Below are 57671 nucleotides of genomic sequence, written 5' to 3'. Positions count from 1 at the left end.
GGCGGCGGTGCACGCGGGCGAGGCCTTCCTTCGCGAGAGCATGGCGGCGGCAGGCGCGCTCGGACGTCGTGCCGTCTTGCTCACCGGCTCGCCCGAGATGCGCGCGCGCTTGCCCGACACGTTGCCAGCCGGGGTGATGGCTGTGGAATACGCGTCACACGGTGCGCTGTTCCCGCGCGCTTCCGCAGTGGTACACCACGGGGGTGTCGGCACGACGCAGGAGAGTTTGCGCGCGGGTTGTCCGGCGCTCGTGGTGCCGCATGGCTTCGATCAGCCTGACAACGCGGCGCGTGTGCTTCGGCTGGGTGTGGGCGATGTGTTGCCGGCATCGCGTTACCGCGCCGACCGGGCGGCGGCGAAGCTGCGCGTCCTCCTGACTGACGAAGGCGTGGCCTTGCGTGCCCAGCGCGCCGCGGGCGTCATCCGGGCCGAGCGAGGTGCGTCGCTGGCCGCGGACGTGATCGAACAGGCGATGGCGCGGCGGGGTTGAATCGCCGGCAGGGCCGGCTCCTACCAGAAGCGCGATGCGTTGCTCTGGTAGGAGCCAGCCCCGCTGGCGATCCGCGCGCAGCGCGGCGAGACCGCCGTATGGCAACAACATAGCCGAACTGCCGCAAGCAACGCTTACTCGAACCCTGCGATCGCCCGCGGCGTATAAGCCTCCTCCAAAGCGGCCGTCTCTTCCTCGGTCAGCTCCAGATCGATCGCCGCCACCGCATCATCGAGATGCTGCGGCTTCGACGCCCCGACGATCGGCGCAGTCACGCCGTCACGATGCGCCACCCACGACAATGCCACCTGCGCACGAGGCACGCCACGCGCATCGGCCACCTTCTTCACCGCCGCGACGATGGCGCGATCCGAATCTTCCGTGGCGTTGTAAAGCGTTCCGCCGAAGACATCGCTCTTCTGCCGGTCGCTGCCTTCGTCCCAGTCGCGCGTCAGCCGTCCGCGTGCCAGCGGGCTCCAAGGCAACACCGCGATGTGCTCGTCGATGCAGAACGGAATCATCTCGCGCTCTTCCTCACGCTGCAGCAGGTTGTAGTGATCCTGCATGCTGACGAACTTGGTCCAGCCGTGCATCCGCGAGGTGTAAACCATCTGCGCGAACTGCCACGCATACATCGACGAGGCGCCGAGGTAGCGGACCTTGCCGGCCTTCACCACGTCATGCAGCGCCTCGAGCGTTTCTTCGATGGGCGTGGTCTGGTCGTAGCGATGGATCTGCAACAGGTCGATGTAGTCGGTGCCGAGGCGGGCCAGTGAGTCGTCCACCGAATGGAAGATCGCCTTGCGCGACAGGCCGCCGCCGTTCGGACCCTTGCGCCAGTGGAAGAAGGTCTTGGTGGCGATCACCACCTCGTCGCGTTTCGCAAAATCTTTCAGGGCGCGTCCGACGATCTCCTCGGACGTGCCATCGGAGTAGGCGTTGGCCGTGTCGAAGAAGTTGATGCCAAGGTCCAGCGCCTTGCGAATGAAGGGGCGGCTCTGCTCTTCGTCCAGCGTCCAGGCGTGGTTTCCGCGGTCGGGAACGCCGTAAGTCATGCAACCGAGCACCAGCGGCGAGATATCCAGGCCGGTACGGCCGAGCTTGATGTAGCGCATGCGAAGACTCCATCGGGGAATACGCCATTGTGGCCGATCGGACGTAGACGTCGCATATACCTGCCATGGCTATGATCACCGTGAACCGCGGCTCCGACGCGATGCGCCCTGCCGCGTCCCCCACCGGAGTCATGAAATGCCGTCCACTCTCTATTCACGCAGGCCGCCCCGTATTACGGGCGTGGTCATAGCGCTTCTCGGTCTCTTTCTCGTGGGAGGCGGAGCGTGGCTCGCGGCTCTCGGAGGCTCGTTCTACTACCTCATCGCTGGCGCCGCGGTCGTAGCGACCGGCATCCTGCTCGTGCGCGGTTCGGCCAGCGCCCTCTGGCTCTATGCCGTGATCCTGCTCGGGACGGCCATCTGGGCGTTCACCGAGGTCGGGCTCGTGGGTTGGCAGCTGGAACCGCGACTGCTGGTTCCGGTGGTGCTCGGTATCTACCTCCTCATGCCCTGGGTACGTCGCAAGCTCACTCCTTCGGGCGGTGGCGTCTTCGCGGTGATCGTGGCCGTTATCGTCAGCGTCGGTCTCGGCGTGGCGGGTTTCATGCAGCCCGTCGGCACGCAGGGCGAAGCGGTCATCCGAAACATGGCGGATGGCCACGACGCCTCGGTGCCGGACAGCGACTGGCAGTTCTACGGCCGCACACCCAGGGGCGATCGCTTCTCGCCGCTTGACCAGATCAACGCGACCAACGTCAGGGACCTCAAGGTCGCCTGGACGGCGCGGACGGGCGACACCATGCGTCCGGGTGAGGACCAGGGCGGTACCGACGCGGGTCACGAGTTCAACTTCGAAAACACCCCGATCAAGATCGGCGACACGCTTTACGTGTGTACGGGCCATAGCTGGGTGGTCGCCTTCGACGCCGCCACGGGTGCGAAGAAGTGGAGCTTCGATCCCAAAGCCAATACCGATGCGGACGTCTATCTGGCCTGCCGCGGCGTGGCGTATTACGAAGCGCCGCAGGGCACGCAGACCGATTGTCCGCGTCGCATCATCGCGCCGGTACTCGATGCCCGCGTGCTCGCGCTCAACGCCGACACCGGCAAGCCCTGCGAGGATTTCGGCGAGCACGGCTTCGTTTCGCTGACGCAGTATCTCGGCCATGTGCCGGCCGGCTTCCACTTCGTGACGTCACCGCCCATGGTGCTGAAGGATCGCGTGATCCTCGGTGGCTGGGTCTACGACAATCAGGCGGAAGGCGAGCCGTCGGGTGCCGTGCGCGCGTTCGATCCGCTCTCCGGCAAGCTGGTCTGGGCGTGGGACGTCGGGCACGATCCGCAGAACTGGACGCCGGGTCCGAGCGATCAGCTGACCCGCGGCACGCCTAACGCGTGGGGCGTGTACACCGCCGATCCGGATCTGGGCATGGTCTACCTGCCCATGGGTAACGCCACGCCGGATTACTTCGGTGGCCATCGTCGTCCGTTCGACGAGAAGGTGTCGAGTTCGACGGTCGCGCTGGATATCGAAACCGGCGAGCCGAAGTGGACCTACCAGAACACGCATCACGACCTGTGGGACATGGACGTACCGACGGGTCCTTCGCTGGTCGACTTGCCCGGTCCCGATGGCGGCACGATTCCCGCCCTGGTACAGACGACCAAGCGCGGCGAGTTCTTCGTACTCGATCGCCGCACCGGCAAGCCGGTGACCGAAGTCGCCGAGAAGAAGGTGCCGACCGATACGGTGCCGGGTGACTTCGCGTCGCCCACCCAGCCGTACTCGGTGGGCATGCCGTCGCTGACACCGAAGGATCTCACCGAGCAATCGCTATGGGGCGCGACGCCGTTCGATCAGCTGATGTGCCGCATCGAGTTCCGCAAGGCGGCGTACGAGGGCCAGTTCACGCCGCCGCAGCTGAAGGACACGATCGTCTATCCGGCTTTCGATGGCGTGATCGACTGGCACGGCGCCTCGATCGATCCGTATAACAAGCTGATCATCGCCAACGCGAACTACATCCCCTTCATCGTCAGCCTCGCGCCGCGCCAGCCGGCGGAACAGAAGGGCTACGTGAAGCCGTGGGACGGCACCGGTGACGAGCCGAAGGTCGGCGGCGGTCTGGCACCGCAGTACGGCACGCCTTATGTCGGCAAGGTACATCCGTGGCTGAACCCGCTGGGCGTGCCGTGCAATCCGCCGCCGTGGGGCACACTGGCGGCGATCGATCTGGTCACGCACAAGCTGGTCTGGGAGCACCCGCTCGGCACGACGCGCGACACCGGTCCGTTCGGCACGCATACGAACGCGCCGCTGCCCACCGGCATCTTCAACATTGGTGGCAACATGACCACGAAGGGCGGCCTGGTGTTCATCGGCGCCACGGCGGATAACTACATTCGTGCGATGGACGAGCGGACGGGCAAGGTCCTCTGGCAGGCACGCCTGCCGGCGGGTGGGCAGGCGAATCCGATGTCGTACTCGGTCGGCGGAAAGCAGTACGTGGTGATCGCCGCCGGCGGGCACAGCGGGCTGGGGACCAAGTCGGGTGATTACGTGGTGGCTTACGCGCTGCCCTGAAGAGCGTCGCCGGCAGGGCCGGCTCCGGCCTCTCTGCGGGATCCGACCGGGTCGCCGCAGACAGGTAGGAGCCGGCCCTGCCGGCGATTCCCGCGCAAGGCGATTCCCGCGCAGCAAGGCCTTGAAACCTCACCAATCACCCCTACCTAGTGCGCAGAACGCCGACGAGGCGTAAGATCCGCCCCTCACCACGAGAGCCACACCATGTTCCGCTGCAAGCACGATTTGATGCTCGACCTACCGATCGCCCCTGGGGCGCGTCGCGGGTGCGCGCGCTCCGTGCAAGGTGGAACGCTGTCGTAAGACGGCGCCCGGCCTCGAAGATTCGAAAGCACCCGCAAGGGTGCTTTTTTTTGTTTCGCATTCGACCAAACCCGCCGTTTCCAGGCCTTTACCGGAGTCTCCGTGTCATGAAGAACAGCCGCGACCCCCGATCCTGACCCGTCCTGCTCTGCCAGGGGCGGCGGTCGTCGGATCGGGGAGTGCCTCGCTCGGAACCGCTTCTTCGAGCCCCTGGCGATCCCATCAGGACATCGTTAGCCATGAGTACCACCACTCGCGAAACCACCATTCCCGTCGGCCGCTGGCGCAACCTCGGCATCATCGCGCACGTCGACGCGGGCAAGACCACGCTCACCGAGCGGCTTCTCTACAAGACCGGCACGATCCATCGCACCGGTGAGGTGCACGACGGCGCGACCACCACCGACCATATGGAGCTCGAGCGCGAGCGTGGCATCACGATCGGCGCCGCGGCCGTGCGCGCGAACTGGACTCCGCAAGGTGACCAGCCGCATCGGCTGACCCTCATCGATACGCCCGGGCACATCGACTTCGCGATCGAGGTCGAACGTTCGCTGCGCGTGCTCGACGGTGCGGTGACCGTGTTCTCGGGCGTCGCCGGCGTGCAGCCGCAATCGGAAACCGTATGGCGCCAGGCGCGCCGGCACGGCGTACCGTTGATGGCCTTCGTCAACAAGATGGACCGCCCGGGCGCGGATTTCGATGCGGTGGTCGCACAGATGCGCGACAAACTCGGTGCCAATCCGTGGGTCGTCGCGCGTCCGGTGATCGAGGGCGAGCACATGACCGGTCTCGTCGATCTCGTCGGCGAACGCACATGGCGTTTCGATGACGACGGCACGCCGAGCGTGCACGGCTGGGACGGGACGGAACGTGCCGCCCATGCCGACGCACGCGCCGAACTCGTGGCCGCCGTGGCGGACCGTGACGAAACGCTTGCCGAACTCTGGCTGGCGGAACAGCCGATCGATGCCGATGTCCTCACGGCGGCACTGCGTCGTGGCACGCTGGCGGGCCTCGGCTCGCCGGTATTGCCGGGGTCCGCGTTCCGCAATGTCGGTATCGAGCCGTTGCTCGATGCGTTCGTCGCGTACCTGCCGTCGCCCCTGGATCGACCGTCCGTCGTCGCGCACACCGATAACGGTGACGTCTCGCTGGCCCCCGACGCGAACGCACCGCTGGCTGCGCTCGTCTTCAAGGTGGTCAACCAGGCACATGGTCCGCTGGCCTTCGTGCGCGTGTATTCGGGTCGCCTGCACGTCGGCGATGCCGTGTGGCGCAGCGGCACCGATCGCGTGCAGCGGGTCGGCCGCCTGGCGGTCGTGCGTGCGGAAGATACCGAAGCGGTGGACGTCGCCGAGGCGGGCGACATCGTCGCGATTGCCGGCTGGAAAGACGTCGCGACAGGCGAAACCTTGTCGGACTCGCATCGCCATGTGCGGCTGGAAACGATCCAGGCGCAGCCGGCGGTATTGTCCTGGCGACTGTCTCCCGAACGCTCGGCCGATCTGCTCAAGCTCGGGAATGGCCTGGCACGCCTCGCGCAGGAGGATCCTTCCTTCCGCGTGAGCACCGATCCTGAAACCGGCGAGACGCTGGTCTGGGGTATGGGCGAGCTGCACCTCGAAGTGATGGTCGAGCGGCTGCGTCGCGAGTGGGGTGTGCAGGTGCGCACCGGTTCACCGCGCGTGGCGTACGAGGAAACCCCCGCGAAGGCCTCGGGCCCGGTCGAGGGCAAACTGGCCAAGCAGACGGGCGGCAGCGGGCAGTACGCACGCGTGGTGCTGTCTCTGGCGCCGACCGGCGAGGATGCCAACCGGTTTGTCGACAAGACGACCGGCGGCGTCATCCCGAAGCAGTTCCAGTCGGCGGTGGAGAAGGGCGCGCATTCGGCCCTGCTCGAAGGTCCGCGTGGTTACCCGGTGGTCGGTGCGGAAGTGATCGTGCTCGACGGTCAGGCCCATGCGGTGGACTCGAACGAAGCCGCGTTCCATCGAGCGGCCCAGATCGCGGTGAAGTCGGCGCTGGAAGCGACCGGTACGGTGTTGCTGGAACCGGTGATGCGCGTGTCGGTGTCGACGCCGGGCGCGGCGGTCGGTGACGTACTGGGCGACCTGCAGCGTCGCGGTGGGCAGATCGTCCACCTCGCCGATACGCAGGAGCGAACCGAGATCGAAGCCGATGTGCCGCTGGCGCAGCTCGACGGCTACAGCACCGCGTTGCGTTCGCTGAGCCAGGGGCGCGCGTCGGCGACGGTGGCTTTCGAGGCGTATCGACCGGCGACGGTGCAGGAGGCGTCGCGCCGTTCGGCATGAATGGTGGGCGGGCCTGCTGGCGGAGCATCGCCAGCAGGCTGGCTCCCAACGGATTTGGGATCGACCGAGGCACGCTCCCCCAGATCGCCGCCTTCTGGTGGGAGCCAACCCTGTCACCGATGCTCTCCGTCCCACGAAGGGTTACCCTTCTCCCATGATTTCCTACCCCGACGCACTCGACCTCCTTCTCGCCGAATCCCGCCAGCTGGAGAGCGAGCGCGTCACGGTCGACACGGCGGCAGGACGCATTCTCGCCGCCGACATCGTCAGCCCGATGTCCCTCCCAGGCTTCGATAACGCCGCCATGGACGGGTACGCACTACGCGCACCGCGTGAGACGATCGCCGCGGGTGCGACTTATGCGATCGCGGCGATGCACGCGGCAGGCGACGGCGCCGAAGGCTATCCGGATGCCGAGTGCTGCGAAATCGCCACCGGCGCACGGATGCCGGCCGGGTTCGACACCGTCGTCCCTGTCGAGCGGTGTGAGCGCAGCGGAGGTATCGTTCGCTTCACCATCGACGAACGCCGCGGGCAGAACGTGCGTGCGGCCGGTAGCGACATCGAGGCAGGTAGCCTCGCGTTGGGTATCGGGCGGCGCATCGATGCGGCGGCCATCATGTTGCTGGCGGCACTGGGTATCGAAACGATCGACGTCGCCCGTCGGCCGCGTGTGGCCATCATCACCACCGGCAGCGAACTGCATCCCGTCGGGCCCTTGCCGCCCGGTGGCATCCACGATTCCAACGGTCCGTTTCTCGCGGCAAGCCTCGTTCGCTGGGGCGCCGAGCTCCTGTTCCGTCGTCGCGTCCCGGATATCGGCGACGCATTCCACGAGGCGGTGCGCGACGCTCTCCGGGCGGGGGCGGAACTCATCGTCACGACGGGAGCCGTGTCCGCGGGACGCTTCGACTTCGTTCCCTCGGCGCTGGCTTCGCTGGGCGCAACGACGCTTTTTCACAAAGTGGCCATGCGCCCGGGTAAGCCGTTGCTTGCCGCGCGTTTCGATCGCGGGACGATGGTGGTCAGCTTGCCCGGCAATCCGATCGCGGTGGCCGTCGGCTATCGTTTCTTCGTCGCTCCGGTACTTCGTGCCATGGCGGGTCTCGGCGCCGAGCGGTCGCAGCGGGTTCGCATGAGCGAGAGCGTCGGTATGCGCGAGGGCATGCATCATTTTGCCCTTGGCCAACGCGTCAGCGATGTCGATGGCCTCGAAGCGATTCGCCTGATGCAGGCACAAGCGGCCTATCGCATCGTGCCATTTACACAGGCGGATGTGTGGTTGAGCGCCGCCGACGCATTCGGCGATACGGCTGACGCCTGGCCGCTCGACCCGGCGGATGCGCCGTGATCGTCGGGCTCATCCTGGCGGGTGGGTTGTCCTCGCGCATGGGGGCTGACAAAGCGTCGCTCGTGATCGAAGGGCGCACTTTATTGCAACGGACGGCCACGGCGCTGCGCGCCGTCGGTGCGACGATCGTGGCGGTGAGCGGCGACCGGCCCGGCGGCATACCCGACCGGTGGCCGCGCAGCGGACCCGTCGGCGGCATCGCCAGCGCGGCGGAATACCTGCCGGATGGCGAGCTGCTGGTCGTTCCGGTGGATATGCCCCGGCTGAGTCATGCCGTGCTGGAACCGCTGATTGCTGCGCGCTCCGAGCGCACGACGGTGTGGCACGGCTACCCGTTGCCTATGCGCATGACGCTCGACGGCGCCTCGCGCATGGCGCTCGTTGAACTCATGACGCAGCCCGGCAGGACCTGCTCGGTATCGGCCCTGCAGTCTCGCCTGGGTGCGGCGCGACTCGCGATCGACACACTGGATACGCGCCTGCTGGTCAACTGCAACACCCCCGACGAATGGCGTGAGGCGAACGCATGAGAGTGCAACTGGAGAACGACACGATCCGCGTGCGCATCGACGAGGACGAACTGAGCGAACTGTTGCAGGACGTCGCGTTGCTCGGTTCGACGGCTTTCGGCACGGTATTCACCATGCGCTACGCCGTCGACGCGACCGACGCCGTGGTGTGTGGGCTGTCGGGCAATGCACACGAGTGGCGGATGGAAGTACCGCGGCTGGCGCTTGAAGACTTGCAGTCGCGCCTGCCAAGCAAGGACGGTCTGGTCTTCGATATTCCTGGATACGACACGGTGGCGACGACGGTGCGTTTCGATGTGGACGTAAAAGACAGCCTGCGTCGACGACGGGGCTGATCCATCGCGCGTCACGCGTCGGTGCGGATTACACGATGCGCTGGGGACGTGTGTAGACGTTGAAACGTCCCGGTCGTGCGAAGCCCACCAGGGTGACGCCGCAATCCGCGGCGAGGTGGACCGCCAGCGCGGTGGGCGCGGAGATGGCGACCACCACGGTGATGCCCGCGACCGCCGCCTTGGTCACCATTTCGTAGCTGGCCCGGCTGGTGATCGCGACGAAACCCTTGTTCGTATCCACGCGAGACGTCAGCAGGACGCCGATGAGTTTGTCGAGCGCATTGTGCCGTCCGACGTCCTCGCGAACGTGGATCAGCGTGCCGTCGGGGAGGGCCCAGGCAGCGGCGTGGACGGAGCCGGTGAAGGCGTTGATGGGTTGCGAGGCGCGGAGTAGTTCGAGAGCGTGTTCGATGGCGGCGGGGGTGATCGTGGGGCCTGAACCGACGGGGCCCGGGTGGCGGACCACGTCCTCGAGTTCGCGGCTGCCGCAGATGCCGCAGCCGCTGCGCCCGGGGAGTTCACCGCGGCGCGTATCGCCGGCACGGGTGGCTCCCACCGTCCGCACATCCACCGTGATGCCCTCGAGCACCTCATTCACCTCGACGGACACGATGTCGTCGGTCGAAGCGACCTTGCCTTCCGTCAACGCGAACCCGCGCGCGAAATCCTCGAGATCGCACGGCGTCGCCATCATCACCGCGAACGGCTGCCCGTCGAAATGCATCGCGACCGGCACCTCTTCGGCAAGCCGGTCGTCATCTTCCGTCGCCTGGCCGCGCTCGTAACGCAGCACGGGCCGCGTCGCGCATCCAGGCGGCGGGCGATCAGGCGACGGCATGCGGCGCCTTGCGTTTGTCGCGCGAATCCGCCGGCAGGGTGGAAGCCACGATACGCACCGGTACCGACTTGTATGCCGGTGTGCCCGAGCGGCGGTCGTGACTCTCGAGCGCGATCAGTGCATTCCCCTCGGGGTAATACATCGCCACCGAACCTTCCGCGATGTCGAACGCCACGGCCGTGAATCCACGTACGGCGCGCTCCTTGCCATCGGCCACGTTGATCCCGGTAGCGAAGACATCGATGCGATCGCCCGGCCTGAGCCCGCGCGCGGCGAGATCCTTCTCGTGCATGAAGATCACGTCGCGCCGACCGGTCACGCCGCGATAGCGGTCGTTGAGGCCGTAGATCGTCGTGTTGTACTGGTCGTGCGAGCGGATCGTCGTGAGCATCAGGTCGTCGTCGCCCAGCGGCTCGTCTTCGTCCAGACCGCGCGCGATCAGGAACTGCGCACGCTTGTCCGGTGTATCCCAGGCACGCTCGCTGGCGGCGACGCGAAGACGAAAGCCGCCCGGCACGTTCACGCGCTTGTTGAAGTCGTAGAAGATCGGAAAGACCTTTTCGATGTCGTCGCGGATCAGGTTGTAATCGCCGACGAGGCGGTCCCAGTCGACCTTCGTATCGGGCAAGGTCGCTTTGGCGATACCGCGCACGATCCAGGGCTCGGAGCGCAGATGCTCCGAGGCGGGCGTGAGCGTTCCCGCCGACGCATGCACCATGGACATCGAATCTTCCACGGTGACCGCCTGCGGCCCCGTGGCCTGCTCGTCGAGTTCCGTACGGCCGAGGCAGGGCAGGATCAGCGACTCCTTCGCAATGATCAGGTGCGATCGATTGAGCTTGGTCGCGATATGCACGGCGAGGTCGAGGCCGCGCATCGCGGCGAAGGTTTCTTCCGTGTCAGGCATGGCGACGGCCAGGTTGCCGCCGAGTGCGACCAGCGCCTTCGAACGCCCTTCGCGGATAGCGATGACGGCCGCGACCGCATCGTGGCCGTGTTCGACCGGCGGTTCGAAACCGTAGGTCTTACGGATGCCCTCATTGAGGGCCGCGTTAGGCTTCTCGGTGATGCCCACCGTGCGATCGCCCTGCACGTTGCTATGCCCACGCAGCGGACAGATACCCGCGCCCTCCCGGCCGATGTTGCCGCGCATGAGCAGCAGGTTGGCGATCTGCTGGACATTCTCGGTGCCGTGGGCGTGCTGCGTGATGCCCATGCCGTAGCAGACGATGACCTTGGTGGCCCTGGCGTAGATCCCGGCGGCGTGTTCGATCTCCGCGCGGGTCAGGCCCGACTTACGTTCGATCGCATGCCATTCGGTGGCTTCCACATCGGCGACCAGCGCGTCGAAACCGCTGGTGTTCGCCTCGATGAAGTCGCGATCGATGACGCCAGGCATGCCTTCCGCCAGCGCCTTCGCGTCCTCGACCAGAAGGTACTTCATCATCCCCTTGAGCACGGCCACATCGCCGCCGATCTTCAGCTTGTAATAGGTCGAGGCGATGCGCACCGAACGGTTGGTGATCATCTCGACCGGATGCTGCGGTGAGGTGAATCGCTCCAGGCCGCGCTCGGGGAGGGGATTGAGCACGACGATGGGCACGCCGCGTAGCGACGCTTCGCGCAGCGTGGACAGCATGCGCGGATGGTTGGTGCCCGGGTTGTGGCCGATGCAGAAGATGGCGTCGCAGTGCTCGAAGTCGTCGAGCGTCACCGTGCCCTTGCCCGACCCCAGCGACTGCGGCAGGCCCACGCTGGTGGCTTCGTGGCACATGTTTGAGCAGTCGGGAAAATTGTTGGTGCCGAACTCGCGGACGAACAGCTGGTACAGGAATGCCGCTTCGTTGGACGCGCGCCCGGAGGTATAGAACTCGGCCATGTCCGGGTCGGGCAGCGCACGCAGCGCCGCGCCGATACGCTCGAACGCGGCGTCCCACCCGATCGGCTGGTAGGTATCGCTGGCGTGGTCGTAAACGAGGGGATGGGTCAGCCGACCCAGCCCCTCGAGGGTGTAGTCGGTGAGATTCCACAGATCGGCGACCTTGTTCGTCGCAAAGAATTCCGGCTTCACGCGCTTGGCCGTCGCTTCCCACGACACGGCCTTGGCGCCGTTCTCGCAGAACTCGAACGACGAGGTTTCCTTCGGATCGGGCCATGCGCAGCCCGGACAGTCGAAGCCCTGCGGCTGGTTGACCTTGTGCAGGGCGATGGATTCGCGCGCGATCGCCATCTGGCCGCTGAGGGCGCGGGCTACGGCACCCAGGGCGCCCCATCCGCCTGCCGGGCCGTCGTAGGGCTCGAAACCCGGAACGTCTTTGTCGCTCATGCCTGTCACCTGTTGGGTACCCATGCCTTCTCTCATTCTACGCCCCGGTGGGTCCGGCGAAATTGAACGAAGGTACGGCGTGTTCACATCGCCTTGCCGGTCGCTGGCCCAACCTCCGCGCCGCTCGGCGTCCCTCCCCAGGCGCCAGGAAGAACCGACGTGCAAGCACAACAGCCGGCCACCATGCTGCATGAGGGCCTGACACCTTCGGGCGGCCTCCCCATCGGCGACTTGCGTGGGTTCGGGCGCGTGCGCGCCGACGCCGCCCTGGCGTGCCTGTCGCTCGATCGCTCGAAGCGCGAGCTGGCGTCGTCACGGGTCGATCGGTCCCTGCTGGTGCTCGACGTGGACGGCGACGTCGTCTGGGACCAGGCGTACGTGCCGGGTACCAACGTCATCGAGTCCACGGGGCGCATTGGCGGTGCCGAGCTCCGCGTCGTCGACTTCATGGCGCTGGCCGAGGGGCGGCCGGGGCAGGGAGACGCCGTCGCCGCGGGCCGTTTCGTCCGTATCGTGACCTGCACCGAGGGCGAGGTGACGTTCCGCCTCACGTGCGGGCTCGCCCTGGATGCCGCTCCGGGTCTCGAAGGGCGCACCGTCGACGGCGCCTACGTGGCGTGCTCGCACCTTCTGGATTTCAGCGACGAATGCGCTTCGGCGTCCGTGCACCTCCGCGCGGGACAGAGTGCGGCGCTGGTCATCGCCGCCGCGCCGCTGGACGGCGGTCCGGCGCTGATCGCGGACACGCTGCACGGCCTCGGTGACACCATTCATTATTGGACCTGGTGGAGCGACCGGTGCCGCTACAAGGGTGAGGATTTCGACGAGCGCCTCCGCGACGTCCTCGCGCTGAAGCTCGCATGCGCGACGGGCGCCGGGATGATCTGCGAGCGCCCCGGCGCGCATGGCTATGCGCCGGCTCCGCTGGGCGAGTGCTCCCGCGCCGCCGCGCGTTTCCTCGCGCTGGGCTACCGGCAGGAATGTGTCGACCTCCTGAGCCACGTCCATGTGCAGTCGGTGGAGGTGGATGCCGCTTCATGGGGAGCCGACGAGGCCTTCGTTTCGACGCTCGCGCACTACACCGAGCGATACGGCGATGCCGGATTGCCGCCGGCGCTTCGTCATGCGGCACTGCCGCAGACCGACCCTTTGCGCGCGGTGTGACCGCAGAATTCTGTTGATGCGTTGCATCAAAGTCATGGCGTCATGCAAGGCATGAGTTTTACGCATAGCTGATAGGCGCGCCCGGGCGTTGTTCGCCTGCCGCCGCACAGCCAGCATCGCTCCCGCCCAGCCGGTGTCCCGGCTGTCTGAAGGGGGTCTGCCGCTCATGACGTTCCACCGCATCGCCATCGTCCTGCTCGCTATCGTTGCCCCGGGCGTCGTGGACGCGCAGGCGACAACTGCTATACCGGAGCCGGGGCAGACGGCGCCGGCAACGGCGAAGGACACCCGAGGTCCCGTCGACACACTTCGCGACCAGGGTGTCTCGCTGCGTTTTGTCTGGGACAACGACTGGTTGGCCAGCGTGCGCGGTGGCGAGCGGCTCGGCGCAACCAACGGCGGCGGCGTGGTGGGCGGTGCCGATCTCGACATGGCCAGGCTGGCGGGGATCGCAGGCGCCAAAGTGCATGTCACCTTCACCCGATACTACGGGCACAGCCTTGCCGCCGAGGATATCGGCGTGATTCAGAAGGTTCAGGGCTATTGGTATCCGAAGCGCCAATGGCAGCTGGCAACCCTGACATGGGAGCAACAGTTCGCAGGCAGCCACCTCAACGTGCTCGCCGGACGGATGAACGCGACATGGCAGTTCGCGCGGTCGACGTATGGCTGTCGCTTCGTCTCGGCACCGGACTGCCCGTTCCAGCTGACCAATACGTCGGGTGGTTTCAGCGGTTTCCCGTACGTGAACTGGGGCGCCCGCGTTAAGTACCAGCCGGATGCGCGATATGTGTCGATCGGCGCGTTCGAGATCAACCCGGAGCGCAGGAACAACAACGGCCTCAACCTCGGCCTGAATGACTCCACCGGTGTGATGATCCCGGTCGAAACAGGCTACGAGACCAGCTTCGCCAACGATCCCTACCCGAGGCATCTGAAAATCGGCGGCTGGTACAACTCGGCGGACTTCACCGATCCGGAACTGAATACCCGGGGGCAGCATCGCGCACTGTCGGGTGGCACGGCGCGAACCTACGACGGTGGCCGCTACGGACTTTACGTGCTCGCGGACAAAGTGATCTGGAAGCCCGACCCGACGACCGATACTCGCCATCTCGCGATCTTCGGTTCACTGACCGGTCCGCTGGACAATGCGGAAAACTACACGCTGCAGTCGACATTCGGCGCGCTGTGGACTGGCCTTGCGGCCGGCCGTCCCAACGACTCGCTGGGATTCCAGGCGACGCTCTTCCGGTTCAGTCGCAAAGCGGTGGCCTACGAAGACGAACTCATCCACAGAAACAGCGGTACCGACGCGCGGTTCGATCGTAACGAATGGATGACCGAACTCAACTACAGCTACAAGCTCCTCCCGGTGGTGAGTCTGGTTCCCAATCTGCAGTACATCGTGCATCCGGACATTCTCGGCAACACCGTAGGCGTCAGGCGCGTTCCGGCGAATGCCATCGTTGTCGGACTTCGCGTGATGGTCAACCTGGGCGGCATCGGCAGCCCGTGAGGCAGCCTGCACGCATCTGCGCACATAATCGGGTCCCGATCACGACATGGCGCGCGAACCGACAGTGGACCTGAAACACCTGCAGAGCTTCATCCGCATCGTCGAATTCGGCAGCCTCACGCGTGCGGCCGCCACGCTCGACGTTTCACAGTCCCTGCTCAGTCGACAGGTCCGTCAGCTCGAGATCGAGCTGGGCACGCACCTGCTCGAGCGCAACGGACGCGGCGTCGTGGCCACCGATGCGGGGCGCGAACTGGTAGAACACGGTCGCGGCATCCTCCGTCAGGTGGAGGTCGCGCGCATGCAGCTCGGACAGGCTCGCGGCGTGTTCGGCGGCAAGATCGCCATCGGTCTGCCGCCCAGTGTGGGCAGCCTGCTCACCGTGGATCTGGTGATGCGTTTTCGTGAACGCTATCCCGCCGCGCAGATCAGCGTGGTGGAGGCGCTGAGCGCCAGCCTGCTGGAATGGCTGCAGCTCGGCCGCCTCGATTGCGCCTTGCTGTACAACCCGTCGGTCAATGCGAACATGCGTTTCCGACATGTGCATTCCGAAGAGCTCTACCTGATCGGCAGCCGGAACGACGGGCACTCGATGCCCGAGAACGTGCCTCTTGCCACGCTGGGTCAGTACCCGCTGATCATCCCTTCGCCGCTGCATTCCGTCCGTCAGCTGATCGAGGCGGACGCGGCGCGTTACGGCGTACCGCTGGACGTAAGGCTGGAAATCGACTCGGTGCGCTCGCTGCTCGATCTGGTCGAACGCGGGGTGGGCTACGGTGTGCTTTCGCGTAATGCGGTGCTGTCGCGGCGTGGGCCGCATGACCTGCATGCCGTGCCGATCGTGATGCCCAATATCGTGACCCGGCTGGTGGTCGCGACACCCACGCAGCGACCGATGAGTCCGATCACGGAACGCGCGCTGCTGCTGGTCGACGAGCTGATAGCCGAAGGCAAGCTCGATCCTCCGACCTGATGCTGCAATGCACAATACGCAAGACTTAGGCGATGGTATGCGAATAGCGCATATCAGATAGGCAGGGCATCGCGTTGTTCATGGGGCCTCGCGGGACGACCATCGTCGCTGTTATTCCCGAACGGCGTCCTGTATCGATGGCTCATGAGATTCCCTGCTGGTACCTGCGCGGCGGCACGTCCAAGGGTCCGTTCTTCCTGGCCCGCGACCTCCCCGACGATACGGCCACACGCGATGCGGTCATTCTTGCGGTCATGGGCTCGCCCGATGAGCGCCAGATCGACGGTCTGGGCGGCGCCAGGACGCTGACCAGCAAGGCCGGCATTCTTTCGATTCCTGCCGACGGCGTCGCCGACCTCGACTTCCTGTTCGCTCAGGTCGGCATCGCCGACGCGCGCGTCGATACCACGCCCAACTGCGGCAACATGCTGGCAGCCGCGTTGCCGGCCGCTATCGAAGCCGGGCTGATCGCCGCCGACGCGGGGACGACGACGCGCCGCGTGCGCACGGTGAACACTGGCGTCATCGCCGAAATCACCATCGTCACGCCCGACGGCGTTCCGATGTACGACGGTGACGCCCGTATCGATGGCGTGCCGCGCCCGGCCGCGCCGGTGACCTGTCGCTTCCTCGATACGGAAGGCTCGCTCACCGGCAGCCTGCTGCCCACCGGCAACGTACGCGACACGGTGGACGGCATCGAGATGACCCTGATCGACAACGGCATGCCGGTCATGATCATCGCGGCGGCCGATCTGGGCGTCCGCGGTGACGAGACCCCAGCCGAGCTCGATGCGAACGACACGCTGAAGGCTCGCATCGAGGCGCTGCGCCTGAAGGCCGCGCCGCTGATGAACCTCGGCGACGTCAGCACGAAGCCGGTGCCCAAGATCACTCTCGTTTCGGCGCCCCGCGCCGGTGGAACGCTCGGCACGCGCACCTTCATCCCGCACGACTGCCACACGTCGATCGGCGTGCTGGGCGCGGTCACCGTCGCCACGGCCGCGGTGCTGCCGGGCTCGGTCGCGTTCGACCTGGCGACACAGAGCGAAGGCGACACACGCACGCTCTCCATCGAACACCCCACCGGCGAATTCAGCGTCGAGGTCGGCCTCAAAGGTCACCGCGTCGTACGCGCCGCGCTACTTCGTACGGCCCGCCTGCTCATGCGCGGCACCGTTCCCGTCTCACCTTCGATCTGGCGCGGACCTGCCGCCTGATCCTTCCCCCTGGAGTCCATGATGTCCGACCAGAAGACCGCTCTCATCGTCAGTGCCCACTCCGCCGACTTCGTCTGGCGCGCCGGCGGCGCCATCGCGCTGCACGCCGCACAGGGGTGGAAAGTGCATATCGTCTGCCTGTCCTTCGGCGAGCGCGGCGAGTCCGCCAAGCTGTGGCGGCAGGCCGGTATGACGATGGAGAAGGTAAAGACCGATCGTCGCGCGGAAGCACAGGAAGCGGCCGATATACTCGGTGCCAGCGTCGAGTTCATGGACATCGGCGACTACCCGATGCGCGCCGATCTCGACGTCGTGTTCCATCTGGCCAAGGTCTACCGCGAACTGCGTCCGTCCTTCGTGCTCAGCCACTCGCTGAAAGATCCGTATAACTTCGACCACCCGCTGGCGACCCACGTGGCGCAGGAGGCGCGCGTCGTCGCGCAGGCCCACGGCCATGAGCCGCAGGTGCCGGTGATCGGCGCGCCGCCCGTGTTTCTCTTCGAGCCGCATCAGCCGGAACAGTGCGAGTGGAAGCCCGAGCTGTTCCTGGACATCACCCCGGTGTGGGAAAAGAAAAAGGCCGCATTCGAGACGATGCGCGCGCAGGAGCATCTGTGGGAGTACTACACCCGCGTCGGTCTGCAACGCGGTGCCCAGGCGTCGCGTAACTCGGAGTTCAAGATCACCTACGCCGAAGCCTTCCAGCGCGTGTTCCCGCACGTCACGCAAGGGACCCTGGCATGATCGGTATCGTCGTCCGCAATCGCCCTTCGATCACGAAGGAGCAGGCCGAATCGCTCGCTTCGATGGGCGTGGCCACCGTGCACGAAGCGCAGGGTCGTATCGGTCTGTTTCAGCCACCCATCGCGCCGATCCAGCACGACGCGTCCATCGCCGGCTCGGCGGTCACCGTGCTCGCACAGCCTGGCGACAACTGGATGCTGCACGTGGCGGTGGAGCAGTGTCGCCCTGGCGACATCCTCGTCGTCGCCTGCACGACCGGGAACACCGATGGCATGTTCGGCGACCTGCTCGCCACGTCGTTGCAGGCGCGCGGGGTCGCCGGCCTGGTCATCGACGCCGGTGTGCGCGACAGTGCCGAGCTGCGTCGCATGGGGTTCCCGGTCTGGGCGCGCGCCGTGCATGCGCGCGGCACGGTCAAGGCCACGCTCGGCTCGGTCAACGTGCCGGTGGTCATCGGCGGCCAGCTGGTCAGGCCCGGTGACGCGATCGTGGCCGACGACGATGGTGTCGTCGTCGTCACCCATGCGACGGTCGAGAAAGCCATCGCGGCCTCGCGCAAGCGCGTGATGAACGAAGCATCGAAGCGCGAGCGTCTCGCCGCCGGCGAACTCGGGCTGGACCTCTATGACATGCGACCGAAACTGGCCGAAGCCGGTCTGCGCTATGTGGACGATCTCCCGAATGAATGATCCCTCGAAATCCTGCCTTCCCCCCGATCCGAACCCGACCCGACCTGCGCAGGCGCTCCCCGCGGGGTCCTGCGACGCGCACTGCCACGTCTTCGGTCCGGCGAATCGTTTTCCGTACGCCGCGGACCGCAGCTACACCCCTCCCGACGCACCGTACGAACACCTGGTCGCACTGCATGACTTTCTCGGTTTCGACCGTGGCGTCATCGTCCAGGCCAGCTGCCACGGCACCGACAACACCGCGATGCTCGACGCCATCGCGCGCGGCGAGGGGCGTTATCGTGGCGTCGCCATCGTCGATGACGGCATCGACGAGAAGGGTCTGGTCGCGCTTAACGACGGCGGCGTGCGTGGCGTGCGCTTCAACTTCGTCCAGCATCTCGGCGGCCGCCCGGACATGAAGGTGTTCTGGCGGGTCCTCGACCGCATCGCGGAGATGGGCTGGCACGTGGTGCTGCACCTGGACGCGAACGACATCGTCGAACTTCAGGACACCCTGTCGAAGATCCGTATTCCGTTCGTCATCGACCACATGGGCCGTGTGCAGGCCGTCAGAGGCGTTGAGCAGGAACCGTTCCGCCTGCTGGTCGAGCTGATGCGCGACAATCCGCTGGCGTGGGTGAAGGTCTGCGGTGCCGAGCGCGTGTCCGTCGGCAAAAAGCCGTTCGACGACGCCATCCCGTTCGCCAGCAAGCTGATCGAAACGGCACCGGACCGCGTGCTGTGGGGTACGGACTTCCCGCATCCGAACATCTCCAAAGACATGCCCAATGATGGCGGTCTGGTCGACCTGATGTTCCGTTTCTGCCCGGATGAAGACCTGCGCAAGCGGTTGCTCATCGACAATCCTGCGCGCCTGTACGACTTCGCCTGATCGAACGCCGAGAACTCCATGTCCGAGAGCACCGCAACGACCCTCCCGTCACCGAAGCCGCGCAAGCCTTTCTACCGGCAGCTGTACATACAGGTCCTCATCGCGGTCGTGATCGGCGTGGCGCTCGGTTACCTTTCCCCGGAATACGCGCAGAAGATGAAGCCGCTGGGTGACGGCTTCATCGCCCTGATCAAGATGGTGATCGGTCCGATCATCTTCTGCACGGTGGTCACGGGCATTGCCGGTATGCGCGACATGCGCAAGGTGGGTCGTGTCGGCGGTAAGGCGTTGCTCTATTTCGAGATGATCTCGACGGTCGCCCTGTTTTTCGGACTCGTCGCGGGCCACGTGTTCCATCCCGGCAGCAGCTTCAACGTCGATCCGGCAACGCTGAAGGCTTCAGAGGTCGGCAACTACGTCGCGCAGGGCCACAACATCGAGTCGGTCGACTTTCTGCTGTCGATCATTCCGACCACCTTCGTCAACGCGTTCGCCAAGGGCGATGTGCTCTCGATCCTGTTGATCTCGGTGCTGTTCGGCTGCGCGCTTGCGGCGATCGGTGAGCGCGGCAAGCCGGTGTACGACGTGATCGAGGCGGGTGCGCAGGTATTCTTCAAGATCGTGCACTACATCACCGCGGTGTCGTCGATCGGTGCGTTCGGCGCGATGGCTTTCACCATCGGCAAGTACGGCGTCGTTTCGCTGGTCCCGCTGATGGAGCTGATCGGCAGCTTCTATCTGGTCTGCGTGATCTTCGTCGTGCTGGTGCTGGGGCTCGTCGCGCGGATCGCGGGCTTCAGCATCATTCGTTTCTGCGCATACATCCGCGACGAGCTGCTCATCGTTCTGGGCACGAGCTCGTCGGAAGTGGTGCTGGCGCCGCTGATGCGCAAGATGGAAGACCTCGGCTGCCCGAAGGAAACCGTGGGTCTGGTCGTGCCGACGGGCTATTCGTTCAACCTCGACGGCACCAACATCTACCTGACGATGGCGATCCTGTTCATCGCGCAGGCACTGAACATCGAGCTCACCATCCAGCAGCAGATCACGGTGGCGATCGTGGGCATGCTGACGTCGAAGGGCGCGAGCGGCGTCGCAGGAGCCGCGCTGGTGATGCTGGCATCCACGCTGAGCGTCGTGCCGGTCGTGCCGGTTGCTGGCATGGTGTTGATCCTTGGCATTCACCGGTTCCTCGGCACGGGGCTGGCGATGACCAACCTCGTCGGCAATGGGGTGGCTGCGATTGTCGTGTGTGCGTGGGAGAAGGAGCTCGACCGGTCGAAGCTGCAGGCGGTGCTGAAGGCGGCGTAATCGGGTAGCCGCTTCGCGACACGTGGTCTGGCGGCATCCGCCGCCTCCGTCGTGTTGCTCGGCTGAGGCCGTGGGCAGGCTGGAACCCTGGACCTCAGGCGGCGAGCGAAACCCCAGCCGCCAGCGCATCGAAATACTCGCGTGTAAGGCGGAGCTGCGTGGCGGCGTCTTCGGCCTGATTGACGACGTGGCGGAAGGCCGCATTTTCCGGCCGGTCCTTCGCATACCAGCCCAGGTGCTTGCGCGCGATACGCACGCCCATCTTCTCGCCGTAGAACGCATACAGCTGTTCGAGATGCCCGGAGAGGATGTCGCGCACCTCGGTGGGCGTCGGCTCCGCGAGGAAGCCGCCGGTTTCGAGGTGGTGGGCGATCTCGCGGAAGATCCACGGGCGGCCCTGTGCGCCGCGTCCCACCATGATCGCGTCGGCGCCCGTGGCCGCGAGTACGTCGCGTGCCTTTTCCGGCGTCACCACATCGCCGTTGGCCATCACCGGAATGCGCACGCTCGCCTTCACGGCGGCGATAGTGGCGTATTCGGCGTCGCCTTCGTACTTGTCCGCGCGGGTGCGCCCGTGCACCGCCAGCGCCGCGATGCCCGCGTCTTCGGCGATCTTCGCGATGGTCAGCGCGTTGCGGTGCTCACGGTCCCAGCCGGTGCGGATCTTCAGCGTGACCGGGACGTCCACGGCCTTCACGACGGCCTGGAGAATGCGCGCGACGAGCGGTTCGTCCTGGAGCAGGGCGGAGCCGGCCCAGACGTTGCAGACCTTCTTCGCCGGACAGCCCATATTGATATCGACGATCTGGGCGCCGTTGTCGGCGTTGTACTTCGCGGCCTCGGCGAGCATGCCCGGGTCGTAGCCCGCGATCTGAACACTGACCGGCTCGGGTTCGCCGTCGTGGTCCATGCGGCGGAGCGACTTGGTGGTGTTCCAGAGGCGCGGGTCGGAGGCGGTCATCTCGGACACGGCGAGGCCGGCCCCCATGCGCTTGCACAGGAGACGGAACGGTTTGTCGGTCACGCCGGCCATGGGCGCGAGCACCACGCCGGGCGCGATGGAGTAGGGGCCGATGCGCATGCCGGCGATTTTAGCAAACCGTCGCGTCCTGCGGTTTTCACGCCCGCGGGCCATCTGGGCATCTTCGGCAAGGATCGCCCGGCGACCGTTCGGACTATTGTTCCGTCGCGCCAGACGGCCTAACGTCGGAGGTGACGACGGGGGAGCAGTCATGCGAATCAAGACGAGTGCGATCGCCATCGGCGCGGGGTTTCTGCTCGCCGTGGCCTGTGGCTGCGCCGGCGGTGCGGGACGCCCCTCGTTCGACAGCCTCGCGGCGCATCGTGCCGGCGACCCCGCCAGCACCGACCCCTGCGGTCCACGCCGGCCGATCGTGGGTATCTGCCGGATGCTGCGCCCCGTCCGGGGCTGAGCGGTCGGAGCAGGGCCGTCGGAGCCGGACCGTCAAGAAAGGCGGTCACCGGCCGTTATGCTTCCCATGACCGGCGCCGTTTCGCCGGTACGATGCCAACAGGGGCGTAAGCCAGACCATGGGGACCGGGGTGGAGCAGGACATCTGGGAGCGCAAATACCATCTCGCGCTGGAGCGGATGGAGCGCGACGAGCGCGATTTCCGCGATCTCGAAGAAGGCCTGCGCCGGCTCGCCGTCCGTCTGACCGCGCTGGCGCGGGGGCAGGGCACGGATGTCGACCGTCTGCTCGACCGGCTCAACGAGGCTCTGCGCGACTCACCGAATCCGGCCGTCTTGGACGCCTTGCTGGACTCGCTGACCGAAGCGGTGGCCGGCCTGGATCGCCTGCCGCCCGCCGTCAACGATGACGCCCCGGTGGCGACGCTCGTCGCTACGGAGGCATTGGCCGATGCGCCCGTTGACGACGACATGGTCGTGTCGCTGCGCGCGGACATCGCCCGCCTGCAGGACCTGCTTGCCGCGGTGAGCGCGCGCCTGGGTGACATGACGCGATATCTTGCGGCGGAGCTGGACCACGGCGACGCCGCGGAAGGCAGCCGGCAACTGGATGCCACCGTGCGCGAGGAGATGAAGGCGCTCGGCGAAAGCACGCTCGCCGCCACCGATCTGGGCACCTTGCAGGCGGAGGTCAACTCCCGCCTGTCCCTGATCGACAGTCACTTCAGGGAATACCGGGAGCGGGAGGACGCCCGCATGGCCGCCTATCGTGACCGTGCCGAGCGTATGCGCGACCGCGTGGCCGAACTGGAGACACAGACCACTTCGCTGCAGGATTCTCTCCGACGCGAGCACGTGCTGGCCGTCACCGACCCACTCACGGGCCTGCCCAACCGGCTGGCTTACGAGCGGCACATGGAAGGCATCGAGCAGGATGTACGGAACACGGGTCGGGCCGTATGCGTGGCCGCCTTTGACATCGACCACTTCAAGACGATCAACGACAGCTTTGGTCACGCGGCAGGCGATGCCGTCCTGCGCATCGTCGGTCAGACATTTACGCGTGAGTTACCCGAAGACGCTTTCGTCGCGCGCTACGGCGGGGAAGAGTTCGTCGTCGTGTTCGGCGGCGCGTCGCCGGAGCAGGCGAGGCTGAAAGCCGAGGGCCTCTGCGCCATGGTGGCGCGGCTGGCCTTCCATGCGAGCGGCAAGCCCGTGACGGTGACCATGTCGGGCGGCATCACACAATTCGGCCCGGACGACACCCCCGCGAGGGCGTTCGACCGGGCCGATCGTGCGCTTTACGCAGCGAAGCGTCTGGGACGCAACCGCTGCGAATTGGCGTAAAGCCGACTCAGTCGCGACGGGCCAGCAGCATGCCGACGAGGATACCCACGCCGAAGCCGCTCAGGATCGCACCGAGCGGACGATGGGCGACCACGTCGCGGACGCTGTCGACGGCATCGCCGGCGGCTGCCTGCACGCGTCCGGCGGTTTCGCGGATCGCGCCTTCGCCTTCGAGCGAGTGATCGCCGACGAGGGCACCGGCGGCGCGCTGCACGCGTCCACCGACGGTATTCGCGGCGCCGCGGATCTGGTCTTCATTCATGGTTGTTTCCTCCCGTTGAGTTCGATGAGACCAGAAGGTGCCTTGGCGTAAGTGCACGAAGCGGCAAGACGCCGTCAATCGCATGCTTTCACCGGTTCCATGCCGCGACGCGTCATAATGGTCCACCTCCGGTTCGACAAGGGGTGCACCCACCCATGGAAGCGAAGTCAGACAGCCGACCCGAGGGCGGCGCCGCGGCGCGTCCCGAGGCCATCATCGAGCGTGGCGAGGTCCGCTTTACGGTCCTCACGCCGCGCCTGATCCGTATGGAATGGAGTGCCGACCGCCAGTTTCGCGACGGGCGGACCCAGGTGGTCGTCCACCGCGCGCTTGACGCGCCGCCGTTCCACATCGTCGAAGACGACGTGGCCATCCAGATCGAAACGGACCGGCTGCAGCTGTATTACGAGAAAGACAGCGGCCGTTTCGTCCCCGGCAACCTCCGGATCCGCGTCCGGCGTAAACCGGGCGACGAGATCGAATGGCGTCCCGGCGATTTCCAGCAGGCCAACCTCGGCGGGACCTTCCGCACACTCGACCGCTACGACGGCGACACCTGGCAGGACGGCAGCAAGCTGCCGCTGGAAGAAGGGCTGATCGCGCGCGACGGCTGGCATGTGGTCGACGATACCCACGGTTTCGGCATCGATGACGAGGGCTGGGTGACCGGGCGTCCGTCCGGCGACCGCCAGGATCTCTACTTCTTCGGCTACGGGCACGACTACCCGGCGGCCCTGGCCGATTTCGCGGCCATCGCCGGTCCGCAACCGATGCCACCGCGGTTCGTCTTCGGCTACTGGTGGTCGCGCTACTGGAATTATTCCGATCAGGAACTGCGCATTCTCGGCGCCCGCTTCGTGAAGGAGCGCATCCCGCTCGACGTGCTCGTGCTCGACATGGACTGGCATACGACCCCGGGGCTGTCGCTGCGTCCCGGACACGAGCATAAGGACGTCTTCGGCGAGCAGTCCGGCTGGACCGGCTACACCTTCAATCGCAGTCTGTTTCCCGATCCGGCAGCCTTCATGCGCTGGGCGCGTGGACAGAAGCTGCGCGTGACGCTCAACCTGCACCCGGCATCGGGTGTGCTGCCGCACGAAGAAAAATACGAGGCGATGGCAAAGGCGCTGTCGTGGGATACCTCGTCCCGGGCGCCCATCCCGTTCGAGGGCACCTCGCAGACCTATATGCGTGCACTCTTCGATACGGTGCTGGGCCCCCTGGAGCGCGAAGGCGTCGACTTCTGGTGGCTCGACTGGCAGCAGTGGCCGGAATCGAAGGCGCATCCGGGTCTGTCGAACACGTGGTGGCTCAACCATGCGTTCTTTACCGAGATGCAGCGTCAGGGCGATCGTCGCGGCCTGATCTATCACCGCTGGGGCGGGCTCGGTAACCATCGCTATCCGATCGGTTTTTCCGGCGACAGCGTGATCTCGTGGACGTCGCTGGCCTACCAGCCGCACTTCACCGCGATGGCGTCCAACGTGTTGTATGGCTACTGGAGCCACGACATCGGCGGGCATACCTTCCACAAACACATCCCGCGTCCGGAGCGGCATCTGGAGCCGGAGTTGTACGCGCGCTGGATGCAGCTGGGCGTCTTCAGCCCCGTGTTGCGGACGCACTCCGCAAAGGAAGCCAGTCTGCACAAGGAGCCCTGGCATTTCGGGCCACCTTACGGGGACGCGATCTTCGCGGCGATCCGCCTGCGTTATCAGCTCGCGCCGTATATCTACGCTGCCGCGCGACACGCCTACGATACGGGCCTGTCCATCGTGCGGCCGATGTACTACCACTGGCCCGAAAGCGACGAAGCCTACGCGTATCCGTCGCAGTACATGTTCGGTAACGATCTTCTGGTCGCCCCGGTGACCGTGCCGGTCGGTGCGGACGGCACGGCGTCGTTCCCGGTCTGGCTGCCGCCCGGTCTGTGGTACAGCCGCGATGGCGCGGAGTCGTTCGAAGGAGGGCGGGTGCTGGAACGCTCTTACACGCTCGAGGAGATACCCATCTTCGTGCGCCCGGGCAGCGTGGTCCCGCTTTATCCGGAAGGCATGCGGGATCTGGCCAACGTCCCCGACGAACTCATTCTTCAGGTCTTTCCGGGCGACGAAGGCTCGACGGAACTCTACGACGACGACGGCGAGAGCCAGGGCTATCAGCGAGGTGAATGCTCCCGCATCCGCGTGCGCAGCCGACGGGGCGACCGTGCCCATCGAGTGCACATCGACCGCAGTGAGGGAACCTTCGATGGCAAGCACGCGATGCGCTCCTACATCGTCCAGTTCCTCGACGCCGGAATTCCTGAGAGCGTCGAGGTCAACGGCGAGGCACTGCCTTATAGCGCGGAGCCGAAGCCCGGTACATGGTTGTTCGATACCGCATGGCTGTGCATTCGCGTCGATCTCGGTCCGGTGAGCATGGAAGAGGCTCACGATGTCGTCGCGCGTTTCCTGCCCGAGCACACGCCGCCACCAGGACTGCTGCATCGCATGCGGCGCGCGGAAGAGGCCGTGCTTTATCTCAAGCAGGTCTGGGGCGATATCTCCGCGCTTCCCGACGAGGTCGACCTCGCGGGGCAGGCGGCGCGCGTACTCGCCTACGCCGTCGACCAGGGTGATGACGCAGGCCGGGGCGACCGCTTCATGGATGGCGTGCGCGCCTTCGAGGCACGATTCATCGCGCTCCCTGAAAGCGTCAACGCCACGCCCATCGACGAAGCGCTGAAGCGCGGCTTCGTCGACGTGCTCGGGCGCTGACGCTTGCGTCGCCGTCTCGGCCTCCTGCTCGTCGTCCTCGCCGCTTTTGCCTTTGCGGTGCAGGCGCAGGACGCGGTGCGGGTGGGCTCCAAGGCGGACAATGAGGGCGCCCTGCTGGGCCAGATCGTGCTGCAGGTGCTGAAGCACGCGGGCATCCCCGTCGTCGATCGCACGCAGCTGGGTCCGACGTCCATCGTGCGCAGGGCGCTCATCAACGGCGATCTGGACGTCTATCCGGAATACACGGGTAACGCGGCGTTCTTCTTCCATCGGGAGAGCGACCCGGCGTTTCGCGATGCGGGCAAGGCTTGGGCGCTGGCGGCCTCGCTCGATGCGTCGGCCAATCAGCTGGTCTGGTTACGTCCCGCACCGGCGGACAACCACTGGGCTATCGGCGTGCGCCCCGACGTCGCCCGGCAACAGCGCTTGCGCACGCTGGACGATTTTTCGCGCTGGGCGCGTGCGGGCGGTGACGTCTACCTTGCCGGTTCCGCCGAGTTCGTGGAGAGCGACGCGGCATTGCCCGCTTTCCAGTCCGCTTACGGTTTCGCCTTGCGTGGCGATCAGCTGCTGGTCCTTGCCGGTGGCGATACGTCGGCCACGATCAAGGCTGCAGCGGAGGGCACATCCGGCGTCAACGCCAGCATGGTGTATTCCACCGACGGCGCGCTGGCCGTGACCGGCCTGGTGGTGCTCGACGACCCGAAGCACGTCGAGATGGTTTACCAGCCGGCCGCCGTGGTGCGCGACGCCGTGCTGCGTCGTTACCCGCGCATGCGCGGCTCGCTCGAAGCGGCGTTCAGGCCGCTCACCGTGGACGTACTTCGCCGGCTTAACGCACGCACGCAGATCGATGGGGAGGACGCTTCCGTCGTCGCCGCGGATTACCTCCGCAAGCAGGGGATGCTGCCTTGACCCGGGGTGGACTTGCGAAGGACGCACGGCGTGTCGCCGACGACTCCCCGCTCCCGGTGGTCGTCCTGACCGCTTTCGGTCTTGTCGCGACGCTCTTCGGCGCTTTCCTGCGCATCGCGCCGAATCGGCTTCTCAGCGGCCACGCGTACAGTCCGCATGCATGGGCGCTGGCGGCGATCTGGGGCATCGCGCTGGCCGGCGCGATCGTACGGTGGCCGGGCCGGCGGATCGTCGTCGGCCTACTCGCCTGGCTGGCGATGACGGGGCTTCCGCTGTTAGCGGGCATCGATGCCCACGCGTGGCTGATGCGCGCCGCGGCGAGCACTCGCGTCCAGCTCGGTGCCGGCTTCTGGTTGGCGTGGCTGGCGGCCGCGCTGCTACTGCTGGATCGGTTGCGGCCGGCGCGTCGCGTGGTACAGGTCGTCGCGTGGTTCGCTGCGCTGGTCGCCATCGCGATCATGGCGGCCGCCGGCGCACTCGACGGTCTCGCGCTTGTCCGTGAGTACGCTGCGCAACGCGCCCCGTTCGCCGATGCCTTGCTTACCCATGTCGCGATCGCCGTCGTCACGCTGGCCGTCGCCTTGCTGATCGGTGCGCCGCTCGGAGGATGGGCCTGGCGCGCGAAGCGCGGAGGCGGCGCACTCGTCGGGCTACTGACCTTCCTGCAGACCGTGCCTTCGCTGGCGCTGTTCGCGTTGTTGATCGGTCCCTTCGCGTGGCTGGCGAACGCATGGCCGGCGTTGGGTGCGATCGGCTTCGGCGGTACGGGCGCGGCGCCCGCCGTCTTCGCCCTCGTGCTGTATGCGCTGCTTCCCGTGGTCCGCTATACGGTCGCCGGACTCGACGCGGTGGCATCGGATACGCTGGAGGCCGCGCGTGGCCTGGGCATGAGCCGCTGGCAGGTGCTGGCGCGCGTGCAGTTGCCGCTCGGCTGGCCCGTATTGCTCGCCGGCCTGCGCATCGTCGCGGTGCAGACCATCGGACTCGCGGCGGTGGCCGCGCTCATCGGCGCGGGCGGCCTTGGCCGTTTCGTCTTCCTCGGCATCGGTCAGGGTGCCATGGACATGGTGTTGCTCGGCACGCTCGCGATCATCGGTCTTGCACTGGCGGCTGATGTTCTTTTTCAAGGTCTGCTCGCGTTGACGGAGTCTCCCGCATGATCGAGTTCGATCGCGTCCATAAACGTTACGGCGAGTACGTCGTCATCGATGACCTCTCCCTGCGCATCGAGGATGGCGAATTCTTCGTCCTGGTCGGTCCGTCGGGATCGGGAAAATCCACGCTGCTGCGCACGGTCAACCGGCTCGAACCGGTCGATCGCGGCACCGTGCGCGTCGACGGTGAAGACGTGGCGACGCGCGACGTCGAGGCCCTGCGTCGGGGGATCGGCTACGCGATTCAGTCGGTCGGTCTGTTTCCACATCGTACGGTGGCCGAGAACATCGCCACGGTGCCGCGTCTCCTCGGATGGGCCGACGCGGCGATCCGTGCGCGCGTGGCCGAGCTGATCGACCTCTTGCGACTCGACGAGCCCGGAATCGCGGACCGCTATCCGGCCACGTTATCCGGCGGACAGCAGCAGCGTGTCGGTGTGGCACGCGCGTTGGCCGCGCGACCGCGCATCGTGCTGATGGACGAACCGTTCGGCGCACTCGATCCGCTGACGCGCGAGTCGCTGCAGCAAAGCCTCAAGACCATTCAGCGCGACAGCGGTACGACGATCCTGTTCGTCACCCACGATATGGACGAGGCCTTCAGCCTTGGCGATCGCGTGGCGCTGATGCTCGACGGCAAGATCGCGCAGGTCGGCACACCGCTCCAGCTCATCCGCGAGCCCGCCGACCAACGCGTGCACGAATTCGTGGGCGGTACACGCACCCGCCTGCGCGAACTGGCCGTGCGTTCGGTGCGCGACAGCGCGCGTCCCGGCGAGCAGGCCGACGGTGATGCGCTCGATATCGCCGCCTCGTTGCAGGACGCGCTGGCGTCGATGCTCGCGCAGGGGCGCGACCGCTTGCCGGTGGAAGAGCATGGACGGCCCTTCGGCGTCATTCGCCTCGTCGATCTGGTGGCGCCGCGGCCGTGAGAGCGATCCTTCCCGCCGTGGCGCTGCTGGCCTTACTGGTGGTGCTGCCGTTTTCCGCGCCCGTGTTCCATGCCGGGTGGCCGGCGCTGAGCCACCCCCTGTACACGCGCACCTCGTTCCTCGCGCTGACGGCCGCACATCTTTCGCTGGTGTTCGTCGCCACGGTCGTGGCGGTCACCGTGGGTCTGTCACTCGGGGTGCTGGCGACACGTCCCGGCGGGCGCTCACTGCTGCCGACGGTGCGCGCGGTGGCCGTGATCGGGCAGACGTTTCCACCCGTGGCCGTGCTGGCCATCGCCGTCCCCTTGCTCGGCTTCGGCGCGGCGCCGACCCTGCTTGCGCTGGCGCTGTACGGGGTCCTTCCGGTGCTGGGCCAGACGATCGCGGGGCTCGACAACGTGCCGGCCGCGGCGCTGCATGCGGCGGACGGCATGGGCTACGGACGCTGGCGCCGCTTGTGGGAGGTGGAGTTGCCGCTCGCCGCGGGCCCGATCATGGGTGGCGTGCGTCTCTCGGCCATTGTCGGTGTGGGCACGGCGACGATCGGTTCGGCGGTCGGTGCGACGACCCTGGGTTCGCCGGTGGTGGAGGGGCTGGTGGGCAACAACACCGCTTATGTGATCCAGGGCGCGTTGCTCGTGGGTGCACTGGCATTGACGATCGACGGAGCGCTGGGTGCCCTGGAGCGCCGGATCCGTCGGTTGCATTGACGGATCCGGCGAGCCTTATCGCCTTACCAGATCTTCACCCGCTGCTTCGGGTCGAGATACAGCTTCTGCCCCGGTTTCGGCTGGAACGCGTCGTACCAGGGGTCGAGGTTACGCACCGTCTGTGCACGGAACTCACCCGGCGCATGACCGTCGCCGATCACCTGGGCACGAAGCGCCGCGTCACGGGTCTTGGTCCGCCACGACTGCGCGAAGGCCAGGAAGAATCGCTGGTCGCCGCTGAGGCCGTCGATGACCGGTGCGGGTTTACCACCCAGGCTTTCCTTGTATGCCGCATAGGCAATGGTCAGGCCTGAAAGGTCGGCGATGTTCTCACCCAGCGTCTGCTGGCCGTTGATATGCAGGCCCGGCAGCGGTTCGTACTGGTTGAACTGCTCGACGAGGCGCTGACCGGCATCCTTGAAATGCTTCTGGTCGGCATCGGTCCACCAGTTGGCCAGGCGTCCCTGTGCGTCGAACTCGGCGCCGGTGTTGTCGAAACTGTGGCTGATCTCGTGACCGATCACGGCGCCGATCGAACCGTAATTGGACGCGGGGTCGGCCTTCGGATCGAAGAACGGGGCTTCGAGAATGGCGGCCGGGAAGTTCAGCGAGTTCTGCAACGGCAGGTTGACCGCGTTGACCGTCTGCGGGGTCATCCACCACTCGGCACGATCCACCGGCTGGTGCAGCTTGGCGACCTGATGGCGGTACTCCGCCAGCGTCGCGCGCTGATGGTTGCCCAGCGCGTCGTCGGGACGAATCTCCAGCTTCGAATAATCGCGCCAGGTATCGGGGTAGCCGACGCCGACCTTGATCGTCGCGATCTTGGCCTTGGCCTTTTGTCGTGTGGCCGGCGACATCCATTCCAGCGTATCCACGCGGGCATCGAACGCCTTCAGGATGTTCTTCACCATGTCCTCGACCTCGGCACGCGAGGAAGCGGGGAAATAGCGTTTGACGTAGATCTGACCCACGGCATCGCCGAGATCGACATTGACCCGGCCCACGCCCCGCTTCCAGCGATCCCGCTGTTTCGGCGTGCCGGTCAGCACCTTGCCGTAGAAGCCGAAGGCGAGGTCGTCATAGGCTTTCGGCAACAGGCCGGAGGCATTTTCGTTGATGGTGTGAAAGCGCAGCCAGGCCTTCCACGTGTCCAGCGGTTCACTGGCGACCAACGCCGCGAACTTCGTCACGGTCGCCGGCTGCCAGACGATGAAGGTCGGCTGGTCGTCGAGGCCGGCCGCCTTGAAATAGGCGTCCCAGTCGATACCTGGCGCCCGGGACGCGAACGCGCTGCGCGGCCAGGGATTGTTCGCCTTGTGGATGTCCTCGCTGTCGACGATGGATTCCTGGGCCTGTGCGATCTTCGTTTCCAGTGCGACGATGGCTTTCGCCTTGCCGGCGGCATCGGGCGTGCCGGCCTGCCGCAGCAGCGCTTCGACGTACGCGGCGTACTTCGCGCGCGCGTCCACCATGTCCTTGTCATTCTTGAGGTAGTAATCGCGGTTGGGCATGCCCAGTCCGCCCTGCAGCAGGTACGGCATGTTCTTCGAAGGATCCTCGAGGCCCTGTGCGACGAACAGGCCGAGCAGATGGCCGGTGTCGAGGTTTGTCGCGTTGATCGGGTCGACGTCCGCGCGCAACTGCGCGCCCAGCGCCGTCGACAGTGCGGCTTTGTCCCCGATGGCGTCGATCGCACCGAGCGCGGGCTGCAACGGCGCCAGGCCGGCTTTCTCGATCGCCGCCTCGTCCATGTAGGCCTTGTAGTAGTCGGCGATCAGTCGCTGATTGCTGCCGGCGGCGGGGCTGCCCTCGCCCGCGGCCTTGATCAGTTCCGCATTGCGCTTCTCGGCCTTCTGGAAAACTTCGAGGAACACACCCGTGCTGGCGCGGTCGGCGGGAATGACCGCGGTTTTCTTCCACGCGCCGCTGGCATATCCGTCGAAGTCGTCACCGGGCTGTACCGTGTGATCGATGCCTTTCAGGTCGATGCCCGACGGATCGGCCGCCAGGGCCGCCGAGGAGGCGAGTCCGCAGGAAATCGCGGTCGCAAGAATCCGGTGAATCGTAGCCATGGGGCGCGTCCATTGAAGAGGGGAGGCCACGATAGCCCCCGCGCCATCACTTGTGTCCATGACCGATGGACTAGGCGTGGCCGTGGCGTCACGCGCCACGAAGGCTGCCGGGGGATATGCCCTAATGACTGTCCGGCCCCGCAACGGGGTCGGCATGGGTGGGCCGCGGGTCGCCCGGGCTCGCCCGGACCTTCAATTGGCAGCAGATCTTTAGGGAGATCTATATGAACGCACGTTTCGAACTCACCGGCTCGCAGACCGACATCGCCAGCTATCCGCTCTGGGCACAGGACATGGTGTCGTCCTGTGAGGATGCGCGGCGGCAGATCGTCAGCCATCCCATGTGGGATGCGATGAAGACGGCCACGCTCGACCCGGTGACCACGCGCAACTTCATGATCGGTGTCTGGCCGGTCATCGAGCGCTTCCCGGGGTACATGTCGCACAGCCTGCTGAAGACCCGCTACGGCCGCAGCCCGGGCGACGATCTCGCCCGTCGCTGGCTGGTGCGGAACATCCGCGTGGAACAGAACCACGCGGAGTACTGGCTGAACTGGGCGGAGTCGGCGGGCGTGTCCCGTGAGGACGTCCTGACGGCGGAACCCCCCAAGGGCAGTCAGGCGCTGGCCAACTGGTGCGAAGAGGTCAGCCGCGACGACTCGCTGGCCGCCAGCATCGCCGCGACCAACTATGCGGTGGAGGGGGCGACCGGCGACTGGTCGCAGATTATCTATGACAGCCAGGCCTATGCGGAAAGCCTGCCGATTTCGGGCCGCAAAGCCGGCCTGCGTTGGCTTCAGCTTCACGCCGCGTATGACGATACCCATCCGTGGGAGGCGCTCGAAATCGTCTGCACCATCCTGGGCACCAATCCACCGGTGGATCAGATCGAGCACATCAAGGAATGTGTCCGTCGCAGCTATATCGGCATGAGCATCACGCTCGACCGGTGCATGGACGCCCCGGCTCTCGTCCGCACGTTGAACGAGGTTGCCGCGTAACTCGCATGTTGGGCATCTTCTGGCGCAATATCACGTAAGTACGAGATCCGAGGAAGCGATGCGTCGCGTTGAGACCATTCACCCACAACCGTTGTCGAGACGCCTCAGGCCGCTGGCCTATGCGCTCGTCGCTGTCGTGGGCCTCGTTCTCGCATTGACGTGGGTTGCCCTGCAGACCCAGGTGACTCTCGCCGGTTTTCTCAACGGCGAGAGTCTTTGGGCAAAGGCTCAGAAACAGGCCGTGATCGACCTCGACGAGTACGCGGCGCACGGCCGCCCCGGCGATCTTGCCGCTTACCGGCGCAATTTCGCCGTCCTGATGGCCGACCGCAGTTCCCGCGACGCCATCGCCAGCCGCCGCTACGAACAGGCCGTCGTCGAAGACGGGTTTGCCCGCGGTGGGGTCATCCCCGAGGCCATTCCCGGCATGGTCTTCATCTTTCGTTACTTCGACGGCATGTCCTACGTCCGCGAAGCGATCGCCGAGTGGCGTTCGGTGGACGCCAGTCTTGCCGAAATCGACGAGATCGCCGGTCGTCTCGAGCGTGCCTATGCATCGGGCAAGCCTTCCCAGTCGCTGCTAGACGAGGAGCGCGGGCGTATCGCCTCCCTCAATACCTACGTGGAGCCGCGCGCCAAGGCGTTCTCCCTCTATATCGCCAACGGCGCCTCCTGGCTCGGCAGGGTGTTGTTCTTCACCGTGCTGGCCGTGGCCACGCTGGCTTCGCTGCTGTGGCTGCGCATGGCCCAGCGCATCCTCGTCGGCATCCGCGGCACGGAGGAGCGCTACAGCCTCCTGTTCGACAGCGCCGCCGACGCCATTTTCATGGTGGACGAGGAAACCGGCAGGATCCTCGACGCCAACCACCGCGCCGCCGCGTGGGCGGGATGCCCGTCGGGCGAACTGATCGGCATCCAGCTGGCCAGCCTGTTCGTCGATGGCTCACCCCATGCCGGCGCCGGTACGCTGCGCAACGGCGACGGCAGCGTGCGTCCCGTGGAGACCCAGAGCAGCCTCGTGGTCTGGGGCTCACGCCGGGTCTCTCAGGCCATCGTGCGTGATATCTCCGACCGCGTGGCGATGGAGCAGGAGCGCAGGATCGCTTCCGAAGCGCTGGCCAGCATCGCCGAGGGCGTCATCATCGCCGACGCCGATCGCCGCGTGACCTCGGCGAACGCCGCGCACACCAAGCTCACCGGCATACCGGTGCAGACGCTGCGACGCACGCGCTTCGATGCCACCCGTACGTTGCCCGACGGCAGGCCGTTGCCGCAGACCCTGTGGGACGACATCGACGCCGGCGACAACTGGCTGGGCGAGGTGGAAAGCCGCCGCGCGGACGGCACGACGTATCCGGAGCTGATGAGCATCAGCACCATCCGCGACAGCGAAGGCCGGCCGCAGCACTACGTGGCCGTGGTCTCCGATATCACGGCACGCAAGGCCGACCGGCAGCGTCTGCAGCACATGGCGACCCACGATCCGCTGACCGGCCTGGTCACCCGGTCCGAGTTCGAGCGCCGCTGCGCGGAGGCCATCACCCGCGCCGCCCACGAACGCGGTGCGGTCGCCGTACTGTTCGTCGACCTCGATGCCTTCAAGGTCATCAACGACAGCTACAGCCACGCGACCGGCGACGCGCTGCTGATGCGCGTCGCCGAGCGCATTCGCGCGCAGCTGGCGCCGCACGACGTGGCCGGTCGCATCGGCGGCGACGAATTCACGGTGCTGATCGCCGACCTGCGTTCGCGCGAGGAGGCGCTCGCCGTCGCCGAGGCCGTCCTGGCGGCGCTGGCCAAGCCCTTCGATCTGGGCGACTACGAGCTGTTCGTCAGCGCGAGCATCGGCATCGCCGGCTATCCGCTGGACGGCAACGACGCGGTCACCCTGATCGCCAACGCCGACGCCGCGATGTACGTGGCCAAGACCGAAGAGCGCAATGCCTTGCGGCTCTACACGCCCAAGATGCACGCGGACGCGCGGCGCCGGCTCAAGCTGGCCTCCGAGCTACGCCAGGCACTGGTCCGCAAGGAGTTCACACTGGCCTTCCAGCCCAGTGTCGAGATGAAGTCCGGCCGTATCGTGGCCGTCGAAGCGCTGATCCGCTGGCGCCATCCGGAACGCGGCAACGTGCCGCCGGACGAATTCATCCCGATCGCCGAGAGCCTCGGCCTGATCCGGCAGATCGATCAGTGGGTGCTGGAAACCGCGTGCGCGCAGCTTAAGCACTGGGACGACGCGAAACTGCCGCCGCTGCGCATGGCGGTCAATGTGTCGGCAAGTTCCTTCGGCCATCCGGACTTCCTGCCCGGTGTGAGCCAGGCGCTCCTCGAGACGGGAATCGCGCCCCAGCGCCTGCTCATCGAACTGACCGAGAGCGCGATTCTGCGGCTGGGCGAAGACACCGAGCGCTCCATGCAGTCGTTGCACAGCCTTGGCGTCGGCGTGGCGATCGACGATTTCGGCACGGGGTATTCGTCGCTCGCCTACCTGAAGCTGCCGGCGGTCGCCTATCTGAAGATCGACCGCTCGTTCGTCACCGGCCTGCCGGCCAACGGCAACGATGTGGCGATTACCGAAGCCATGGTGGCGATCGCGCGCAGCCTCGACCTGCACACGATCGCCGAGGGCATCGAGACCGAAGCCCAGCACGAGTTCCTGCTGCGCGCGGGGTGCCAGGAAGGGCAGGGCTTCCTCTACTCGCGCCCGCTGCCGCCCGACGAGATCGAGCGTTTGCTGGCGCCGCACAAAGCCTCGGGAGCGAAAAAACTTTCGCTGGTGCCGCCGCGTCGGGCCTGAGGGCCTGGCTTGCGCTACCGTTCCCGCAAAAGCACACCAGGCCAATCGCAGGGCCCGGCCTTCGCATCACAATGACCGTCCCCATATAGCGGACAACGTACCCGTGCAAGGATCCACCGTGTCCACCCACGATTCCCTCGTCTTCCTCTTCGACGTCGATAACACCCTGATCGACAACGACCGTTTCGGCGCGGATCTCGCCGCGCGCCTCGAAGAACGTCTCGGGGCCGAAGGCCGCGATCGTTACAACGCGATCGACAAGGAGATCCGCAAGCAGGTCGGTTACGCGGACTACCTCGGTGCGCTGCAGCGCCTGCGCGGACAGGACAGCGACATGGCCTATATGGATCTGTCGTTCTTCCTGCTCGACTACCCCTTCGAAGCACGTCGTTTTCCCGGCGTGATCGAGGCGATCGATCACCTGCGAACGATCGGTCGCCCGGTGATCATGTCCGACGGCGACACCGTGTTTCAGCCGCGCAAGATCCGCCGCGCGGGATTGTGGGAAGCGTTCCGCGAGGACGTGCTGATCTACATCCACAAAGAAGAGATGCTCGACGACATGCAGCGGCGCTATCCGGCGGACCACTACGTGATGGTGGACGACAAGCCGCGCATCCTTGTGGCGCTCAAGAAGCTGCTGGGCGACAAGGTCACCACGGTGTTCGTCAGGCAGGGGCATTACGCGGCCGCGGCCGGTGCGGATCTCGAGGAGACGCCGCCGGATATGACGATCGACTCGGTGGCGGAGCTGGCGACGATGGGGCGTGAGGCGTTCCGCGTGACGGCCTGAGGCCGGTCCGGTCAGCGATGCGTCAAAGCTCGAAGGCGTTCGGAATCCACTCGATCCCGTCGCCCTCGAAGGCCAGCACGTCGAACCGGCATGGCCTGCGGGCATCGTGCGGATGCCAGGCGAGCCAGAGGTGTGCGGCGCTGATCAGCTTGCGCCGCTTGGCTGCCGTCACCGAACCGACGGCGCCGCCGAATGCGGCGCTGCGCCGATAGCGCACCTCGACGAAAACGAGGGTCTCGCCGTCGCGCATGACGAGGTCGATCTCGCCGTGACGGCAGAGAAAGTTGGAGCGGACCAGCCGTAGTCCGCGCTCCCGCAGAAACGACAACGCCGCGCCTTCGAAACGATCTCCGGTGGCGCGGCGCTCGGTGGTCTTCTTCGTCGTGGTCACGCGAACCTCCCTGTTCGCGCCGGTGGGGATCAGCCCCCGCCGCTTTCGACGTTCGGGGCCGTGGCCGGCGCTTCGAGTTCGAGGCTACCCGCGACCGGGCGGGCAACGCCGTCGGCGAAGCGCGCCCAGATGAGTACGCGACGGACGCGACCGAACTCATCCGCGACCAGCTGGCCGGTCGCGCCGGGCAGGTAGCTGCCCGGATGACCACGCATCCAGTCGATGTAGGGCACCAGTCCCCAGGCATCCATGCCGAAGGCGAACAGGCGGGCGGTGACACCGCGCGTCGCGGGCACGGCCGCACTCAGTTCGCTGCGACGGGCGAGGCCCGGCTGGGCGTCGAACAGCCACGGCGCGTCGCAGAACTCCACGCCTTCCAGGTCGCGATCGGCGGCGGGGTCGTCGCTGCCGCCGTACACGTGCGAGGTCGCGAAGACGGGCAGGTTGTTCTTCGCCAGACGCAGCTGCGGGATCAGCAGACGCGCCTGCTGCGGTTTCATGCTGATGAAGACGCCGCTGGTGGCCGGATCCTGGCCAACCGGTTCGGACAACTGCGACGCGAAATCGATGCTGCCGGAGTCCAGCGTGATCTGGCCGGCCAGGGTGCCGCCACGCGCCTGCCACTCGGCGCGGAAGGCGTTGCCGGCGCGGCGTGCGAAATCGTCGGTGGAGACGATCGACGTAGCGGTCTTCATGCCGCGGTCGGCCATGTGGTCGGCTACCTGCGCGCCCTCGGTTTCAGGCAGCAGGCCGAACTCGTTGGCACCCGACGGCGGCAGGTTCTTGTTGTCGCTCGGGTAGTTCAGCGTGAGCATCGGTGCGGGCAGGGCGCCCTTGGCGAAGATGGCCGACACGCCTTCGCGATTGAGCGGGCCGACGACGAAGCGAGCGCCCTCGGCGACCGCCTTGTCGTAGGCGGCGACGGCATGCGCCGCATCGTTGCCCGAATCGTAGACCGCGACGTCCGGACGCGTCGCACCCGTGCGGCTCGCATCGACGTAATTGGTAAAGAAGCCGTCGCGGATGGCGGCGCCCGCACCGGCGAGCGGGCCACTGAGGGGCAGCAGCAGCGCGACCTTGGTCGGCACCTTATAGCCTTCGCGTACGCCCTTGTCGCCACTGACCGTACCGACGGCCTGGTCGAGCACCGCCGGTGAGCGGTCGACGCTGCCGAGCTGGGACTGCGCCTCCGACACCCAGGGTTTCATCGGATCGTTCGCCGGCAATGCCGCGGCACGCTCGGCGAGGGGCTGGGTACCGAGGCCGGTGAGCAGGGTGAGGATCTGCTGGCGGTTCTGTTCCCGGTCGATGCCGTGCAGCTGGCCGTCGAGCTCGACACGGGTCTGCGCCGCGCTCCACGGATCGTTCGACGCGGCCTGAGCCCGTGCGCGCAATTCGGACAGGCGTTGCGAGACCTGTGGCGAGACGTGCGACGACGGCTTGCCGGTCAGCGACAGCGCAGTCGTCGGATCGTTGTTCTTCAGTGCGATCTCCGCGCGTAACGCATCGAAGCGCAGCGAGTCTTCGCCCTCGAGACGGGAACGGCGGATGTCCGTGACGATCGGTGCGGCGCGATCGAGGGCGCCTTCCTGACGGTACGACTCGGCAGCCAGCAGCTTGTAATAGTCGCGGTGATCGCTGTCCTGCGCAGCCAGCGCCAGGTAAGCCTGAGCCGCCTGATCGAACTGTCCCTTGATGTACAGGGCCTGCGCCGCCTGCGTCGCCTCGCCGGTGGGCGCGGTCGTATGTTGCTGGACACCGCCCTGGGTCACGCAGCCGGCGAGGCCGGCGCTGAGCAGGAGGCCAAGGGTCGAGGCACGGATCGGTCGCATCGCAAATAATTCCTTGATAGGCACGTCGGCGCCCTCCGGCGCTGAAACGCTCGGATCATAGCCCATCGTTTCGCGAGGCCGGCGTGAGGCGCGTCCGGTCAGGCGCCGTAGAGGGCCTTGCGCGGGGCGCCGGTGATCGCGGCCGCCAGCTTCGCCGCTCTGGCCGGAGGCAGTTCGTCCTTGAGGATCGCAAACACGCGAAGTCCCTCGCTGAGGCGTTCGTCCTCGCCGGCTTCCCGCCCGGCGACCATCACCACGAACTCGCCCTTCTGCTGGTTGGGATCGGCTGACACGCGCTCGACCAGCGCCGAGAGCGGGTCACCCAGCACGGTCTCGAACATCTTGGTCAGCTCCCGGGCCACCACGGCCTCGCGATCCGCGCCGAACGCGTCGCGCATGTCTTCGAGCGACTCGACGATGCGGTGCGACGACTCATAGAAGATCAGCGTGCGCGATTCGCCGGCCAGTTCCGCCAGGCGTGAGCGGCGGGCGCCCGCTTTCGCGGAGAGGAATCCTTCGAAGACGAAGCGGTTGCTGGGCAGGCCGGCCACCGACAAGGCGGCGATGACCGCGCTGGGGCCGGGGACCGGACTGACCCGGAGGCCGGCGATGCGGGCGGCCCGCACCAGACGGAACCCCGGATCGCTGATCAGCGGCGTCCCGGCATCCGAGACCAGGGCGACATCGTCGCCGCCGCGCATCCGCTCCACGAGGCCATCCACCGCCGTGCGCTCGTTGTGGTCGTGCAGGGCGACCAGTGGCGTATCGATATTGAGGTGCTGCAACAGCGGCCGGGTGTGGCGCGTGTCCTCGGCGGCGATGACCCTGGCCCGGCGCAGCGTTTCGATGGCGCGCGCGCTGATGTCGTCGCGATGACCGATCGGTGTGGCGACGACATGGAGCGTACCGGGGCGGGGCGGGGACATCGGTGCATCCGGTGAGCAGGGCCGGACATTGTAACCGTCCCGTTCCGGCTATAATCGGAAGTGGAGTCGGCCGGACAGTCGCGTCACGCCTTCGGGCGTATCGAGGAAAGTCCGGGCTCCATAGGGCAGGGTGCCAGGTAACCCCTGGGCAGCGTGAGCTGACGGCCAGTGCAACAGAGAGCAGACCGCCGATGGCCCCGCAAGGGGATCAGGTAAGGGTGAAAGGGTGCGGTAAGAGCGCACCGCGTGCGGGGACAACGTCGCATGGCACGGTAAACCCCACCCGGAGCAAGACCAAATAAGGGGACTATGACGTTGCCCGCGTCGTCCCCGGGTAGGTTGCTGGAGCCTGGCGGTGACGCCAGGCCGAGAAGAATGACTGTCACGTCGCAAGACGCACAGAACCCGGCTTACAGGCCGACTCCTTCTCTTCTTGAACGGTGTGGGAGCGACGAATGTCGCTCCCACCTGTCTTTGCGGCCTCGTCACGGACGTCGACGGCGAGTTCGGTGAACGTGAGTTCAGCCCCACCTCTGATTTCACATTTCGCAGACGTCTGAAATCCCGGACTCATTCGCAAAAAACCTCAACGATTCAACCACCTCCCGCCCCTTCCTCAGAAACGGCTGGAATTGGTGATGAACGTGAGCTTTCTCCTTGATTCACAAGAAAAATTTCCTTGACAGTCTCAGGACCCGAGACTATCGTGGGCCCCAGTGTGAAATCGTGGGATTCGGTGGGGCGGACTGCAGACAATGTTCCAAGGTGAGACAGCCATCACGATCGACGACAAGGGTCGTCTGACGATCCCGACCTCGTATCGGGACCTGGTGGCCGACACCTGCGCGAACCGTCTGGTGATCGCTTACAACCCTTTCGACACCGGTTGCCTCTGGATCTTTCCGTACACGGAGTGGGAAAAGGTGCGCGATCAGGTCAATGCGCTCCCCAGCGTCAAGGCCGTCCATCGCGCATTGCAGATGAAACTGGTGGGTGCCGCGGCCATCGTCGAACCCGACGGAGCGGCCCGCATCCTCCTTCCATCGAGCCAACGCGCGGCGGCCGGACTGGAGAAAAAAGCCGTCCTGCTGGGAATGGGTAAGAAGTTCGAGCTTTGGAGCGAACAGGCCCACCTCGCGAAGATCCGCCAGACCATCGGCGAGGACGACATCAGCGACGACATGGCGGAACTGCAGTTGTGACGACGAACTAATTCGAGGTGCTGGTGAAACGGGAGCGGGATGTGGCGATGGCGGGGGTCGATGTACACATCCCGGTGATGCTCGACGAAGCGGTGGAGGGCCTCGCCTTGCGCGAGAACGGGCGCTATCTGGATGGGACGTTCGGTCGTGGGGGTCATGCCTCGGCGATCCTCGCCCGTCTCTCGGACGAAGGCCGCCTGTTCCTCATGGATCGCGATCCCTCGGCCATCGCCGTCGCCGAAGCCGGTCTCGCCACCGACCCGCGTGTCACCCTGCGCCACGACAACTTCGCCACGATGGGTGAGTGGTCCGCACTCGAAGGCGGTCTCGACGGTATCCTGCTCGATCTCGGCGTGTCCTCGCCGCAGCTGGACGATCGCAGCCGCGGCTTCAGTTTCATGGCCGACGCGCCGCTCGACATGCGCATGGACACCACGCGCGGTATCAGTGCCGCCGAGTTCCTGGCCGACGCCGACGAAGCGGAGATCGCCGACGTGCTCTGGCGTTTCGGCGAAGAGCGCTTCAGCCGCCGCATCGCCAGGACCATCGTCGAGCGCCGCGCGACCGCGCCGATCACCCGCACCGCGGAGCTGGCCGACCTCGTCGCCGGTTGCGTCGGTCGCCGCGAGCCAGGCAAGAACCCCGCCACGCGCACGTTTCAGGCGCTGCGCATCCGCGTGAACGCGGAACTCGAATCCGTCGAGCGTGGCCTCGACGCCGCGCTCGACCTGCTCAGCGTGGGCGGCCGCCTCGCCGTGATCAGCTTCCACTCGCTGGAAGATCGCACGGTGAAGCAGTTCATTCGTGCCCACGAAGGTCGCGTGCAGGGCAGTCGTCGCGGACCGCCCGCGGCAGCGAAGCTGGCCCGCCTCAAGCCGGTGGGCAAGGCGATTTTTCCGTCCGACGCCGAGGTCGCCTCGAACCCGCGTTCGCGCTCCGCCGTGCTGCGCGTCGCGGAGAAGCTCGCATGAAGGTCTTCGGCGCGATCTGCCTCTCGATCCTGCTGCTGGCGGTCATCGCCAGCGCGATCGGGGTGGTGTGGACGCGCCACGAGAGCCGCGTGCTCTTTGTCGAACTGTCCCGTCTGCAGAGCCAGAAGGACGACCTTGGCGTGGAATACGGTCGCCTCGAACTCGAGCAGGCCACCTACGCCGAACCCAGCCGCATCGATGCGGACGCCCGCGGCAAGCTCGGCATGTTCACGCCGAAGCCGCAGGACATCCAGCTGGTGCGCCGATGAAGGCGCGCTACGGCAAGCCCGTCGTGCCCAGCCGCCGTCGCGGTCAGGGCCCGAGCCCGCGCAAGCGCATGACCGTCGTCGTGGCGCTGCTCTGTGTCGCCGCGTCGGGTCTGGTCGTGCGCGCGTTCGACCTGCAGGTCGTGCGTAAGCAGTTCTATCAGGACCAGGGTGACGCGCGCTTCCTGCGCGAAATGCCCATCGCCGTGTCCCGCGGCACGATTTTCGATCGCAACGGCGAGCCGCTGGCCGTGTCGACCCCGGTCGCCTCGATCTGGGCCAACCCGCCCGAAGTACTCGAGAACGCCGACCGCATCCCTGAGCTGGCCAAGGCCCTGCACGTCGACGCCGACGATCTGAAGCAGAAGATCGAGCAGCGCGCGGACAAGGAATTCATGTACATCGCTCGTCAGCTGCGCCCGGAAGACGCGCAGGCGATCGTCGATCTGAAGATCCCGGGTATCTCGTCGCAGCGCGAATACCGCCGCTATTACCCGTCGGGTGCGGTCAACAGCCACATCCTCGGCTTCACCAACATCGATGACCACGGCCAGGAAGGTCTGGAGCTGGCGTTCGATGAATGGCTGTCCGGCAAACCGGGCGCCAAGCGCGTGATCCGCGACCGCATGGGCCATGTGGTGGAAGACGTCGAGCTGGTGCGCGAGCCGCAGCCGGGTCGCGACATCACGCTGTCGATCGACCGCCGCATCCAGTACCTCGCCTATAGCGCGCTGAAAGACGCTCTGGAAAAGAACAAGGCCGACTCGGGCTCGATCGTCGTGATGGATGTCCACACCGGCGAAGTGCTCGGCATGGCCAACCTGCCGTCGTTCAATCCGAACGCCGTGCGCGGCAGCACGCCCAACGATCGCCGCAACCGCGCCGTCACCGACGTGGTCGAGCCGGGCTCGACCATGAAGGCGTTCACCATGGCCGCGGCGCTGACCAGTGGTAAGTACACGCCGACCTCGCCGCTGATCGAGACCTCGCCGGGCACCTGGATGATGGGCGGCCACCCGGTACGCGATACCCATAACTGGGGCACGCTGACCCCGACCGGTGTGATCACCAAGTCGTCGAACGTCGGTGCCGCCAAGATCGCGATGACGCTCGATACCGACTTCCTCTATTCGATGTGGAAGTCGTTCGGTATCGGCAACAGCACCGGTAGCGGGTTCCCGGGCGAAGCCGCGGGCTATCTGCCGGTGAGCCGCACCTGGAAGCCGATCGAAAAGTCGCGCATGGCCTATGGTTACAACCTCAGCGTGACCCCGCTGCAGCTGGCCACGGGTTACGCCGGTATCGCCAACGGCGGTGCGCTGCGCGCGCCGAGCTTCATCAAGGGTGCGGACAATCCCCCGACCCAGGTGATCACGCCGGAGATCGCCCACGAACTCGTGCGCATGCTCGAGACGGTGTTGCAGCCGGGCGGTACGGGCTACGGCTTCGCCTCGGTCGCCAATTACAGCGTGGCCGGCAAGACCGGTACCTCGCACAAGTTCTCCGTCGGCGGCTACTTCGCCAAGAACTACATCTCGCTCTTCGTCGGCATGATTCCGGCGAGCAACCCGCGCCTGGTCACCGTGGTGGTCATCAACGATCCGCAGGGTGGTCATTACTACGGTGGCTCCGTCGCCGGCCCCGCCTTCGCCCAGGTGATGGAAGGCGCGGTGCGCCTGCTCGACATTCCGCCCGACAACGTCGGTCGCTGGTATGTCGGCGGCCCGAGCCAGGGTGGCCTGATCGGCACGGCCAACGCGCCACCGCCGCAAGCGGACGACAGCGCGGCGGAAGAGGTGGTCCCGTGACCCTGACCCTCGCCGAACTGCTCGACGGTTTCGCCGACGCCTCCGATGCCGGCGAAATCGTCGTTTCCGGCCTTTCACTCGACTCGCGCGAGATCGTCGAAGGCCAGGCCTTCGTCGCGCTGCGTGGCACGAAGGGTCACGGCATCGACTTCGCGGCAAAGGCCGTCGAGCAGGGCGCCGTCGTCATTCTGGCCGAGACACCGTTCGACGCGGTCGACGCAGGCATACCGGTGGTCGCGGTCGACAAGCTGCGCGACAAGGCCGGCCCGATCGCCGCGCGTTTTCACGGCAATGCATCCGCCGCGCTCGAGGTCATCGGTGTGACCGGCACCAACGGCAAGACCTCGACCGTGCAGCTGATCGCACAGGCGCTGACGTTCCTTGGCCGCAAGGCCGCGACCGTCGGCACCCTCGGCGCGGGCTTGCACGGTGCGATCGCGGAAGGCGAACGCACCACGCCCGATGCCATCAGCATGCAGGCGCTGCTCGGCGAATTCCGTGACGCCGGCGCGACGCACGTGGCGATGGAAGTCTCCTCGCACGCCCTGGAACAGGGCCGGGTCAACGCCATTGCGTTCGACATCGCCGTGTTCACGAATCTCACCCGCGATCACCTCGATTACCACGGCACGATGGAAGCGTACGGCGCGGCGAAAGCCCGTCTGTTCGCCTTCGACGGTCTTGGCGCCGCGGTGATCAATGTGGACGACCCGTTCGGCGCGAAGCTGGCGAAGGGCCTGCCCGAGTCCGTGACGAAGCTGCGCACCTCGATGGCGACCGACAGCACCGCGAAAGACGCCGAAGTCCGCGCGGATATCGTGGTGACCTCGGCCCGGGGGCTGTCGTTCAACCTCAATACGCCGTGGGGCATGCGTACCGTGCGCAGCGCGCTGCTGGGCCGCTTCAACGTCGCCAACCTGCTCGCCGTCGCGGCGGTGCTGGGCGCGCTGGGCGAACCGTTCGAGCGCATCCACGCCGCACTCGAATCCCTGCAACCGGTCAATGGCCGCATGAGTCGCCTCGGTGGCGACGGCCGCAAGCCGCTGGTGGTGGTCGACTACTCGCACACGCCGGATGCGCTGAAGCAGGCGTTGCTGGCGCTGCGCTCGCATACCAAGGGCAAGCTGATCTGCGTCTTCGGCGCCGGTGGCGACCGCGATCAGGGCAAGCGCCCGATCATGGCCGGTATCGCCGAGCGTCTGGCCGACGTGGTCATCGTGACCGACGACAATCCCCGCAGCGAGGACGGCGACGTCATCGTCGCGCAGATCGTCGCCGGCCTCATTCACCCCGAGACCGTGATGGTCGAGCGCGACCGCGCGCAGGCTATCCCGCTGGCGCTCGCCGACGCGAAGGCCGACGACGTCGTGCTGATCGCCGGCAAGGGTCACGAAACCTATCAGGAAGGTCCGGACGGCAAACGCCCGTTCGACGACCTCGCCGTCGCCCGCGAGGCGATGGATTCCGGCAAGAAAGGAGCCCGCGCATGATGCGCCTGTCCGCCGTCGCCCTCTGGACACGCGGCCGCCTGCATGGCGCCGATGTCGAGGTGACGGGTTTTTCCATCGATACGCGCACCCTCAAGGCCGGCGACCTGTTCGTGGCGCTGCCGGGCGAGCGCGTCGATGCGCATGATTACGTCGCCGCGGCCGCGGCGAAAGGTGCGGTTGCCGCGCTGGTCACGCGTCCGGTCGATGCGCCGATTCCGCAGGTCATCGTCGACGATACGCAGGCCGCCCTCGGCGATCTCGCCAGCGCCGCTCGCGCACGCGGCAATGTCCGTGTCGTCGGTATCACCGGATCCAACGGCAAGACGACGGTGAAGACGCTGACCGCGTCCATCCTGTCGCGTCACGGTCGTACCCACGTCAATGCCGGTAACTTCAATAACGAGATCGGCATGCCGCTCACCCTGCTGGCGATGCCGGAAGACACCCAGTACGCCGTGCTCGAGATGGGTGCGGGCAAACCGGGCGACATCGATTACCTCGCTGCCATAGCACGGCCCGATATCGGTCTCGTGAATTCCATCGCGCCCGCGCATCTTGAGCGCATGGGCACGATCGAAGGCGTCGCCGAAACCAAGGGCGCGTTGTATCGGTCGCTTCCGGCCGATGGCGTCGCCATCATCAACGCGGATGACGAGCGCTTCGCCGGCTTCTTCACGAACCTGGCCGGCAGCCGCAGCGTGCTGCGCTATGCGCTCGACCATCGTGCGGACATCGGTGCCGACATCGTCGAAGAGCGCATTGACGGCACTCACTTCGTCCTGTCCACGCCGCATGGCGACGGCGACGTGCACCTGCCGTTGCCGGGCCGTCACAACGTGGCCAACGCGCTGGCCGCCGCCGCGATCGCGACCGCGCTCAACGTTCCCGTCGAGACGATCGTCGAAGGTCTGGAGCAGGTGCCGCCTGTCGCCGGCCGTCTGAATCTCGAACCGATGCCGGGTGGCTGGACACTGATCGACGACAGCTACAACGCGAACCCGGGCTCGGCCGCCGCGGCGATCGACACGCTGGCCCTCGCTCTGGGCGAGCGCTGGCTGGTGCTGGGCGATATGGCCGAACTCGGACCCGAGGCCGTGAAGCTGCATGCCGGTATCGGCGAGCTCGCGCACCGCCGCGGTATCGAGCGGCTGCTGGCCACGGGGGCGAAAAGCGCCGCCGCGGTCGAGGCGTTCGGTCCGGGTGCGCAACATTTCGCCACGCAGGAGGCGCTCATCGAGGCGGCCTGCACGCAAATCCATGAGGGCGTCACGTGCCTCGTGAAGGGGTCACGTTCCTCCGGCATGGACCGGGTCGTGGCGGCTTTGAAGAAATACGCTGAAGGAGCCTCCGATGCTGCTTGAACTGGCGGAATGGATGGCTCGGCACTTCGCTTCCGTGCATCTTTTCCAGTACATCACGTTCCGCGCGATCATGGCGGCGCTCACCGCGCTGGCCGTGTCGCTGCTGCTCGGCCCGTTGCTGATCCGCAAGCTTGCCGCGCTGAAGGCGGGGCAGGTGGTGCGCAGCGACGGCCCGCAGACGCACCTTGCGAAGGCCGGTACGCCGACGATGGGCGGTCTGCTGATCCTGTTCGCCGTGGGGATCGCCACGGTGCTCTGGGCGGATCTGTCCAACCGCTACGTATGGGTCGTGCTGGCGGTGATGGTCCTGTTCGGCGTCATCGGGTTCTACGACGACTACCGCAAGCTGGTCCTGAAGGACAGCCGTGGCCTCGCCAGCCGCTGGAAGTATTTCTGGCAGTCGGTGTTCGGTCTCGGCGCCGCCGTGTTCCTCTACCGGACGCACCAGTTGCCAGCGGAGATCGCACTCTACGTGCCGCTGTTCAAACAGGTGGCGATCCCGCTCGGCATTTTCTTCGTGGTGGTCGGCTACTTCATCATCGTCGGCTTCTCCAACGCGGTGAACCTCACCGACGGTCTGGACGGCCTGGCGATCATGCCGAGCGTCCTGGTCTCCGGCGCGCTGGGCATTTTTGCCTACCTCGCCGGTAACAAGCTGTTTTCCGAATACCTCGGCATCCCGGCGATTCCGGGCGCCGGTGAGCTTGCGGTCTTCTGCAGCGCGCTGGCGGGCGCGGGGCTCGGCTTCCTCTGGTTCAACACCTACCCGGCCCAGGTCTTCATGGGTGACGTGGGCGCGCTGGCCATCGGTGCCGCCCTCGGTTGCGTCGCGCTGATCGTCCGCCAGGAAATCGTGTTGCTGGTGATGGGCGGCGTCTTCGTGATGGAGACCGCCTCGGTGATGTTGCAGGTGGGCAGCTTCAAGCTGCGCGGCAAGCGCATCTTCCGTATGGCGCCCATCCATCACCATTTTGAACTGAAGGGCTGGCCCGAGCCGCGGGTCATCGTCCGTTTCTGGATCATCAGCGTCGTGCTGGTGCTCATCGGTCTCGCTACGTTGAAGGTGCGCTAAGCCATCATGTTCGGCTTCGGAAACAAGCAGGCCAAACGCCGCCAGGGTCCCCGCGGGAGCTTCGATCTCCCGTTGCTCCTGGCTGCGCTCGCGCTCGCGACGCTGGGCGTGATCATGGTCACGTCCAGTTCGATCGCCGTGGCCGACGGCTCGCATCAGGGCGCCTTCTACTATCTCAAGCGCCATCTCGTGTTTCTCGTGCTCGGTGGCTGCCTGGCCGCCGCCGCGATGCGCACGGAACTGAAGACGCTCGAGAAGCACAGCTTCCTGCTGCTGCTGGTCGGCATCATCATGCTGTTGATGGTGTTCCTGCCGGTCTTCGGCATGCGCATCAACGGCGCACGTCGCTGGGTCAACCTGCTGGTCACCAGCTTCCAGCCGGTCGAGGCGGTGAAGCTGATCCTCGTCGGCTACCTGTCGAGCTACCTGGTCCGTCACCGCGAAGGCGTCGAGTACGACCTGTTCGGCGTGGTCAAGCCGGTCGCCGTGGCCGGTCTCATCGTGCTGTTGCTGCTGGCACAGCCCGACTTCGGTTCGGCGGCTCTGGTGGTCGCGACCACGGTCGGCATGGTCTGGCTGGCGGGTGCGCGCATGCGCAACCTTCTCGTGCTGGCGACGCCCCTGGTTCCCGCCCTGATTTATGCGGCGACCGCCGAGGATTACCGCATCAAGCGCCTCACCTCGTTCCTCGATCCGTGGAAGGATCCGTTCAACGACGGCTTCCAGCTGACCCAGGCGCTGATCGCCGTGGGTCGCGGTGAGTGGACGGGTGTGGGTCTGGGTTCCAGCGTGCAGAAACTGTTCTACCTGCCCGAGGCGCATACGGACTTCATCCTTGCCGTGCTCGCCGAGGAGCTCGGCCTGGCGGGCATCGTCACGGTCATCTTTCTTTACATCGTGCTGGTCGGCCGGGGTCTCTACATGGGACTGAAGGGCGTCGAGCTCGGTCAGCGCTTCTCCGGTTACGTCGCCTACGGCATCTCGCTGATGCTCGGCTTCCAGGCGATGGTCTCCATCGGCGTGAATCTCGGCGTGCTGCCGACCAAGGGCCTGACCCTGCCGCTGATCAGCTCGGGCGGCTCGTCCGTGCTGATGACCTGCGCGATGGTCGGTGTGCTGCTGCGCGCCACGTTCGAAATCAACCGCGCCGAAGACGCGCGGCAGACCGCCGTGCGCCTGCCGGCCAATGCCGTGCCGGATTCGGCGGCCTATGGCGGTGCCGCATGAGCCGCCCCGTGCTGATCATGGCCGGCGGTACCGGCGGCCACATCTTCCCCGGCCTTGCCGTGGCCGACGAACTGCGCTCGCGCGGCGTCCCCGTCGCGTGGCTCGGTGCCGAAGGCGGCATGGAGACCCGCGTGGTTCCCGCGCATGGCCTCGACCTGCACACGGTGGCCGTCGGTGGCCTGCGCGGCAAAGGCATGAAGACGCGCGTGATGGCGCCGGTGATGCTGGCGCGTGCGCTGATCGCGTCGCTCAGACTGCTGCGCCGCCTGCGTCCGGCCTGCGTGCTCTCGATGGGTGGCTACGTGGCGGGCCCCGCCGGCGTGGCGGCGCGTATCGCGGGCATTCCGCTGGTCGTGCACGAACAGAACGCGGTCGCCGGCTTCACCAACCGCAAGCTCGCCGGCTTCGCGAAAAAGGTGCTCACCGGCTTTCCGAACGTGCTGCCGAACGGCGAGTGGGTCGGCAATCCGGTACGTGCGCGCATCGCCGCGCTGCCGCCGCCGGCGCAGCGCATGGACGGTCGTGCCGGCCGTCCCCGCCTGCTCGTTCTCGGCGGCAGCCTCGGGGCACGCACCCTGAATCTGGCCGTGCCGAAGGCGCTGGCGTTCATGCGTGCTGACGCGCATCTGTCGGCCTGCGAGCCTGAAGTCGTCCACCAGACTGGCGAGCGCGGCCTCGACGACGCGCGCACGGCCTATGTCGACGCCGGCGTCGCGGCCAACGTCGTCCCCTTTATCGAAGACATGGCCGGTGCGTACGAGTGGGCGGACGTGGTGGTGTGCCGCGCCGGCGCGCTGACCGTGGCCGAACTCTGCGCCGCGGGCCTCGAAGCGCTGCTCGTGCCGTTCCCGCATGCGGTGGACGACCACCAGACGGTGAACGCGCGCGCGATGGTCGACGCCGGTGGCGCTCACCTCATCGCCGACAAGGCGCTGAACCAGGCCGGCTCTCCCGAAGCGCTGGCCCGTCTGCTCTACGACATGCTGCTGGACCGCCAGCAGATCCTTTCCGCGGCCAATGCGTCCCGTACGCTGGCCAAGCCCGACGCCGCATCCACGATTGCCCGTCATTGCATGGAGGTTTCCGCATGACGCCCGGTCGTTTGCGCGCCCACGACGATTTCATGACCTCGTTCCGCCGTGTCCACTTCATCGGCGTGGGCGGCGTCGGCATGAGCGGTATCGCCGAAGTACTGGCCAACCTCGGCTACAGCGTGTCCGGTTCCGACCGCGCGCACTCGACGACCACGGAGCGTCTGGCCAAGCTCGGCGTCGAGGTGCACGTCGGTCACGAGGCGTCGAACATCGACGGCGCGGACGTGATCGTCACGTCCAGCGCGATCCGTCAGGACAATCCCGAGCTGATCGCCGCACGGGCCGCACGCATTCCCGTGGTGCCGCGTGCCGAGATGCTCGGCGAGCTGATGCGTTTCCGTCGTGGCATCGCGATCGCGGGAACGCACGGTAAGACGACCACCACCAGCCTCGTCGCGAGCGTGCTGGCGGAAGCCGACTACGACCCGACCTTCGTGATCGGCGGCCAGCTCAACGCCGCCGGTGCGAATGCCCGTCTGGGCACGGGCCAGTATCTGGTCGCCGAGGCCGACGAATCGGACGGTTCCTTCCTGATGCTGTCGCCGGTCATCGCCGTCGTCACCAATATCGACGCCGATCACCTCGAGAACTACCAGGGCGACTTCGCGCTGGTGAAGAAGGCCTTCAGCGACTTCCTGCATCGGCTGCCGTTCTACGGCATGGCGGTGCTCTGCATCGACGACGAAGAGACGGCGAAGCTCGCGGAAGACACCTCGCGCCGCCTGCTCACTTACGGTATCGACAACGCCGCCGCGGACGTGACGGCCACCAACGTGCGCCAGCTCGGCTTCGAAATGCATTTCGACCTGCATCTGCCGGGCAGGGTCGACGCGCTGCCGGTGACGCTGAATCTGCCAGGCCGGCACAACGTGCAGAACGCGCTCGCCGCGGCGGCCGTGGGCTGGCAGCTGGGCGTCGAAGCGGAGGCCATCGCGCGTGCGCTGGCACGTTTCGAAGGCGTGGGTCGTCGTTTTCATCGTCGCGGTGAGATCGCGCTCGACAGCGGCAGCGCGCTGCTCGTCGACGACTACGGTCATCACCCGCGCGAACTGGCCGCCGTCTTCGCCGCGGCGCGCGGCGGCTGGTCGGACCGCCGTCTGGTCGTGGCCTTCCAGCCGCACCGCTACAGCCGTACGCGCGACCTGCTCGACGACTTCGCCAAGGTTCTGGCCGAGGTCGATGTGCTGGTGCTGACCGAGGTGTATCCCGCAGGCGAATCGCCGATCGCGGGCGCCGATGGCAAGGCCCTCGCGCGCGCTATCCGTGCCCGTGGCAAGACCGACCCGGTGCTCGTCGACCATCCGCGCGACCTTCGCGCCGCGCTGTCCGCGCTGGCGCGCGACGGCGACCTGATCATGCTGCTGGGCGCCGGCGATATCGGCGCGGCGGCCATCGAGCTGGCCAGTGCCGGCAACCTGAGGACAAGCAAGTGATGAGCACGACCCGTTTCCCCCGCATCGTCACCGACGCCGCCGATTTTGGCCGCGTCGCCGTCGTGCTGGGTGGTAACTCCGCCGAGCGCGAGGTGTCGCTCGACTCCGGCCGCGGCGTGCTCGAAGCGCTGCGGTCGCTGGGCGTCGACGCGCATCCGATCGACGGCATCCCGGCCTTGCTCGACGCGGTCCGTGCGGGTCACTTCGCACGCGTGTTCAACATCCTGCATGGCGCGGGCGGTGAGAACGGGGAGTTGCAGGGCGCGCTGCAGTCGCTCGGCGTGCCGTATACCGGCTCCGGCGTGCTCGGTTCGGCGCTGTCGCTGGACAAGGTCCGCGCCAAGCAGGTGTGGATCGCACTCGGCCTGCCGACCCCGAAGTTCAAGGCGCTGCCGCGCGGTGCGGACGTGCACGCCGCCGCTCGTGACGTCGGCTTTCCGCTGATCGTGAAGCCGGCATGGGAAGGGTCCAGCGTCGGCGTGACGCGTGTGTTCGATGAAGCCGGTCTCGATGCCGCCGTCGAACTGGCGCGCCGCTATCCCGGCGACATGCTGATGGAAACCCTGATCGAGGGCGATGCGAGCGAGGGCGGCGAATACACCGTCGGCATCCTGGGTCGCGAAGTGCTGCCCACCATCAAGATCGTGCCCAAGGGCGAGTACTACGATTACAACGCCAAGTACGTGGCGGAAGACACCCAGTACATCGTGCCTGGCCTGTCGGGCGAAGCCGAGGAAGCCATGCGCGCGCTCGCGCTGCAGGCCTTCGACGCGGTCGACTGCTTCGGCTGGGGCCGCGTCGACGTCATGCGCGATCGCCATGGCAAGAACTGGCTGCTCGAAGTGAATACGGCGCCCGGCATGACCTCGCATTCGCTGGTCCCCAAGGCTGCCGCCGTCGCGGGCCTCGACTATGCGGGTCTGTGCTGGCGCGTGCTGGAAACCTCGATGGAACGGGAGGCCGCCCGCGCATGAAGGGTTCCGCCGCCACGCGTCTGGTCGCCTGGGGAATCGCCATCACACTGGTGGTGTTGCCCGTGGTCGGCGTGATGCAGGGCTGGTTCGCCGTCGGCCGCTGGCCGGTGACGCAGCTCAAGGTCGAAGCGGAGTTCGCGCACGTCAGCGCCGAACAGATCCGCAGCGCCGTGCTGCCGAGCCTCGGCAAGGGCTTCTTCGCGACGGATCTGGAAACCGTGCGTCATTCGATCGGTGCGCTGCCGTGGGTCGAGTCGGTGGAAGTGCGCAAGCGCTGGCCCGACACGCTGCTGGTACGCATCTACGAGCGCCAGCCGTTCGCGCGCTGGAACGAGGACCGTCTGATCAGCCGCCAGGGGCTCGTCTTCGACGCGCCGGGCGCCGACCAGATGGGCGACCTGCCGCGGCTGCGTGGGCCGGACTCGCGTCTGGCCGAGGTGGTGAGCTTCTACGCACAGGCACAGAAATCGTTCGAGGGCAGGACAGGCCTCTCGATCGTCGGCGTCAGCCTCAGCGAGCGCGGCAGCTGGAGCGTCACGACCGAGAGCGGCGCCGAGATCGTCATCGGCGATCGCGAGCAGGCCGATCGCCGTCTGGCCCGCTTCCTCGATGTCTACCCGCAACTCGTCGCCGGTCGGCACAGCGGTTTCGCCTACGCCGACCTTCGTTACACCAACGGATTCGCCATCCGGTGGCCGCAACCGGAAACCACGGCCACACCCAAGGTCGGAAGCTGAGCAGGATCATGAGAAACAAGAACGACAAACAGCTCGTCGTCGGCCTCGACATCGGAACGTCGAAGGTCGTCGCCATCGTCGGCGAATACGAGCCGGGTGAGGCCATCGAAATCATCGGTATCGGCACGCACGTCTCGCGCGGCATGAAGCGTGGCTCGGTGGTCGACATCGAATCGACGGTCCACTCGATCCAGCGCGCGGTCGAAGAGGCCGAGCTGATGGCCGGCTGCGATATCCGTTCGGTGTACGCCTCGATCTCCGGCAGCCATCTGGAAACGCGTAACTCGCACGGCACCGCGGCCATCCGCGACCGCGAGGTGATGTCGGCCGATCTGGAGCAGGTACTCGAAGCGGCCAGCGCCGTGGCGATCCCGGCCGATCGCAAGGTGCTCTACAAGGAGTCGCAGGAGTACCGTATCGACGGTCAGGACGGTATCCGTCATCCGGTCGGCATGAGCGGCGTGCGTCTGGAGGCCAGCGTGCATCTGGTCACGGGCGCGGCGAGCGCGGTGCAGAACATCTCCAAGTGCATTCAGCGCTGCGGTCTGTCGGTCGATGAACTCGTGCCCGCCGCTGTCGCCAGCGCTAAGGCCGTGTTGACCGAAGACGAGCTCGAGCTCGGCGTGTGCCTCGTCGATATCGGCGCCGGTACGACGGATATCGCCATCTATACGCAGGGCGCGATCCGCTACACCAAGTCGCTGCCCGTCGGTGGCGATCAGGTGACGAACGACATCGCGTATGGCGTGCACACACCGACCGCTCACGCGGAAGAGATCAAAATCAAATACGCGTGTGCGCTCGCCCAGCTTGCCCATGCGGAAGAAACGATCCAGGTGCCGAGCGTGGGCGATCGTCCGCCGCGTCGTCTCGCGCGTCAGGCGCTCGCGCAGTCGGTGCAGGCCCGCTACGAGGAAATCTTCGAGATGGTGCAGGACGAACTGCGTCGCTCGGGTTACGAGAGCCTCGTCGCCGCCGGCATCGTACTGACCGGAGGCGCCTCGCGTATGGAAGGCGCGCTCGAACTGGCCGAGGAAATCTTCCACAAGATGGTCCGTATCGGCGTGCCCCAGCACGTGTCGGGCCTGGGCGATGTCGTTTCCAGCGAGTTGCATTCGACTGGCGTGGGCCTGCTTCTGCATGGCTCGCGGTCGACCGGCGGCGCGCGCCACACGAGTTCCGCCGCCGGCAATGTCGGCAGCATGGTCGAGAAGTTCCGTAGCTGGTTCACCAAGAATTTCTAAGCAGTAGTCACCGGATTGTCGGTGCCCGATGGAAGGGGGGCGCCGGGGCACAAGGGATGGCCCGCAACCCATGGCCGACAGGAGTCGGACAAGGGACATAAACCAAAAAAACTAAAAGTTCTGCGGAGGACGGGAAATGTTTGAACTCATCGAAAAGCTGGCACCGAATGCGGTCATCAAGGTCATCGGCGTGGGCGGCGGCGGCGGCAACGCCGTGGCGCACATGGTCAATTCCAATATCGAAGGCGTCGAGTTCGTCGTCGCCAATACCGACGCCCAGGCGATGAAGAGCTGCGCCTCGCGCACGCATCTTCAGCTGGGTGGCAATGTCACCAAGGGTCTCGGCGCCGGCGCCAACCCGGAAGTCGGCCGCCAGGCCGCGCTGGAAGACCGCGAGCGCATCGAGGAAATGCTCGAAGGCGCGGACATGGTCTTCATCACCGCCGGCATGGGCGGTGGTACCGGTACGGGTGCGGCTCCGGTCGTGGCGCAGCTGGCGAAAGAGAAGGGCATCCTGACCGTCGCGGTCGTGACCAAGCCGTTCCCGTTCGAGGGCCGTCGCCGCATGCAGGTCGCCCTGAAGGGTATTGAAGACCTGTCGCAGCATGTCGACTCGCTGATCACCGTTCCCAACGAGAAGCTTCTCTCGGTGCTCGGTCGTGAGGTCACGCTCCTCAACGCGTTCAAGGCGGCCAACGACGTGCTGCAGGGCGCGGTCCAGGGCATCGCCGACCTGATCACGGCCCCCGGCCTGATCAACGTCGACTTTGCCGACGTCCGCACCGTCATGAGCGAAATGGGTATGGCGATGATGGGCTCGGGCACCGCCCGCGGCGACGATCGCGCACAGGCCGCCGCGGAAGCCGCGATCAACAATCCGCTGCTGGAAGATGTGAATCTGGCCGGCGCCTGCGGCATCCTGGTCAACGTGACGGCGGGTCCCAACCTGACCATGCGCGAGTTCGACGAGATCGGCCGCGTCATCCACGACTTCGCCTCGGAAGACGCGACCGTCGTGATCGGCACCTCGCTGGACCCGGAAATGCAGGACGACGTCCGCGTGACGGTCGTTGCCACCGGCCTCAACCGCGGCGGTGCCACGGCCTCGTCCAAGCAGCCGGCTCGCCAGCCGGTGCAGCAGCAGGTCGAGATGCGTCAGCGTCCCCGCCCGGTCGTCCTGCGCACGGGCACCGGCAACGAAGTGGTCGATTACGCGCAGGCCGACTCCGTTCCGTCGGTCCGGTCGGAACCGGCCCCGTCGAAGAACGCCGAGCCGGCGATCGATTACCTCGATATCCCGGCGTTCCTGCGTCGTCAGGCTGACTGAGCGGTACTTGCAGATCCAGGCACGTTAAGGAAAACGTGAGGACGGCCCGACACGACGTCGGACCGCCCGACGCTCCGCCGCCATCCCGTCCGGGTGGCGGAGCGTCGCCGCTTCGCCTCAGGAAAACCTGCAAGTGATATCAGTTACTTGCAAGTGTTTGAACGGACGAATGTTTCAGTCGCAGGCCAGATGAGAATGGATCGCAGCTGATGCTGAAGGAACGGTGAAGCAACACTGGACTGTACCGTCCGGTTTGTTTATCCCGAGGTTAAGACTGTGTTAGCATGATTGCTACTTTAGGCTGCTGCCAACAAGGTTCGACCCAACATGATCAAGCAGCGCACGCTCAAGAACATCATTCGCGCCACCGGCGTCGGCCTCCATACCGGCGACAAGGTGTACATGACGCTTCGTCCGGCCGCGCCGAACACGGGTATCGTGTTCCGCCGCACCGACCTCAATCCGCCGGTCGAGCTCAAGTCGCGCCCGGAGAATGTCGGTGATACGCGTCTCTCGACGACCCTGATCCAGGGTGACGTCCGCGTGTCCACGGTGGAGCATCTGCTCTCGGCCATGGCCGGCCTCGGCATCGATAACGCGTACGTCGACCTTTCGGCGCCGGAAGTGCCGATCATGGACGGCAGCGCGGGTCCGTTCGTTTTCCTGATCCAGTCCGCTGGCATCGAGGAGCAGGACGCGGCAAAGCGTTTCATCCGCATCAAGAAGCCCGTGATCGTGAAAGACGGCGACAAGTGGGCCAGGCTGGAGCCGTTCGACGGCTTCAAGGTCGGCTTCTCCGTCGAGTTCGATCACCCGCTGTTCAACAAGCGCAATTCGCAGGCCGAGATGGATTTCTCGACGACGTCGTTCGTCAAGGAAGTCAGCCGCGCCCGCACGTTCGGCTTCATGCGTGACATCGAAATGCTCCGCGAGCGTAACCTCACGCTCGGCGGCTCGATGGACAACGCCGTCGTACTCGACGACTACCGTGTGCTGAACGAAGACGGCCTGCGTTACGACAACGAGTTCGTCAAGCACAAGATCCTCGACGCCATCGGCGACATCTACATGCTGGGCCACAGCCTGATCGGCGCTTACTCCGCGCACAAGTCGGGTCACGAGCTCAACAACAAGCTTCTCCGCAGTCTGATGGCCGACGCCGCGGCGTGGGAAGAAGTCAGCTTCAAGGATCCGGCCAAGGCGCCGATCTCCTACGCCCATCCCGCCCAGGCGGTGTAAGGCGACGCCTCACCGGGGCGTAGCGAAACGAGAGAAGCCGCGAGCGATCGCGGCTTTTTTTATGGGCGCTTGAGATTGACGTTTTACGGCTCGGCTTGCGCCGTCGCGTTTGGCTTTGTCGCGGCGTGTGGTGTCGCGTTGGAGAGCCGGCGGGGGTGACCCTCGCGGCCACGCCTGCGGCGACCCCTCAGGGAAAGGCCGCTACCGCGGCCGTATATCAATGGCCTTCGGCCGGGTCGGGCTTCGCCTGGGGGTTTTCGAGTCGGCTGTCCCTGCC

The 57671-nt window shown here is 66.4% G+C and carries 48 protein-coding genes and 1 other RNA gene (1 of these 49 cut by a window edge); 40 read left to right on the top strand and 9 right to left on the bottom strand.

Going from position 1 to position 57671, the window contains the following annotated elements:
• On the top strand, positions 1–490 hold the 3' end of the coding sequence (locus BLT40_RS08845) for a glycosyltransferase (RefSeq protein ID WP_090352706.1). It extends 794 nt beyond the left edge of the window; the window shows 490 of its 1284 coding nt (coding positions 795–1284); its start codon lies off the left edge, out of view; its stop codon occupies positions 488–490.
• Between the two features lie 134 nt (positions 491–624).
• Here the strand turns inward: BLT40_RS08845 and BLT40_RS08840 are convergent, their stop codons facing one another.
• Complete coding sequence (locus tag BLT40_RS08840) at positions 625–1605, bottom strand: aldo/keto reductase (RefSeq protein WP_090352705.1); 981 nt, start codon at positions 1603–1605, stop codon at positions 625–627.
• A gap of 136 nt (positions 1606–1741) precedes the next feature.
• Here BLT40_RS08840 and BLT40_RS08835 point away from each other — a divergent pair, with 136 nt between their 5' ends.
• The 5 genes from BLT40_RS08835 (at position 1742) to BLT40_RS08815 (ending at position 8963) form a co-directional block, all read left to right on the top strand.
• A complete protein-coding gene (locus tag BLT40_RS08835; protein WP_090352704.1) occupies positions 1742–4129 on the top strand; it encodes a membrane-bound PQQ-dependent dehydrogenase, glucose/quinate/shikimate family in 2388 nt (795 codons plus the stop codon).
• A gap of 542 nt (positions 4130–4671) precedes the next feature.
• Complete coding sequence (fusA, locus tag BLT40_RS08830) at positions 4672–6747, top strand: elongation factor G (RefSeq protein ID WP_090352703.1); 2076 nt, start codon at positions 4672–4674, stop codon at positions 6745–6747.
• Between the two features lie 154 nt (positions 6748–6901).
• The gene (locus BLT40_RS08825) at positions 6902–8098 is read left to right on the top strand and encodes a molybdopterin molybdotransferase MoeA (RefSeq protein WP_090352702.1); all 1197 of its coding nucleotides are present in this window, start codon (positions 6902–6904) and stop codon (positions 8096–8098) included.
• Positions 8095–8628: a molybdenum cofactor guanylyltransferase gene (locus tag BLT40_RS08820; protein WP_255363979.1), complete on the top strand. Its 534-nt coding sequence runs from the start codon at positions 8095–8097 to the stop codon at positions 8626–8628. The genes BLT40_RS08825 and BLT40_RS08820 overlap by 4 nt, the downstream gene beginning before the upstream one ends.
• Positions 8625–8963, top strand: a complete 339-nt coding sequence (locus BLT40_RS08815) for a hypothetical protein (protein ID WP_139382633.1) — start codon at positions 8625–8627, stop codon at positions 8961–8963. Before BLT40_RS08820 ends, BLT40_RS08815 begins: the two co-directional genes overlap by 4 nt.
• Before the next feature lie 28 nt (positions 8964–8991).
• Here BLT40_RS08815 and fdhD read toward each other — a convergent pair whose 3' ends face one another.
• Positions 8992–9801 (bottom strand): formate dehydrogenase accessory sulfurtransferase FdhD, encoded by an 810-nt coding sequence (gene fdhD / locus BLT40_RS08810; protein ID WP_090352701.1) that lies wholly within the window; start codon positions 9799–9801, stop codon positions 8992–8994.
• Positions 9788–12127, bottom strand: coding sequence for an FdhF/YdeP family oxidoreductase (locus BLT40_RS08805; RefSeq protein ID WP_090352700.1), 2340 nt, complete (start codon positions 12125–12127; stop codon positions 9788–9790). Before BLT40_RS08805 ends, fdhD begins: the two co-directional genes overlap by 14 nt.
• 159 nt (positions 12128–12286) lie before the next feature.
• Between BLT40_RS08805 and BLT40_RS19945 the strand changes: the two genes are divergently transcribed.
• The 8 genes from BLT40_RS19945 (at position 12287) to BLT40_RS08760 (ending at position 20621) form a co-directional block, all read left to right on the top strand.
• Positions 12287–13291, top strand: coding sequence for a glycoside hydrolase family 15 protein (locus BLT40_RS19945; RefSeq protein WP_143025858.1), 1005 nt, complete (start codon positions 12287–12289; stop codon positions 13289–13291).
• A 166-nt stretch (positions 13292–13457) separates the two neighbouring features.
• The gene (locus BLT40_RS08790) at positions 13458–14810 is read left to right on the top strand and encodes a carbohydrate porin (protein WP_090352697.1); all 1353 of its coding nucleotides are present in this window, start codon (positions 13458–13460) and stop codon (positions 14808–14810) included.
• A gap of 46 nt (positions 14811–14856) precedes the next feature.
• Positions 14857–15783 (top strand): LysR substrate-binding domain-containing protein, encoded by a 927-nt coding sequence (locus BLT40_RS08785; RefSeq protein ID WP_218124538.1) that lies wholly within the window; start codon positions 14857–14859, stop codon positions 15781–15783.
• Positions 15784–15920: 137 nt separating this feature from the next.
• Entirely contained in the window at positions 15921–17003 is a 1083-nt protein-coding gene (locus BLT40_RS08780; protein WP_090352696.1) for a 4-oxalomesaconate tautomerase, read from the top strand.
• A 21-nt stretch (positions 17004–17024) separates the two neighbouring features.
• The gene (locus tag BLT40_RS08775) at positions 17025–17747 is read left to right on the top strand and encodes a PIG-L deacetylase family protein (protein ID WP_303048751.1); all 723 of its coding nucleotides are present in this window, start codon (positions 17025–17027) and stop codon (positions 17745–17747) included.
• Complete coding sequence (locus tag BLT40_RS08770; protein WP_090352695.1) at positions 17744–18436, top strand: 4-carboxy-4-hydroxy-2-oxoadipate aldolase/oxaloacetate decarboxylase; 693 nt, start codon at positions 17744–17746, stop codon at positions 18434–18436. The genes BLT40_RS08775 and BLT40_RS08770 overlap by 4 nt, the downstream gene beginning before the upstream one ends.
• Complete coding sequence (locus BLT40_RS08765) at positions 18429–19310, top strand: amidohydrolase family protein (RefSeq protein WP_090352694.1); 882 nt, start codon at positions 18429–18431, stop codon at positions 19308–19310. The genes BLT40_RS08770 and BLT40_RS08765 overlap by 8 nt, the downstream gene beginning before the upstream one ends.
• 18 nt (positions 19311–19328) lie before the next feature.
• Positions 19329–20621 (top strand): dicarboxylate/amino acid:cation symporter, encoded by a 1293-nt coding sequence (locus tag BLT40_RS08760; RefSeq protein WP_090352693.1) that lies wholly within the window; start codon positions 19329–19331, stop codon positions 20619–20621.
• A 94-nt stretch (positions 20622–20715) separates the two neighbouring features.
• Here the strand turns inward: BLT40_RS08760 and dusB are convergent, their stop codons facing one another.
• Positions 20716–21702 (bottom strand): tRNA dihydrouridine synthase DusB, encoded by a 987-nt coding sequence (gene dusB, locus BLT40_RS08755; RefSeq protein WP_090352692.1) that lies wholly within the window; start codon positions 21700–21702, stop codon positions 20716–20718.
• Positions 21703–21853: 151 nt separating this feature from the next.
• On the opposite strand from dusB, the gene BLT40_RS08750 reads away from it, so the two are divergent.
• Together BLT40_RS08750 and BLT40_RS08745 are read left to right on the top strand one after the other, a co-directional pair.
• On the top strand, positions 21854–22054 hold the full coding sequence (locus BLT40_RS08750) for a hypothetical protein (protein WP_036110401.1): 201 nt from the start codon (positions 21854–21856) through the stop codon (positions 22052–22054).
• 118 nt (positions 22055–22172) lie between these two features.
• Entirely contained in the window at positions 22173–23399 is a 1227-nt protein-coding gene (locus BLT40_RS08745; protein WP_090352691.1) for a GGDEF domain-containing protein, read from the top strand.
• A gap of 7 nt (positions 23400–23406) precedes the next feature.
• On the opposite strand, the gene BLT40_RS08740 is transcribed toward BLT40_RS08745, so the two are convergent.
• On the bottom strand, positions 23407–23661 hold the full coding sequence (locus BLT40_RS08740) for a CsbD family protein (protein WP_036110404.1): 255 nt from the start codon (positions 23659–23661) through the stop codon (positions 23407–23409).
• Between the two features lie 155 nt (positions 23662–23816).
• On the opposite strand from BLT40_RS08740, the gene BLT40_RS08735 reads away from it, so the two are divergent.
• Genes BLT40_RS08735 through BLT40_RS08715 form a run of 5 tightly spaced genes read left to right on the top strand, consistent with a single transcriptional unit; the run spans position 23817 to position 30131 of the window.
• Positions 23817–26420, top strand: coding sequence for a glycoside hydrolase family 31 protein (locus BLT40_RS08735; RefSeq protein WP_090352689.1), 2604 nt, complete (start codon positions 23817–23819; stop codon positions 26418–26420).
• A 3-nt stretch (positions 26421–26423) separates the two neighbouring features.
• The gene (locus BLT40_RS08730) at positions 26424–27335 is read left to right on the top strand and encodes a glycine betaine ABC transporter substrate-binding protein (RefSeq protein WP_090352688.1); all 912 of its coding nucleotides are present in this window, start codon (positions 26424–26426) and stop codon (positions 27333–27335) included.
• The gene (locus BLT40_RS08725) at positions 27332–28495 is read left to right on the top strand and encodes an ABC transporter permease (RefSeq protein ID WP_143025857.1); all 1164 of its coding nucleotides are present in this window, start codon (positions 27332–27334) and stop codon (positions 28493–28495) included. The genes BLT40_RS08730 and BLT40_RS08725 overlap by 4 nt, the downstream gene beginning before the upstream one ends.
• A complete protein-coding gene (locus BLT40_RS08720; RefSeq protein ID WP_090352686.1) occupies positions 28492–29421 on the top strand; it encodes an ABC transporter ATP-binding protein in 930 nt (309 codons plus the stop codon). The genes BLT40_RS08725 and BLT40_RS08720 overlap by 4 nt, the downstream gene beginning before the upstream one ends.
• Positions 29418–30131 (top strand): ABC transporter permease, encoded by a 714-nt coding sequence (locus BLT40_RS08715; protein ID WP_090352685.1) that lies wholly within the window; start codon positions 29418–29420, stop codon positions 30129–30131. Before BLT40_RS08720 ends, BLT40_RS08715 begins: the two co-directional genes overlap by 4 nt.
• Positions 30132–30154: 23 nt before the next feature.
• On the opposite strand, the gene BLT40_RS08710 is transcribed toward BLT40_RS08715, so the two are convergent.
• A complete protein-coding gene (locus BLT40_RS08710) occupies positions 30155–32206 on the bottom strand; it encodes a M13 family metallopeptidase (RefSeq protein ID WP_090352684.1) in 2052 nt (683 codons plus the stop codon).
• 224 nt (positions 32207–32430) lie between these two features.
• On the opposite strand from BLT40_RS08710, the gene BLT40_RS08705 reads away from it, so the two are divergent.
• From BLT40_RS08705 to BLT40_RS08695, 3 genes are all read left to right on the top strand, one after another.
• On the top strand, positions 32431–33207 hold the full coding sequence (locus BLT40_RS08705; protein ID WP_043695798.1) for a TenA family transcriptional regulator: 777 nt from the start codon (positions 32431–32433) through the stop codon (positions 33205–33207).
• 58 nt (positions 33208–33265) lie between these two features.
• Positions 33266–36007, top strand: coding sequence for a putative bifunctional diguanylate cyclase/phosphodiesterase (locus tag BLT40_RS08700; protein WP_090352683.1), 2742 nt, complete (start codon positions 33266–33268; stop codon positions 36005–36007).
• Positions 36008–36125: 118 nt separating this feature from the next.
• Entirely contained in the window at positions 36126–36800 is a 675-nt protein-coding gene (locus BLT40_RS08695; RefSeq protein WP_090352682.1) for an HAD family hydrolase, read from the top strand.
• A 22-nt stretch (positions 36801–36822) separates the two neighbouring features.
• Here BLT40_RS08695 and BLT40_RS08690 read toward each other — a convergent pair whose 3' ends face one another.
• The 3 genes from BLT40_RS08690 to rsmI all read right to left on the bottom strand — a co-directional run bounded on the left by BLT40_RS08690 (position 36823) and on the right by rsmI (position 39949).
• Positions 36823–37191: a YraN family protein gene (locus BLT40_RS08690; RefSeq protein ID WP_036110437.1), complete on the bottom strand. Its 369-nt coding sequence runs from the start codon at positions 37189–37191 to the stop codon at positions 36823–36825.
• Between the two features lie 29 nt (positions 37192–37220).
• Entirely contained in the window at positions 37221–39023 is a 1803-nt protein-coding gene (locus tag BLT40_RS08685; RefSeq protein WP_090352681.1) for a penicillin-binding protein activator, read from the bottom strand.
• A gap of 98 nt (positions 39024–39121) precedes the next feature.
• The gene (rsmI, locus tag BLT40_RS08680; RefSeq protein WP_090352680.1) at positions 39122–39949 is read right to left on the bottom strand and encodes a 16S rRNA (cytidine(1402)-2'-O)-methyltransferase; all 828 of its coding nucleotides are present in this window, start codon (positions 39947–39949) and stop codon (positions 39122–39124) included.
• Between the two features lie 62 nt (positions 39950–40011).
• Here rsmI and rnpB point away from each other — a divergent pair.
• From rnpB to lpxC, 16 genes are all read left to right on the top strand, one after another.
• An RNA gene (gene rnpB, locus BLT40_RS08675) (RNase P RNA component class A) lies at positions 40012–40378 on the top strand.
• A 326-nt stretch (positions 40379–40704) separates the two neighbouring features.
• Positions 40705–41151, top strand: a complete 447-nt coding sequence (mraZ, locus tag BLT40_RS08670) for a division/cell wall cluster transcriptional repressor MraZ (protein WP_090352679.1) — start codon at positions 40705–40707, stop codon at positions 41149–41151.
• Positions 41152–41198: 47 nt separating this feature from the next.
• On the top strand, positions 41199–42122 hold the full coding sequence (gene rsmH, locus BLT40_RS08665) for a 16S rRNA (cytosine(1402)-N(4))-methyltransferase RsmH (RefSeq protein ID WP_090352678.1): 924 nt from the start codon (positions 41199–41201) through the stop codon (positions 42120–42122).
• Positions 42119–42391 (top strand): cell division protein FtsL, encoded by a 273-nt coding sequence (gene ftsL, locus BLT40_RS08660; protein ID WP_043695774.1) that lies wholly within the window; start codon positions 42119–42121, stop codon positions 42389–42391. The genes rsmH and ftsL overlap by 4 nt, the downstream gene beginning before the upstream one ends.
• Complete coding sequence (locus BLT40_RS08655) at positions 42388–44196, top strand: peptidoglycan D,D-transpeptidase FtsI family protein (RefSeq protein ID WP_036110451.1); 1809 nt, start codon at positions 42388–42390, stop codon at positions 44194–44196. The genes ftsL and BLT40_RS08655 overlap by 4 nt, the downstream gene beginning before the upstream one ends.
• Positions 44193–45686, top strand: coding sequence for a UDP-N-acetylmuramoyl-L-alanyl-D-glutamate--2,6-diaminopimelate ligase (locus BLT40_RS08650; RefSeq protein WP_090352677.1), 1494 nt, complete (start codon positions 44193–44195; stop codon positions 45684–45686). The genes BLT40_RS08655 and BLT40_RS08650 overlap by 4 nt, the downstream gene beginning before the upstream one ends.
• Positions 45683–47047 (top strand): UDP-N-acetylmuramoyl-tripeptide--D-alanyl-D-alanine ligase, encoded by a 1365-nt coding sequence (murF, locus tag BLT40_RS08645; RefSeq protein ID WP_090352676.1) that lies wholly within the window; start codon positions 45683–45685, stop codon positions 47045–47047. The genes BLT40_RS08650 and murF overlap by 4 nt, the downstream gene beginning before the upstream one ends.
• Complete coding sequence (mraY, locus tag BLT40_RS08640; RefSeq protein WP_036110460.1) at positions 47037–48119, top strand: phospho-N-acetylmuramoyl-pentapeptide-transferase; 1083 nt, start codon at positions 47037–47039, stop codon at positions 48117–48119. Before murF ends, mraY begins: the two co-directional genes overlap by 11 nt.
• Before the next feature lie 6 nt (positions 48120–48125).
• Positions 48126–49346 carry a putative lipid II flippase FtsW gene (gene ftsW / locus BLT40_RS08635; protein ID WP_036110462.1) on the top strand — a complete coding sequence of 407 codons (1221 nt, stop codon included), beginning with the start codon at positions 48126–48128 and terminating at the stop codon, positions 49344–49346.
• Complete coding sequence (gene murG, locus BLT40_RS08630; protein WP_090352675.1) at positions 49343–50437, top strand: undecaprenyldiphospho-muramoylpentapeptide beta-N-acetylglucosaminyltransferase; 1095 nt, start codon at positions 49343–49345, stop codon at positions 50435–50437. The genes ftsW and murG overlap by 4 nt, the downstream gene beginning before the upstream one ends.
• The gene (murC, locus tag BLT40_RS08625; protein WP_090352674.1) at positions 50434–51873 is read left to right on the top strand and encodes a UDP-N-acetylmuramate--L-alanine ligase; all 1440 of its coding nucleotides are present in this window, start codon (positions 50434–50436) and stop codon (positions 51871–51873) included. The genes murG and murC overlap by 4 nt, the downstream gene beginning before the upstream one ends.
• On the top strand, positions 51873–52847 hold the full coding sequence (locus tag BLT40_RS08620) for a D-alanine--D-alanine ligase (protein ID WP_090352673.1): 975 nt from the start codon (positions 51873–51875) through the stop codon (positions 52845–52847). Before murC ends, BLT40_RS08620 begins: the two co-directional genes overlap by 1 nt.
• Positions 52844–53584 (top strand): cell division protein FtsQ/DivIB, encoded by a 741-nt coding sequence (locus BLT40_RS08615; protein WP_036110469.1) that lies wholly within the window; start codon positions 52844–52846, stop codon positions 53582–53584. The genes BLT40_RS08620 and BLT40_RS08615 overlap by 4 nt, the downstream gene beginning before the upstream one ends.
• Positions 53585–53592: 8 nt before the next feature.
• Positions 53593–54828 carry a cell division protein FtsA gene (ftsA, locus tag BLT40_RS08610; RefSeq protein WP_036110472.1) on the top strand — a complete coding sequence of 412 codons (1236 nt, stop codon included), beginning with the start codon at positions 53593–53595 and terminating at the stop codon, positions 54826–54828.
• A 136-nt stretch (positions 54829–54964) separates the two neighbouring features.
• Positions 54965–56155: a cell division protein FtsZ gene (gene ftsZ, locus BLT40_RS08605; protein ID WP_090352672.1), complete on the top strand. Its 1191-nt coding sequence runs from the start codon at positions 54965–54967 to the stop codon at positions 56153–56155.
• Positions 56156–56482: 327 nt separating this feature from the next.
• Positions 56483–57394 carry a UDP-3-O-acyl-N-acetylglucosamine deacetylase gene (gene lpxC / locus BLT40_RS08600; protein ID WP_036110475.1) on the top strand — a complete coding sequence of 304 codons (912 nt, stop codon included), beginning with the start codon at positions 56483–56485 and terminating at the stop codon, positions 57392–57394.
• Positions 57395–57671: the final 277 nt, after the last annotated feature.

The organism is Dyella sp. 333MFSha (assembly GCF_900102405.1).
In the GTDB taxonomy this organism is placed as follows: domain Bacteria; phylum Pseudomonadota; class Gammaproteobacteria; order Xanthomonadales; family Rhodanobacteraceae; genus Luteibacter; species Luteibacter mycovicinus.
Note: the sequence above shows the minus strand (reverse complement) of the source record. Positions and strands in the feature narration are given on the sequence as shown.

What these genes read in the sequence shown, in the direction of transcription:
- BLT40_RS08710 (WP_090352684.1), bottom strand. Translation starts at nt 32,206, where the DNA reads ATGGCTACGATTCACCGGATTCTTGCGACCGCGATTTCCTGCGGACTC.
- lpxC (WP_036110475.1), top strand. Translation starts at nt 56,483, where the DNA reads ATGATCAAGCAGCGCACGCTCAAGAACATCATTCGCGCCACCGGCGTC.
- ftsW (WP_036110462.1), top strand. Translation starts at nt 48,126, where the DNA reads ATGTTCGGCTTCGGAAACAAGCAGGCCAAACGCCGCCAGGGTCCCCGC.
- BLT40_RS08745 (WP_090352691.1), top strand. Translation starts at nt 22,173, where the DNA reads ATGGGGACCGGGGTGGAGCAGGACATCTGGGAGCGCAAATACCATCTC.
- BLT40_RS08760 (WP_090352693.1), top strand. Translation starts at nt 19,329, where the DNA reads ATGTCCGAGAGCACCGCAACGACCCTCCCGTCACCGAAGCCGCGCAAG.
- BLT40_RS08765 (WP_090352694.1), top strand. Translation starts at nt 18,429, where the DNA reads ATGAATGATCCCTCGAAATCCTGCCTTCCCCCCGATCCGAACCCGACC.
- BLT40_RS08815 (WP_139382633.1), top strand. Translation starts at nt 8,625, where the DNA reads ATGAGAGTGCAACTGGAGAACGACACGATCCGCGTGCGCATCGACGAG.
- fdhD (WP_090352701.1), bottom strand. Translation starts at nt 9,801, where the DNA reads ATGCCGTCGCCTGATCGCCCGCCGCCTGGATGCGCGACGCGGCCCGTG.
- fusA (WP_090352703.1), top strand. Translation starts at nt 4,672, where the DNA reads ATGAGTACCACCACTCGCGAAACCACCATTCCCGTCGGCCGCTGGCGC.
- BLT40_RS08770 (WP_090352695.1), top strand. Translation starts at nt 17,744, where the DNA reads ATGATCGGTATCGTCGTCCGCAATCGCCCTTCGATCACGAAGGAGCAG.
- BLT40_RS08750 (WP_036110401.1), top strand. Translation starts at nt 21,854, where the DNA reads ATGCGAATCAAGACGAGTGCGATCGCCATCGGCGCGGGGTTTCTGCTC.
- BLT40_RS08835 (WP_090352704.1), top strand. Translation starts at nt 1,742, where the DNA reads ATGCCGTCCACTCTCTATTCACGCAGGCCGCCCCGTATTACGGGCGTG.
- mraZ (WP_090352679.1), top strand. Translation starts at nt 40,705, where the DNA reads ATGTTCCAAGGTGAGACAGCCATCACGATCGACGACAAGGGTCGTCTG.
- BLT40_RS08740 (WP_036110404.1), bottom strand. Translation starts at nt 23,661, where the DNA reads ATGAATGAAGACCAGATCCGCGGCGCCGCGAATACCGTCGGTGGACGC.
- dusB (WP_090352692.1), bottom strand. Translation starts at nt 21,702, where the DNA reads ATGCGCATCGGCCCCTACTCCATCGCGCCCGGCGTGGTGCTCGCGCCC.
- BLT40_RS08785 (WP_218124538.1), top strand. Translation starts at nt 14,857, where the DNA reads ATGGCGCGCGAACCGACAGTGGACCTGAAACACCTGCAGAGCTTCATC.
- BLT40_RS08790 (WP_090352697.1), top strand. Translation starts at nt 13,458, where the DNA reads ATGACGTTCCACCGCATCGCCATCGTCCTGCTCGCTATCGTTGCCCCG.
- BLT40_RS08825 (WP_090352702.1), top strand. Translation starts at nt 6,902, where the DNA reads ATGATTTCCTACCCCGACGCACTCGACCTCCTTCTCGCCGAATCCCGC.
- ftsA (WP_036110472.1), top strand. Translation starts at nt 53,593, where the DNA reads ATGAGAAACAAGAACGACAAACAGCTCGTCGTCGGCCTCGACATCGGA.
- ftsZ (WP_090352672.1), top strand. Translation starts at nt 54,965, where the DNA reads ATGTTTGAACTCATCGAAAAGCTGGCACCGAATGCGGTCATCAAGGTC.
- BLT40_RS08685 (WP_090352681.1), bottom strand. Translation starts at nt 39,023, where the DNA reads ATGCGACCGATCCGTGCCTCGACCCTTGGCCTCCTGCTCAGCGCCGGC.
- murG (WP_090352675.1), top strand. Translation starts at nt 49,343, where the DNA reads ATGAGCCGCCCCGTGCTGATCATGGCCGGCGGTACCGGCGGCCACATC.
- BLT40_RS08615 (WP_036110469.1), top strand. Translation starts at nt 52,844, where the DNA reads ATGAAGGGTTCCGCCGCCACGCGTCTGGTCGCCTGGGGAATCGCCATC.
- BLT40_RS08655 (WP_036110451.1), top strand. Translation starts at nt 42,388, where the DNA reads ATGAAGGCGCGCTACGGCAAGCCCGTCGTGCCCAGCCGCCGTCGCGGT.
- BLT40_RS08780 (WP_090352696.1), top strand. Translation starts at nt 15,921, where the DNA reads ATGGCTCATGAGATTCCCTGCTGGTACCTGCGCGGCGGCACGTCCAAG.
- ftsL (WP_043695774.1), top strand. Translation starts at nt 42,119, where the DNA reads ATGAAGGTCTTCGGCGCGATCTGCCTCTCGATCCTGCTGCTGGCGGTC.
- murF (WP_090352676.1), top strand. Translation starts at nt 45,683, where the DNA reads ATGATGCGCCTGTCCGCCGTCGCCCTCTGGACACGCGGCCGCCTGCAT.
- BLT40_RS08700 (WP_090352683.1), top strand. Translation starts at nt 33,266, where the DNA reads ATGCGTCGCGTTGAGACCATTCACCCACAACCGTTGTCGAGACGCCTC.
- BLT40_RS08720 (WP_090352686.1), top strand. Translation starts at nt 28,492, where the DNA reads ATGATCGAGTTCGATCGCGTCCATAAACGTTACGGCGAGTACGTCGTC.
- rsmI (WP_090352680.1), bottom strand. Translation starts at nt 39,949, where the DNA reads ATGTCCCCGCCCCGCCCCGGTACGCTCCATGTCGTCGCCACACCGATC.
- BLT40_RS08840 (WP_090352705.1), bottom strand. Translation starts at nt 1,605, where the DNA reads ATGCGCTACATCAAGCTCGGCCGTACCGGCCTGGATATCTCGCCGCTG.
- BLT40_RS08735 (WP_090352689.1), top strand. Translation starts at nt 23,817, where the DNA reads ATGGAAGCGAAGTCAGACAGCCGACCCGAGGGCGGCGCCGCGGCGCGT.
- rsmH (WP_090352678.1), top strand. Translation starts at nt 41,199, where the DNA reads ATGGCGGGGGTCGATGTACACATCCCGGTGATGCTCGACGAAGCGGTG.
- murC (WP_090352674.1), top strand. Translation starts at nt 50,434, where the DNA reads ATGACGCCCGGTCGTTTGCGCGCCCACGACGATTTCATGACCTCGTTC.
- BLT40_RS08705 (WP_043695798.1), top strand. Translation starts at nt 32,431, where the DNA reads ATGAACGCACGTTTCGAACTCACCGGCTCGCAGACCGACATCGCCAGC.
- mraY (WP_036110460.1), top strand. Translation starts at nt 47,037, where the DNA reads ATGCTGCTTGAACTGGCGGAATGGATGGCTCGGCACTTCGCTTCCGTG.
- BLT40_RS08775 (WP_303048751.1), top strand. Translation starts at nt 17,025, where the DNA reads ATGTCCGACCAGAAGACCGCTCTCATCGTCAGTGCCCACTCCGCCGAC.
- BLT40_RS08620 (WP_090352673.1), top strand. Translation starts at nt 51,873, where the DNA reads ATGAGCACGACCCGTTTCCCCCGCATCGTCACCGACGCCGCCGATTTT.
- BLT40_RS08805 (WP_090352700.1), bottom strand. Translation starts at nt 12,127, where the DNA reads ATGAGCGACAAAGACGTTCCGGGTTTCGAGCCCTACGACGGCCCGGCA.